Source organism: Candidatus Binatia bacterium (assembly GCA_026415395.1).
Classification (GTDB): domain Bacteria; phylum Desulfobacterota; class Binatia; order HRBIN30; family HRBIN30; genus HRBIN30.
The window spans coordinates 1-55,992 of the sequence record JAOAHD010000015.1; the positions used below are offsets into that span (position 1 = coordinate 1).

43 protein-coding genes and 1 pseudogene are annotated in these 55,992 nt (G+C 61.8%); 4 read left to right on the forward strand and 40 right to left on the reverse strand.

What is annotated here, in order from left to right:
• From N3C12_11505 to N3C12_11575, 15 genes are all read right to left on the reverse strand, one after another.
• Positions 1-4,716: Ig-like domain-containing protein (locus N3C12_11505; protein MCX8073061.1), on the reverse strand; the 4,716-nt coding region annotated here is incomplete at its 3' end.
• A gap of 31 nt (positions 4,717-4,747) precedes the next feature.
• Positions 4,748-5,470 carry a hypothetical protein gene (locus N3C12_11510; protein ID MCX8073062.1) on the reverse strand — a complete coding sequence of 241 codons (723 nt, stop codon included), beginning with the start codon at positions 5,468-5,470 and terminating at the stop codon, positions 4,748-4,750.
• Positions 5,458-6,615 carry a 3-dehydroquinate synthase gene (gene aroB, locus N3C12_11515; protein ID MCX8073063.1) on the reverse strand — a complete coding sequence of 386 codons (1,158 nt, stop codon included), beginning with the start codon at positions 6,613-6,615 and terminating at the stop codon, positions 5,458-5,460. Before aroB ends, N3C12_11510 begins: the two co-directional genes overlap by 13 nt.
• Positions 6,612-7,139 carry a shikimate kinase gene (locus N3C12_11520; protein ID MCX8073064.1) on the reverse strand — a complete coding sequence of 176 codons (528 nt, stop codon included), beginning with the start codon at positions 7,137-7,139 and terminating at the stop codon, positions 6,612-6,614. The genes aroB and N3C12_11520 overlap by 4 nt, the downstream gene beginning before the upstream one ends.
• A gap of 32 nt (positions 7,140-7,171) precedes the next feature.
• A complete protein-coding gene (pilQ, locus tag N3C12_11525) occupies positions 7,172-9,298 on the reverse strand; it encodes a type IV pilus secretin PilQ (GenBank protein ID MCX8073065.1) in 2,127 nt (708 codons plus the stop codon).
• On the reverse strand, positions 9,295-9,795 hold the full coding sequence (locus N3C12_11530) for a pilus assembly protein PilP (GenBank protein MCX8073066.1): 501 nt from the start codon (positions 9,793-9,795) through the stop codon (positions 9,295-9,297). Before N3C12_11530 ends, pilQ begins: the two co-directional genes overlap by 4 nt.
• Positions 9,792-10,418: a type 4a pilus biogenesis protein PilO gene (locus N3C12_11535; protein MCX8073067.1), complete on the reverse strand. Its 627-nt coding sequence runs from the start codon at positions 10,416-10,418 to the stop codon at positions 9,792-9,794. Before N3C12_11535 ends, N3C12_11530 begins: the two co-directional genes overlap by 4 nt.
• Positions 10,419-10,425: 7 nt before the next feature.
• On the reverse strand, positions 10,426-11,037 hold the full coding sequence (locus N3C12_11540; GenBank protein ID MCX8073068.1) for a PilN domain-containing protein: 612 nt from the start codon (positions 11,035-11,037) through the stop codon (positions 10,426-10,428).
• Positions 11,034-12,149 (reverse strand): pilus assembly protein PilM, encoded by a 1,116-nt coding sequence (locus N3C12_11545; GenBank protein MCX8073069.1) that lies wholly within the window; start codon positions 12,147-12,149, stop codon positions 11,034-11,036. Before N3C12_11545 ends, N3C12_11540 begins: the two co-directional genes overlap by 4 nt.
• A gap of 431 nt (positions 12,150-12,580) precedes the next feature.
• Positions 12,581-13,183: an RlmE family RNA methyltransferase gene (locus N3C12_11550; GenBank protein MCX8073070.1), complete on the reverse strand. Its 603-nt coding sequence runs from the start codon at positions 13,181-13,183 to the stop codon at positions 12,581-12,583.
• 49 nt (positions 13,184-13,232) lie between these two features.
• Positions 13,233-13,487, reverse strand: a complete 255-nt coding sequence (locus N3C12_11555; protein ID MCX8073071.1) for a hypothetical protein — start codon at positions 13,485-13,487, stop codon at positions 13,233-13,235.
• Positions 13,488-13,489: 2 nt separating this feature from the next.
• Positions 13,490-14,227, reverse strand: coding sequence for a peptidoglycan editing factor PgeF (gene pgeF, locus N3C12_11560; GenBank protein ID MCX8073072.1), 738 nt, complete (start codon positions 14,225-14,227; stop codon positions 13,490-13,492).
• A gap of 114 nt (positions 14,228-14,341) precedes the next feature.
• Positions 14,342-15,817, reverse strand: coding sequence for an MmgE/PrpD family protein (locus tag N3C12_11565; GenBank protein ID MCX8073073.1), 1,476 nt, complete (start codon positions 15,815-15,817; stop codon positions 14,342-14,344).
• 311 nt (positions 15,818-16,128) lie between these two features.
• Complete coding sequence (locus N3C12_11570; GenBank protein ID MCX8073074.1) at positions 16,129-16,647, reverse strand: hypothetical protein; 519 nt, start codon at positions 16,645-16,647, stop codon at positions 16,129-16,131.
• Positions 16,648-16,722: 75 nt separating this feature from the next.
• Positions 16,723-17,673 carry an SDR family oxidoreductase gene (locus N3C12_11575; GenBank protein MCX8073075.1) on the reverse strand — a complete coding sequence of 317 codons (951 nt, stop codon included), beginning with the start codon at positions 17,671-17,673 and terminating at the stop codon, positions 16,723-16,725.
• 301 nt (positions 17,674-17,974) lie between these two features.
• On the opposite strand from N3C12_11575, the gene N3C12_11580 reads away from it, so the two are divergent.
• Positions 17,975-18,124 carry a hypothetical protein gene (locus N3C12_11580; protein ID MCX8073076.1) on the forward strand — a complete coding sequence of 50 codons (150 nt, stop codon included), beginning with the start codon at positions 17,975-17,977 and terminating at the stop codon, positions 18,122-18,124.
• Between the two features lie 25 nt (positions 18,125-18,149).
• Here N3C12_11580 and N3C12_11585 read toward each other — a convergent pair whose 3' ends face one another.
• The 8 genes from N3C12_11585 to N3C12_11620 all read right to left on the reverse strand — a co-directional run bounded on the left by N3C12_11585 (position 18,150) and on the right by N3C12_11620 (position 27,069).
• Entirely contained in the window at positions 18,150-19,031 is an 882-nt protein-coding gene (locus tag N3C12_11585; protein ID MCX8073077.1) for a thrombospondin type 3 repeat-containing protein, read from the reverse strand.
• 58 nt (positions 19,032-19,089) lie between these two features.
• The gene (locus tag N3C12_11590; GenBank protein ID MCX8073078.1) at positions 19,090-19,503 is read right to left on the reverse strand and encodes a single-stranded DNA-binding protein; all 414 of its coding nucleotides are present in this window, start codon (positions 19,501-19,503) and stop codon (positions 19,090-19,092) included.
• A gap of 152 nt (positions 19,504-19,655) precedes the next feature.
• A complete protein-coding gene (locus tag N3C12_11595) occupies positions 19,656-21,029 on the reverse strand; it encodes an ammonium transporter (protein MCX8073079.1) in 1,374 nt (457 codons plus the stop codon).
• 139 nt (positions 21,030-21,168) lie between these two features.
• On the reverse strand, positions 21,169-21,507 hold the full coding sequence (locus tag N3C12_11600; GenBank protein ID MCX8073080.1) for a P-II family nitrogen regulator: 339 nt from the start codon (positions 21,505-21,507) through the stop codon (positions 21,169-21,171).
• A 47-nt stretch (positions 21,508-21,554) separates the two neighbouring features.
• The gene (locus N3C12_11605; protein MCX8073081.1) at positions 21,555-22,838 is read right to left on the reverse strand and encodes a porin; all 1,284 of its coding nucleotides are present in this window, start codon (positions 22,836-22,838) and stop codon (positions 21,555-21,557) included.
• Positions 22,839-23,309: 471 nt separating this feature from the next.
• Positions 23,310-23,771 (reverse strand): MaoC family dehydratase, encoded by a 462-nt coding sequence (locus N3C12_11610; GenBank protein ID MCX8073082.1) that lies wholly within the window; start codon positions 23,769-23,771, stop codon positions 23,310-23,312.
• 34 nt (positions 23,772-23,805) lie between these two features.
• Entirely contained in the window at positions 23,806-24,813 is a 1,008-nt protein-coding gene (locus N3C12_11615) for an LOG family protein (GenBank protein ID MCX8073083.1), read from the reverse strand.
• A 141-nt stretch (positions 24,814-24,954) separates the two neighbouring features.
• Complete coding sequence (locus tag N3C12_11620; GenBank protein ID MCX8073084.1) at positions 24,955-27,069, reverse strand: DUF2075 domain-containing protein; 2,115 nt, start codon at positions 27,067-27,069, stop codon at positions 24,955-24,957.
• Positions 27,070-27,431: 362 nt separating this feature from the next.
• Here N3C12_11620 and N3C12_11625 point away from each other — a divergent pair, with 362 nt between their 5' ends.
• The gene (locus N3C12_11625; GenBank protein ID MCX8073085.1) at positions 27,432-28,778 is read left to right on the forward strand and encodes an endo-1,4-beta-xylanase; all 1,347 of its coding nucleotides are present in this window, start codon (positions 27,432-27,434) and stop codon (positions 28,776-28,778) included.
• 116 nt (positions 28,779-28,894) lie between these two features.
• Here the strand turns inward: N3C12_11625 and N3C12_11630 are convergent, their stop codons facing one another.
• The 11 genes and pseudogenes from N3C12_11630 to N3C12_11680 form a co-directional block, all read right to left on the reverse strand.
• A complete protein-coding gene (locus tag N3C12_11630) occupies positions 28,895-30,196 on the reverse strand; it encodes a heterodisulfide reductase-related iron-sulfur binding cluster (protein MCX8073086.1) in 1,302 nt (433 codons plus the stop codon).
• Positions 30,193-31,482 (reverse strand): FAD-binding oxidoreductase, encoded by a 1,290-nt coding sequence (locus tag N3C12_11635; protein MCX8073087.1) that lies wholly within the window; start codon positions 31,480-31,482, stop codon positions 30,193-30,195. The genes N3C12_11630 and N3C12_11635 overlap by 4 nt, the downstream gene beginning before the upstream one ends.
• Before the next feature lie 10 nt (positions 31,483-31,492).
• Entirely contained in the window at positions 31,493-32,920 is a 1,428-nt protein-coding gene (locus N3C12_11640) for an FAD-binding protein (GenBank protein ID MCX8073088.1), read from the reverse strand.
• 288 nt (positions 32,921-33,208) lie between these two features.
• Positions 33,209-33,607, reverse strand: a complete 399-nt coding sequence (locus tag N3C12_11645) for a molecular chaperone TorD family protein (GenBank protein ID MCX8073089.1) — start codon at positions 33,605-33,607, stop codon at positions 33,209-33,211.
• Positions 33,608-33,802 (reverse strand): hypothetical protein, encoded by a 195-nt coding sequence (locus tag N3C12_11650; protein MCX8073090.1) that lies wholly within the window; start codon positions 33,800-33,802, stop codon positions 33,608-33,610.
• Positions 33,799-34,419 (reverse strand): ethylbenzene dehydrogenase-related protein, encoded by a 621-nt coding sequence (locus N3C12_11655; protein MCX8073091.1) that lies wholly within the window; start codon positions 34,417-34,419, stop codon positions 33,799-33,801. The genes N3C12_11650 and N3C12_11655 overlap by 4 nt, the downstream gene beginning before the upstream one ends.
• A 519-nt stretch (positions 34,420-34,938) precedes the next feature.
• Positions 34,939-35,832: pseudogene (locus N3C12_11660) on the reverse strand (dehydrogenase).
• 10 nt (positions 35,833-35,842) lie between these two features.
• Positions 35,843-36,763: a hypothetical protein gene (locus N3C12_11665; GenBank protein ID MCX8073092.1), complete on the reverse strand. Its 921-nt coding sequence runs from the start codon at positions 36,761-36,763 to the stop codon at positions 35,843-35,845.
• A 17-nt stretch (positions 36,764-36,780) separates the two neighbouring features.
• A complete protein-coding gene (locus N3C12_11670) occupies positions 36,781-37,137 on the reverse strand; it encodes a hypothetical protein (protein ID MCX8073093.1) in 357 nt (118 codons plus the stop codon).
• Positions 37,109-38,281 carry a molybdopterin-dependent oxidoreductase gene (locus N3C12_11675; protein MCX8073094.1) on the reverse strand — a complete coding sequence of 391 codons (1,173 nt, stop codon included), beginning with the start codon at positions 38,279-38,281 and terminating at the stop codon, positions 37,109-37,111. Before N3C12_11675 ends, N3C12_11670 begins: the two co-directional genes overlap by 29 nt.
• 1,263 nt (positions 38,282-39,544) lie before the next feature.
• Positions 39,545-40,894, reverse strand: coding sequence for an alginate export family protein (locus N3C12_11680; GenBank protein ID MCX8073095.1), 1,350 nt, complete (start codon positions 40,892-40,894; stop codon positions 39,545-39,547).
• A gap of 349 nt (positions 40,895-41,243) precedes the next feature.
• On the opposite strand from N3C12_11680, the gene aceE reads away from it, so the two are divergent.
• Positions 41,244-43,787 carry a pyruvate dehydrogenase (acetyl-transferring), homodimeric type gene (gene aceE / locus N3C12_11685; GenBank protein MCX8073096.1) on the forward strand — a complete coding sequence of 848 codons (2,544 nt, stop codon included), beginning with the start codon at positions 41,244-41,246 and terminating at the stop codon, positions 43,785-43,787.
• Here aceE and N3C12_11690 read toward each other — a convergent pair.
• The 6 genes from N3C12_11690 to N3C12_11715 all read right to left on the reverse strand — a co-directional run bounded on the left by N3C12_11690 (position 43,784) and on the right by N3C12_11715 (position 54,573).
• Positions 43,784-44,998 (reverse strand): TIGR04053 family radical SAM/SPASM domain-containing protein, encoded by a 1,215-nt coding sequence (locus N3C12_11690; protein MCX8073097.1) that lies wholly within the window; start codon positions 44,996-44,998, stop codon positions 43,784-43,786. The two genes, aceE and N3C12_11690, sit on opposite strands and share 4 nt — an antisense overlap.
• A gap of 78 nt (positions 44,999-45,076) precedes the next feature.
• Positions 45,077-45,916, reverse strand: a complete 840-nt coding sequence (locus tag N3C12_11695; protein ID MCX8073098.1) for an isocitrate lyase/PEP mutase family protein — start codon at positions 45,914-45,916, stop codon at positions 45,077-45,079.
• A 33-nt stretch (positions 45,917-45,949) separates the two neighbouring features.
• A complete protein-coding gene (locus N3C12_11700) occupies positions 45,950-46,684 on the reverse strand; it encodes a methyltransferase (GenBank protein MCX8073099.1) in 735 nt (244 codons plus the stop codon).
• Positions 46,681-47,262: a hypothetical protein gene (locus tag N3C12_11705; protein ID MCX8073100.1), complete on the reverse strand. Its 582-nt coding sequence runs from the start codon at positions 47,260-47,262 to the stop codon at positions 46,681-46,683. Before N3C12_11705 ends, N3C12_11700 begins: the two co-directional genes overlap by 4 nt.
• 56 nt (positions 47,263-47,318) lie before the next feature.
• A complete protein-coding gene (locus N3C12_11710; GenBank protein MCX8073101.1) occupies positions 47,319-48,896 on the reverse strand; it encodes an AMP-binding protein in 1,578 nt (525 codons plus the stop codon).
• 130 nt (positions 48,897-49,026) lie between these two features.
• Positions 49,027-54,573, reverse strand: coding sequence for a hypothetical protein (locus N3C12_11715; GenBank protein MCX8073102.1), 5,547 nt, complete (start codon positions 54,571-54,573; stop codon positions 49,027-49,029).
• Positions 54,574-54,953: 380 nt separating this feature from the next.
• On the opposite strand from N3C12_11715, the gene N3C12_11720 reads away from it, so the two are divergent.
• Positions 54,954-55,124, forward strand: a complete 171-nt coding sequence (locus N3C12_11720; protein MCX8073103.1) for a hypothetical protein — start codon at positions 54,954-54,956, stop codon at positions 55,122-55,124.
• Positions 55,125-55,992 lie beyond the last annotated feature (868 nt).

Genomic DNA, 55,992 nt, shown 5'->3' on the forward strand with positions numbered 1-55,992 from the left:
CGGTGTCGCCGTCGGCCGCAAGTCGAGCAAGACGATGTCCTTGAACGCCTCGATGTACCCCGGAGCCGTGGGGATCGACACCCACGCGCGCACCCTCACGGTCTGCCCTTGCAATGCCGAGGCGTACTTCACGCACGACAACGCATCACCCGGTTGCGCGTTCACCTGGAAGCTCAACCGGCAATTCGGTGGATCGCCAATCAATGCCGGACTCGTCACCGACACTCCCGCCACCGGCGTCACCAGCGAGAAGTTCACCGGTATCCCGTTCATCGCTGCCACACCACTGGCGTCGGTGACCAAGGCCGTGATCACCATGCTGAAGGTGCCGTCACCATTGTTCGTCACCCCAAGCACGTTCTGCTCGATCAGAATGTGCGCCGCCACAGGCGTCGGAGTGGGAGTGATCGTCGGTGTGTGGCTAATCGTCGGTGTGTGGGTGGCGGTCGAAGTCGGCGAGAGTGTGGGTGTGGGCGTCGAGGTGTGCGTCGGCGTGGCTGTGGGGCGTAGGTCGAGCAAGATGACATCGCGGACATCTTCCACATAACCCGCGGGCTGGCTCGGAGCACTCACCCGCGCCCGGACCCGTACCGTCTGCCCCTGCAATGCCGCAGCATACTTCACGCACGACAGGGCATCTCCAGGCTGCGCCGTCACCTGGAAGCTCAACTGGCAGTTCGGCGGCTGACCCACCAGCGCCGGACTCGTCAGCGACACACCAGCAACTGGGCTCACCAAGGAGAAGTCCACCGGGATGCCGTTCATTGCCGCCACACCACGAGCGTCCGTCACCACCGCCGTGATCACCATGCTGAACGTGCCGTCGCCGTTGTTGGTCACACCTAACACATTCTGCTCAATGTGAACAAACGCCACCTCAGGCGTCGGCGTCGGCGTGATGGTCGGCGTGGGGGTCACCGTTGGCGTGGCTGTGGGTGTGGATGTCGGGGTTGCCGTCGCCGTGAACGTTGGAGTCCAGGTGAAGGTCGCGGTTGGAGTTGTGGTCGCTGTGGGTGTCGCCGTCGGAGTTGCGGTGGGAACGGGCAAAAATTGCACGAGTCTCGACAGGCTCACAGAGCCGTTACCACCTGGGGCATCCGAGCTTTGCGGTGAGGACACGTCGACCTTGAGGCTTCCTACTTCCGGACTCGTAGCCTGCGGGTCGTTGTCGGACAGAACAAAACGGAACCGGCTCAACCCATCGACGATTCGGTTGTTCGTAAACGCATCTGGAATCACGATGTCGGTGATCCCTAGCAGTTTTCCTCGGGTCCCCTCGTAGCTCACCGTGATCCGTGACCCACCAACGAGCGGGTTCCCAACTCCCGGCCTCCCTAAAGGATCCGGGTTGTCGCTCACGATCAAGGTGAATTCTCGCGCACCACCGGCGGGAATCGGGTCCAGGGTTAGCGGGAGAAGGACTGCAGTAGTTGGTCCAGAAAACGTCGAACAGGTGGAAGCGAAGACCAGCATCTCATCGTCGCAAGTGCGGACATCCCCCACCTGGTCAATGTCCCAACGTCCGTTCCCGTTCACGTCAATGAACGTCTCCCCCTCGTTGTACGTGCCGTCGCAGTTCTCGTCGAAGAACGGCTCCGCCAGGGGCAGCACGTCGTCGCCTTCGTCACAAATCCCATTGTTGTTATTGTCGAGGAAGGGGCGTTCCCCCCGCGTCGTAGCCAAAGTGGCCACCGTACCATTTGCCGGCACGGGAGCTTGCGAGATGAGCGTCGCACTCGCCTGCCCAAGGCTGTTCGTCGGCGTTTGGTTGCCAATCGCACCACCGTTGGTTGTGAACGTGACCACCGTCCCCGGCGGCACTGGATTTCCGAAGCGATCCGCAACGAACGCGGTCATTTGGTTTTCGAGGCCGAAGCTCACCCGCCCAGCGATGTTGTTGAATTCGCGTGCCAAACTGAAATGGCGTTGCGACGGAGGCCCGCCCAAGACCTGAACTGCAGTCGATCGAGTAACCAACGGCGGGTCAACCGAGAACACCTGCGCGGTGACTTGTAAGGGCAGGGCGCGGCGGCCTGTGGTTACGACCGTTCTTACCAGGCCATCGCTGTCGGTGACCTGCTGTCGTGGGCTCACGCTTTCGCCCGAGACTTGTGGCAACGAAAAGACCACCTGCACGCCGGGCAACGGATCACCCTTTCGGCTCTTTACGCGGAACGTGAGGGTAGCCTGCTCTGGCAAACCCGATCCGCGCACACCGAGCGTTTGGGTAGACGCGCCGACAAACTCCAAGGCACCCGCTTGATCGCCTTCACCTGGAGTGGGTGTCGGCGTACCGGCCACATTGAGCACGGGCACGCTGAGATCACTGAGTCTGACTCCACCTCCGTTAATTCTGAGGCTGAGCGTGCCACTGGGCGTACCCGCCGGAACAATCAACGTCGCTACCGCTTCACCGTTAGCGTTCGTGAGAGCGGAACGGTCGATGGATCCAATGCTCGTGCTGAAGCGGATCCGCACGTTTTCCACGGGCTGACCACGGTCATCCACTGCAGTCACCCTCACCAGTGCCGTCCCCTCATTCACGTCATCCACTCGGATGGTAAACGGCTGTACCACAGCGCTGAGGCTGCCAATGGAGCCTGGCAATGTGACTACTTCGCCGCTCACCGCGTTGACCACACCACCGGAACGAGCACGGATCCAGACCTCCGTACCCTGCAAATGCGGTGGGAACTTGAGGCACGTCACCGCATTGCCCGGTTGTGGCACCACCGGAATTCCGGTTTGCGACGGGAACTGCGATACGTCGCAAGGCGGGAGCGAGTTCGTGACGGCTCCATTGGTAATCGCGACTGCGGCCGCTGGGTCGGACTCATCCGGCACACAGGAGCCACCGCCGCACACAGCATCACTGGAACACGGGGTGCCGTCGCTCGGGCCGCCCACGCACTGGCGCCGCAGCACCACTTCGAACACCACCGGCGTGCCATCCTCAACAGCGTTGCCCTGCTGATCGACCAAGCTGGCGCTCAGAGTGCTCAAGAAGGTCCCGTCGTTATTCTCGACGAAGCGCGGGTTCAGCGACAAGCGAATCCGCGCCACCGGACCCGCAGAAATCGCCACCAGCGGCTGCTTCTCGATCAGCGCCACCGCGCTTCCGTCGGAAACCGTGTCCACGCAAGCCTGCACAGTTACTGGGCCGGTTTGTGCACCGGCTTTGAGCTGGACGATGGCAAACCCAGCGCTGTCAGAGATGGCGAACGGCGCATCGATGGCACAGCGCGACTGCGTGTCCGGAGGCACCGGTGTGGCTTGCGTTACCGGTAAAATCACCGCGCCGGGAGCGCTCTCCGCCGGAACCACGCTAAAGTAGACGCGCACACCCGTGAGCGGCTGACCATTGTTATCCAGCACGCGTGCCGAAACGGAACTCAGATCCGTGCCTCCGGTACCAGCGGCCTGAATACGCGCAGGGCTGGCGGATAACAGCAGGGACGCGGGTTTGCCGGGAGGCACATTCGGCAACTTGCCGCCGGGCGGAATCCGGCCTTGAACCACAGTGATCCGGGTTCGGGCCGTCACACCTCCGGCCAAAGCAGTAACGAAGAAATCCTGTTCGAACGTTCCCGCCGGTACGCGCAACAGCGAAGTGGCCACTCCGTTTTCCGAACCGAATGGTCGGGTAACTTCGACCAACGGACTGACCTGCCCGACTTCAGTGACGAACAAAACGTTAATCTCGTTCATCGGCTGATTGTCGGAATCAAACACCGAGGCCTTGAGGTTAACGTTCGTATCTACGGCATTGCCCACAGTAGACGGGTCCGCTTCGAGCACTACGACCGCCACGGGCTTCGTGCTTCGGCCGGAAACCACCGTCACTCCAACTTCGCCCGTTTTCTCGCAAGCCGAGGCAATCACCCGCAAATTGCCGATTGCGGTACCTGGGGGGATGTCCAGTACGGACGACGCCATGCCGGAGCTGTCCGTAGAGCGCACCAGCTCGCGGAAGGTGGCCACACGCGGCTGTACATCGAACAAAATGTTGGCATTGGGCACCGGCCGATTGTCCCGGTTAAATGCCACCGCCGTAATCAGTGCCGCACCACCGGTTTGCGAGCTCACCGACAGGGTGTCTGTTTGCACGATAATGGCTGCCAAGTCCTCACACGGCCGTGGGGTTGGGGTCTGCGTTGGTGTCGCGGTGAATGGGATCGGCGTGGGCGTGGGCCGCGTCGGGGTACCGAAGGGGGCCTGGACAAGGATCGTTAGGCTCACACTCAGGCCCGCTAAGGGAGAATTGGGCGCACCGCTGACGCTGAGCGCGTATCGGCCACCAAGATTGGCAGCGACTCGGCCGCTTAAACTCCCGTCTGCACCGGTTCGTCCCTCGGGGTCGCTCAGAGCAAATACGTCAAGAGCGGTCTCCACCACCAAGGGAATGTTTGCCAGCGGACGTCCCGCCGCGTCGCGAGCAAAGACGGAGAAGGCGGTGGACTGATTCCCGACCAGGGTGATCTCTTCTACGCGCAAGGTCAGCGAGCCGGCATCGTTTGCCGCCGTGCGCTCGTTGCGGCTGGCGCCGCTGCGCACTGGGGTGCTGGTTGCAGGCGCACGGGTAAACCCGGGCAAGGACGTGGGCGTAGAGTTCGCACTGCTATTCCCTCCGCCGCCTCCCCCACCGCAGCCGTTCACAATCCACAGGCTGCTGATGACAACTGCGACTAAAGCACCATGCGCCTTGCCGGGTCTCATAGCCCCTCTCCTCACTCCACCTTTTGCAGTCTCACTGCGTCGGCTGCTGGATCGACAGGCACTCCTCGACGGAGTTGCAGCACAGCTGTCCTGTCGTGCAGTTACAGAAGTTGTCGAAGGTTACCGTGTACCCAGCAGTGGCTCGGTACACATTGCCTGCGGTGTCACGCGCAAAAAACGTCAACAGCACCGGTTGAGCTTCGCCGTACACCCGTGGTTGCACGCCGGCTTTTGCCAAAAAGTCCGCCAACAGCACGCCCGACACGACGGTGTCCGTGAAGTTGCAAGTCCCTCTCACCGTGCCGACCAAACAATCGTCAGAACTCGAGCAAGCGCGCTGTGCCGCATTTGAACAACGACCTCCAATTGCGGTGGCGGCGATGTTTTGGGTGATGTCTCCGAGTCCGGTGCGAGAGTCCTCGAAATGGATGCGCACCTGGAACAGGCGCAGATCGAGTTTTTGATCGTTACGGATCACCACATTCAACGCCGTTTGGGTGAACAGCTCCTGACTGATTTGAATCTGGCCCCCGCCACCACCACCGCCCCCACTGGCAACGCAGAAATTCTGTACCACGTCCACGTCGGCGCTGTTGGGTCGCACCATGTCGGCCTGGTTGATCCCCTCACCAGAAAATCCCACCACGCGAAAGACCAGCGAATCTTCGCCATCCACCGCATCGCCGCTGGAGCCGCAGCTGGCGGCAACGAGCGCCGTAACCAGTGCCAATCCCAATGAGGTTAACCACCGCATGGACCCTTCCCTCCTGGCTTCGCCAACACCGCCCGGTCGGCGAGTTCGATGATCTCTTCGTTGGTCAAAAACACGAAGCGCGTCTTCCCGAGGTCTTCCAAACCCACAAACTTAACCTTGCCCCCTTGCACCTTCTTATCGAGCTCAATGGCCGCGGCGAGTTGGCGCCGATCGACGTCGCCGGGCAATGCCACCGGCAAGCCAGCACGTTCCAGCAAGGAGTGCAGGCGATGCACCACCTCGAAGGAACAAAGCCCCAAAGCCGCACTCACACGCGCTTCTGCGACCATACCAATCGCAACCGCTTCTCCGTGCAGGTAGCGCTGGTACGAAGTCGCACTTTCCAACGCGTGGCCGATGGTGTGCCCAAAATTCAGCACCGCACGCTCGCCGCTTTCGCGTTCGTCGCGCTCGACAACGCCAGCTTTGAGTTCACAGCAGCGGCGCACGACACGCACGAGTAAAGGCAAATCGACAGCTAGAATGCGCTCGAGCTCCCGCTCGAGCAGGGCGAAAAATTCCGCGTCGAAAATGGCACCGTACTTTACCACCTCCGCGAAGCCGGCCAACAATTGGCGCCGCGATAGCGTGGTCAGCGTGCACACGTCGATCAAAACCCCGCGGGGTTGGTAAAACGCGCCGATCAAGTTCTTACCGCGCGGATGATCGATGCCGGTTTTGCCGCCCACGCTCGAATCGACTTGCGCCAGCAAGGTCGTGGGCAGTTGTACATACGGGATCCCGCGCAAGTACGTGGCGGCGGCAAAGCCAGCAAGGTCGCCAATCACCCCGCCGCCCAAGGCAAAGAGCACGGAGGATCGCTCCAACGCTGCGTCCACCAAGCGGTCGTAAATCAAAGCGAGCGACGCCAGGTTCTTGTGTTCTTCGCCGTCCGGCACTTCGATTTGCACCGGCTCGAACCCCACTGTACGCAGGCTCTGCACCACGATGTCGGCGTAAAATGCGCCAACTACGGGGTTGGTGACGACCGCACATTTGCCGGGCGAGCACAGCTCCTTTGCCCAAGAGCCGGTATGTTCGAGTAGGTGCTCCCCAATCGTGATGGGATAAGACCGATCTCCCAAGCCAACCACGATTTGCACACGCGCCGCCGGAGCAGCGTGATTGTTCACCGGCGCGGTCATACCGACAGCTCCTTGGGATCCAGAACGGTGCCAAGGTATGCGAGAATTGCTTCTGCCACCTCCTCGGGCGACCGTGACGTTGTGTCGATACAAATGTCCGCTTGAGCATAAGCGGCCGCTCGCGCGGCAAGCAGCGCTTCGATCTGCTCGCGCTTATCCGCACGTTGCAGCAAGGGACGCGAGGTATCCGCCGCTGTGCGCGACAAAATCGCTTCCACGGAGGCAGTGAGACACACAACCGGTCCGGCTGCCCGCATCCGAGCGAGGTTCTCAGGGTCGACGATGGCCCCTCCTCCCGTGGCAACGATCGCATCCTCGGCAAGGGCAGTAACCAGCTCTTCGCGCTCGAGTTGGCGAAACGCCCTTTCCCCGTAGCGCGCAAAGATCTCCGCAACGGACATGTTCATGCGCTGCTCGATACGTTCATCGAGGTCTATGAAGGTTTTTCCGAGGCGTTCCGCGAGGATACGCCCCACGGTGGATTTGCCAGTTGCCATAAAGCCGGTGAGAGCGATGGTTGTCATGGCGCGTGCACTCGTTTCACGTAGCGAGGCGTCTAACCCTCCGATGGAGCCCCCGATCGGTTACGCCACAGTTCCTCGGCAGTGGGCAAGTTCGCTCCGGGGGTGCCTAGAATCCGGGGTGTCAGGAACACGAGAAGGTCTTCGCGGCGATCGCTCTTGTTGAAGTTGCGGAACAACCAACCAATCCCTGGAACATCTTTCAAAAACGGGATACCTGTCCGAGTCTCGGCAAACGTGTCGCGGTAGATGCCGCCGAGCACGATAGTTTGTCCGCTCTTCACCAGGATGTGCGAGTTAGCCTCCCGGGTGATTTCCGTCGGAATTTGATCCACGGTTCGGGCAAAATCGGCCTGACTCGACTTGGTCGACATGTCGAGCAGAACAAACCCGTCCGACGACACCTGCGGCGTGACCACCAGGATTATGCCGGTCTCGATTTTCTCGGTGGCCGCAGAAGCCGCCCCAACCGCGCCGCCGGCCCCAGTATTGATGATTGTGCCTGTGCTCGGGAGGCGCACACGGATGATGGTGAGGCTCTTGATCGTTGCCGGAACGTTATTGAGGGTGACCACGCGCGGGCGCGATACAACCCGAGCCTTGCCCTGACGCTCGAATGCGCTCAAGCGCATGTCCAACGCGTGGGCACCATCCAACGACCCCAAGGCCAGATTCAACGCACTGCCGCTGTTGGCGACCGATTGCGCAGCAGGGAAGTCGGCAATGAACGGCACGCCACTTGTCCCGGAACCCAACCCTGCCCCGCCGACACCGATGGTACCTGGGAAGTTTACGCCGGTGGGATTGCCGGTCGCCGGCCCAGCCAGGTAGCGATAACCCCACTGCACACCGAGTTCGCGCGCAAAATCGGTCGTGGCCTCAACAATATTCGATTCAATCAAGACTTGCGGGGTTTGGACATCGAGACGGCGAACAACCTCCTTGGCATTCTCGATGCCCCGCTGGATATCGCGCACGATAATGGTGTTGGAAAGCTCATCGACAAAGACGCTACCCCGATTCGTCAGCACTCCCGCCTCCTGCACCGTAGCGCGTGCTCCCGCACCCGTCGCACGGCTGGCGGCCGCTCCGCTGATGATGTCCGCCAAGTTCTTGGCCTTGGTGTAGTTAACCTTGATGTACTCGACCTTGAGCGGCTCGAGGACTTTGGCTGCCTCCAATGCCTTCTGTTTTTCTTCGCGCTCTTCTCGCAGGCGTTTGACGGTGGAGATGCGAATGACGTTGCCTTCTTGCACGCTTTCCAAGCCGAGGGTCTGCAGGATAATGTCGAGCGCCTGGTCCCAGGGGACGTCGTGCAAGCGCAAGGTCACCTTGCCGCGCACATCATCGGTGGCGACGATGTTGAGCCTGCTCACTTCGGCAAGCAACCGCAGGACGTTGTGGACATCGGCATCTTTGAAGTCCAAGGATACGCGCTGTCCCACATATGCTGGCTTCGCCCCGGTGGCCGTGCGCGTCTCGGTGGTTTGCACCGCCGGAGACGGTTCTGGCTGCTGCGGCGAACGGGCAGGCATGGGCTCTTCTTCCATCACGCCTGCAATGACACCGACGCGGTGCGAGTAAACCAACTCTTCCTCAATTGGCTTCGTACCCCCAGTGGGTTCCCCGATAAACACGACCACTGTCGAATCTAGGTCACTCACTGTGTACGGTGGAACCTTAGACTTGAGGTAGGCCGAAACCCGCAGGTTGCCTTGGCTCGACTGCAAGCGCACTTCTTTAATCAGCGGGTTCCGCCGGACAGGCAGTCGCTCGACAACCCCGGGCCGCACCTTGGGAGAAGTGATTTCAATTACCAACCGCGGCGGGCTGTCCAGCGCAAGGTGGGTCACTGCTTGCGGGCGCCCGCTCAGCTTCAAGAACATCCCCTCTTGCCCGTTGTCGCTCACCACCCGGAGTTCCCTGAGTTCGAGCGAAGGCGAACTCTCGAACCCGGTTCCTTGCGGTGAGATGTCTTCGGAGGCCGGCATCGTTTCCGTGAGTTGGCCTCCTTGCTCAGCGCCACCGAGAGGAGACGACACCGACGTCAACGGCGGCTCGACTTTTTCCACCGTTGGCCGACTACATCCGACGACACCGAAGAGCAGTACTCCTCCGACAAGCCCGCAGCGAACCGCAACCGACCCATTCCCTTGCATCATTTTCTCTCCCGTCCTGGTTGGCTCGGCCCCTCTTCACTTGGGGTTTCCATCACAATCCGATTGACCTGTTCGTTGCCGTAAAAGTCGACGGCCTTTTCCTCGACAATGACCCGCCGCGGTTCGATTGCAGCAACGACTCCATTGTTGCGGCCAATGGGTGTGCCAATGGTCACGATAAAACCCATCCCGGCACCGTCCTCCACCATGGCACGAGGGGGGTTCATCTCCCACATTGTGCCCACGACGGTGAGCTGCCCGAGGTCGTACCGCTGCAATGGTGTCAACTCAACATTTTCGGGTTCGCGCCGCCGCAGGTCCAGCAAAAACGGCCGGAACGGATCCCTCCGTCCTGCCGGGTTATAGGGGCGAGCCTCCCCGTCCTCTGCCGCCACCGTTCCGCCCGAGGTCTCCCCACGGGCCGCCTCGCACAGCACGACCGCCAACACAGACACAAGCGTACAGAGGCCCATGCGGGACAAAGCCTGCCGCCAGTTCACGGCTTCCCTCCTCGTTCCTTCTCCCGTTGCTTTTTGATGCGCTCTCGTTCTGCATCGTCGAGGAAACGAAATGTCACGGCCGCGCAGGAGGTATCCAAGACCACCTCCGCCCCTTCGATCCTCTGCGGAGCTTTCATGGACACGCCGGAAACATTCACGATCCGGGGCATGCGCCCGACCTTGTCGAAGAACGTCGCCACTTGGTGAAAGGTGCCGCGCACGACGATGTCGACAGGAACGGCGGCGTAAAATTCTTCGTACTGCTCTTCCCGCTGCTTGAATTGCACAATCTCCAGGCCGGACTCGATCCCCAACGACGACACCGCACTCAAGAGCTCCGGAATCTCTTTCGTGTCCGGCAACTGCGCCAAGGCCTTGCGCAAATCACCGTCGAGTTTCTGCACCTCCTTCTTCGCTTGCTCGAGGTTACCCACCAGTGCTGCCTTGCGGTCGCGATCCCGCTGCAACTGTTCCAGCCGCCTACTTTTTTCCTCTATCTGCGCTTCGCGGGGCCAGTACAAAAAGTACGCATACAGCAGCACCACCCCAGCCACCGCACCAACGATGGCTAGGATCCGCTGGCGCGGGGGCAGTTCGAGAATCCGTTCGATGAGCGCGTTCACGGCAACCTCACGCTGGCTTTTTCTGTTCGGCGGGCGACGGCGCGCCGTTCTTTCCCCGCCGGCCGACGTAGTCGAGTAACGCCTTGATTTGGAATCGCTTGAGGGAGGGTCCTGCCGGTGCTCCCGGCTGAGTTACCGCTTGCGCGGTTTCGACCAAGTCGACCTCGTAGAAATAATTTGATTGCTGCAGGCGTCGCATGAATTCCGCGATTGTTTGGTTGTCGATTGCTAAGCCTTGAATGGAAACCACCCCGCCGGATTCCGTAAACTCCGTGAGCCACAGCTTCTCCGGGGTGGCATCGCTCAGGTCCTCCAGCGCGCGCACTGGGCCCACACGGCGCCGTTTCAGTTGCTCGATCACCTGCAACTTTGCCTGCAGCTCCGCGCGTTTTGCGTCTAGGTCCTTGACTTCTTTGGCTTGCTGATCCAGTCGCGCAATTTCCTGCTGGAGCTTTGCGATATTCTCTTCGAGCTCGGCTAAACGCCGCCCCTGGAGCGTGTACGGTAGCGCCATGGCTAACAACACAACGATGGTGGTCAAAATCGCCAAAGAAATTTGGCGACGGCGCCCGAGGGCTCGTTCTGCCTCTCTGACCGGTAGAAGATTGATGCGGATCATTTGTCGTTGGGCCTCCGCGTTGCCAGTCCCACAGCAACGGAAAATTCCGCCGCGCGCCGCAATGCAGCTTCGCGGTCGACATTTTCTCCCAAAACCAAATGCCCGAAGGGATTCGCTACCTCCACAGCAACCCCCATACGCTCGGCAAGCTGAGCGGCCATTCCTGGCAACTGCGCCCCGCCGCCGCTTAGAAAAATGTGATCAATCGTCTCGTCACCCGAGCTCATCCAAAAAAACGTCAGGGCGTGGTGGATCTCGTCCACTACCGCAGCCGCGGCCGCCTCGATCACAGCCTGAGCGTGCTCGGCGAGCTCGTGATCCATCGTCTTGCCCGTTTTCAACGCTTCGGCTGCCTCGAAGGATACGCCTAAATCCTGCACCAGGCTCTCGGTGATGTCGCGCCCGCCAACCGCAACGTCGTGAGTGAAAGCACACTGCGCATTTTTAATGATGTTGATGGCGGAGTAGCGCGCGCCGATGTTGACCAAGGCCACCGTGCCAGTCGGCGGCACCTCGTAACTGAGTTCGAACATGTTGCCGAGGGCGAAATAGTCTACATCCACGACCACCGGCAGCAGCCCGGCTAAACGCAACGTTTCGGAATAGCTCTGCACGATGTCCTTCTTGGCTGCCACGATGAGTACGTTCGCACGGTCCCCTTCCCCATAGTCCGTGACCTGGTAGTCGAGGTTCACGTTATCCAATTCCTCAGGGATGAAGTTCCCCGCCTCGAGCAAAACGGCAGCCTCCATCTCCTTCTCACTCTGTGCCGCCATGGGAAAACGCTTGATGATAACGGCCGGTCCTGGCACTGCAGTGATCGCTTTTTTGCCACGGAACCCGTACTGGGCGTGCGCCGCTCGGATCAGCTCCGCCACTTGGTCGCTCTCGACGACCATGTTGTTCTGCACGGCGGTCGGCGGGGTGGCCACGGTAGCGAGAGCTTGAACCCGCACCTCCCCGCGGGTTCCGCGCACTTCCAGGAGCTTGATTGTGCTCGATCCGATGTCGACGGCGACGTACGGTTCTTCACCGCGAAACGGATTGATCTCTGACAGAGAAGTGGAGAGCACACGGCTCACACGATCGATCCAGCTTGGCCCAGCCGCCATCGAGCAGTCTCCCTCTTACCGCCACAACCCCGCTTTCCACCCGGTTTCGCTGCCGACTGGCCACGGCCCTTCGCCGCAGCCTCCCCCCTTGGTCCGGCCGAGTATGAAAGCATGTGGCTTTTGTTGTCAACCGCCTCCTACATGAATTTCGCAACCACGAGCCAGGCCTTAAGCGAAATCTGCGCCAACCCATCCAGCGCGAAAGCTTTCGCGCAACAGCCAAGGATTGGAAACCGAGTGGCAAACTTGTACGGGAGAGCGCACGAAAATTCGCCACCCTCCGTAGTTCAAGGGCCCAGGCCGTTGCCTGCACCGACAAGCGCCTCCCCTGACGCTTCGCCGAGCCGAAAAGCTGCCGAAAAAAAGCAACTCGCCCTCGGCCCGACACCTCTTACAGAGGCTTTTTGCGGGACACACGTCCCCACCAAGGGTCAGCGATCCTGCCTGTTGCGCGCTATGACGTACAGCTCCGAAGACCCCTTGCGGGTAGCCTCGGGTCGCGTTGTGGCAACGTTGCCAAATTCTCGCCGTAAACCCGCCAAAAACTCCGGCAACTCGGACCCCATGAACACTTTGATCACCAAAAGTCCTCCCGAGCGAAGCCACCGCCGGGCCAGCTCTACCGCCCGCTCGGCCAACGCTCTCGCCTGGGCTTGGTCGCGCTCCCGGATGCCCGTGAGCTTCGGAGCAAGGTCGCTCAACACAACGTCCGCCAGGCCGCCCAGTTCCTGTTGAACCCGCTCGCCTAATTGGGGATCGAAAACGTCGACGCGGACGATGACCACATGTGGAGCATCGCTCAGCGGCGCGACGGGCTCACGGTCGACGCCAACAACCTTTCCAGACGGCCCGACGATACGCGCGGCCACTTGTAGCCAGCCGCCGGGCCACGCACCCAGGTCGACAACCTTGTCTCCAGGCCGGAGCAGCTTGTACTGCTTTTGCAACTGCTCGAGTTTGTAGGCAGCGCGCGATCTAAGGCCCGCTTCCTTTGCACGGCTGTAGAAGGCGTCTTTACGCCGGTAAGTACTCATTCGGACTGAGGTGCCACCGAAATCCGCGGCACCGCTCTGCAACTACACATCAATACATTCGGTTTTCGCCGTGCGGCCGGTGGCCGAACACTTTGTCCAACCCCGGTCGTGATACCACGTAGTGCAGCGGGCGGAAGATCACCCATTCGAGCGCGAATCCAACAGGGTGGATCAGATACGCGGCTACCCGGATGGGGTGAGTTTGCGTCTCATCAAACTGGTCCTCGGCTTCCGCTCGCACCTGGGGCGCGACCGCAAGGACGAACAGCAGAACCGATACGAGACGGACGATTCGGCGTTTCATTCTCATAACCTCCTGTTCTCAGCCTGACTGTATCCCGATCCAGGGCCGAGTTGAAGCGCTTCCTGGCTACAGACGATAAATGAAAGCTGGCGTCCTGCCATCCCCTTTTGCCGGCGGTGGGAATAGAAGTCATTTGCAAAGCACGAGGTGCAAGCCCCCACATCGACAATGTGTGCCGAAGGCACCCCGGCTTCCTGCAAGATCAGTCGATTGGCGCACCGCAGGTCCACGAATCGACGGCCATCCTCTGCGCATCGAACCGCAGCTCCAAGTCCCGCACGCTCCATCGCTCGCACCACGTCCTCGCCAACCTCGTAACAGCAGGGCCCGATCGACGGCCCGAGCGCCACCCAAATCTCCGCGGGGGACACTTGGCATCGTGTCACCATCACACGCACGGCCTCAGCGAGCACTCGGCCAACGGTGCCGCGCCACCCGGCGTGCACTGCGGCAACCACCTTACCCCCAGAAGCAGCCACCAATGCGGGCACGCAATCGGCGGTAAGCACACAAAGGGCGACTCCCGGAATCGAGGTCACCAAGCCGTCGCATGGTGTCGCTGGCTCGATGGAGTGAGTGTCCACGAGACAAACCGCCACACCATGAACCTGTCGCATATGGATCCACTGGCGGATCCGCGGAAACGACTCCCGCACCAGAGCCCAGTTGCGCTCCACCGCATCCCGTTCGTCGCCCACCGCGAACGAGAGATTTAAGCTCGCGAAGGGCCCGCAACTCACGCCTCCCCGCCGCCCCAAAAACACCGCGCCCGAGAGGGGCGTTGCACACGGCCCTTGCGACACTCGCCAAGAAGGAATGGCGTCGGCACTCATGCAACGAGCGGAGTCAACGAGCTACGAGCGTTCTGAGCAACACATGCGCAGCAATTCTCTCACTTGAGCAGCATTCAGGTCCTCGAGATGGAAGATCATATCGATTGCCCGCTCCATGCGCTCTTTGCGTAGCGTATAGCGGGTCTCGCGACGGAATTTGTCCTCCACTTGTTTGCGACGGTCATCGAACGATCGCCCAAACGCTCCGAAGGGAACCTCCTGCTCCGCCTCGTACACCTTGCCCGAGTCCAGCTCGATCCGCACACGCGCACCAAAACTCATCTTGTGTGTGTTCAGTTGCCGTGGCCCCCACTCGAGCCGCAGGCCGGCCGGAGACCGCCCGCTCGGGTCCAAGCGCACCAGCGCCGTCTCCTGCATCTTTTGTGTCATTCCATCGTCAAGCGATAGCCGCACACGTGCGGCCAACTGCCAAGTAGCGGGATCCTTGATGCGCTCGGGAAGGAATTGTCGCGGGCTCAGCTCCTTGTCCAGAAGCGCAGCAGCCACGCTGTAGGCCACCGAAAAGTTCAGCGTCACCGGCAAGCTCTCCGCTCCCCGCAGATACGGCGCACTCCAGGCCTCCATTCCCAGAGTCAGGGGATTGGTGGCTATTTCGACAGACCGCACCTTGCGGCCGTCGATGTGATGTTGGCGTTGCAGCGACAGCACACAGTCGATGATTGCCGAGAGGTACGCGCACCCGGGGTACACTTTGTAAGAGAGAGTGTCCGACAGCCAGAGTTCGCCCAGGTTTTGAAACGCCTCGCTCAGCGGATGCACAGCGTAGAGCTTGGCAAAGCCGTCCTCGCCGCCCCAAACATCGCTTACCACCCGCATCCCTTGCGCTGCCAGTTGAGCCGCCTGCACCCCGATGGTGAGGGTTTGCGAAGCCAGCACGGCCTTGGCCTCGGAGCCAAAAAACGCAGCGCGAAGAGGCTGCGGAGGCTGGGCAACCGCAATGTTGAGGGCAGCTTGTGTTTTGTCGCTGTCGAGCTCCAGCAGCCGTGCGGCCAGCGCAGCGCCGCCGGCTAGGTGGACGAACGTGCACATTTGGCCATTGAACGGGCCGCCGAGCGCCACGGCCCCCAAGCGCCCACCGATCTCGTTGGACACCAACTGCGCCAGAAGGACTTCCGCACCGGGGCGGTTGTACGTTTCGGCCACGGCCAACGAACCGACCACTGCCGAGTGACCCGTGTGAGCGGCGAAGAGGTAATCGTCATAATCCAAGGCCATACTCAAGGCCGCGTTGGCATAGAGTGCAAAGTGCAGTGAGGTCCGCTCTCCCGAAGGCACGAGCGTAGCCTCCTTGCCACCCGACCATTGCCGAACCGTCCGACTCACCACGCGCCCGGCTTCAGAAAAGTGCCCCGCGTGTATGGCCGCAATACAGCTCAGCACCTGATTCTTGAGCTCTTCCAAAATGCGCCGCGGGACATCTTGTATCCGCAAGCTTGCGACCCACTTGGCGACTTGCTCAGCAACACCCACACGCATACCCGTTTCCCTTCGTTCATTAGTTGGGCAACCGCTTCGGTTTTATGGCAAGGCGGGAGTGTGCGCCACTGGTTTCTGGGCAGCGCCAGCGTAACGAGCACAAATGCCCGCGCTTCGCAGGCACACCACGCAAGGTGCCCTCCCCTGTGCATTTTGCCCCCTTGCCTGGCCCCTGCGCGGCCCCGCTACACACCGGAGGGCGCTCAAATGCCGGGACCTCGTCGTGCCTGCCTGTGGAAGGCGCTGCCCGCACCAACAGCGCCCTTATCAACCACTCGGACCGCTTCAATCGGCATTTGGAGCGCCGCGGTTTAGTCGGGCGAACAGACTGCAGCCGTGCGCTTCAGCATACCGTTGCTGAGCCCTCGGAGCACACCCTCGAGGCAGGCTTTGATCTCGTCGCGGCATTGATGATACGCGTCTGCCCCGCGATCGAAGGGGTCCTCAATGTCCCCTTCCAGGCCCGCGAACGCCTTCCAAGTGAACGCCGGCTTGCCATGAGATTCGGGGAAATGAGTGTGCAGCATCTGCAGTTGAGCCGTGGTCATGGCCAGGATAAGGTCCGCCCGCTCGATGTAATCCCGATGGCGTTTTAAGTCGGTGGAAACGGCATCCTTCGGGAGTTCGATGCCCTCCTCGCGCAACACGAGGCGCGCATCCAAGGAGACCAAGGCACCGTCGCGAGCATACGGGGCAATACCCCCAGAGAGCACTTCCCAAGCACGATCGAGGCCCGTCTCTCTCAGTTTTGCCTTCAGGAGTTCCGCGGCAATCACGCTGCGACACGTATTCGCGTGACAGACCAAAAGCACGATACGCCGTGGCTTCATCAGCAAACGAACGAGCGGGCAGTGGGTAGTACGGGTGGACCCACTGCCCGCCAAATGAAATCAATACCCAGAAGGTTAGGATCCTTGCAGCACCGACGCCAGGATGGGACCCATGTCTTCCTTTGCCGTGAGCCCTTTCGCTAGCTCCGCTTTCAAGGCTTGACCAAGCTCGGCCGCATCCCACACCGCACGCTTGGACACCTTCCCCACAGTATGCCACCCCTTCATCAGCCACACGGTGCCAGCGCCAACGCGGAAGACCTCACCGTGCACGTTTGCAGCATCATCGCTAGCCAACCAAGCCACCAACGGTGCCACATGAGCTGGGGAGAATGGGTCGAACTCGCCCTCCTTCGGCTGCTGTCCCATGATTGCAGCAGTGGACGGAGTGGCATCGACCGTTAGCCGGGTGCGCGCAATCGGCGCGATGGCGTTCGCCGTGACCCCGTACTTCTGCATTTCCTTGTCCACGATGATGGCCATTGCCGCGACGGCTGCCTTGGCGGAGCCATAGTTTGACTGGCCGACGTTTCCTAACAAGCCAGCATCCGATGAGGTGTTGATCAGCCGGCCGTTCAGGATATTGCCCTTCTTATGTTCCTCGCGCCAATACTCGCAGGCATGGCGCGCCATATTAAACGAGCCCTTCAAGTGCACGGCGATCACTGCGTCCCAGTCCTCTTCGGACATGTTGAAGATCATCCGGTCACGCAAAATGCCGGCGTTGTTCACCACGATGTTGAGTTTGCCGAAGTGATCCAAGGCGCATTCGATCATGCGCTTCGCCCCTTTGAAATCGGCTACGTTTTCCCCGTTCGCCACCGCCTCGCCACCCATTGCCTTGATCTCGGAAACCACCTGCTGCGCCGGCGTGTCTGTCGGCTGCCCACTGCCGTCGAAGTGCGCTCCTAAGTCATTGACCACAATCTTCGCGCCCAACTTGGCCATGAGTAGCGCCTCTTCACGGCCAATGCCTCGGCCTGCACCTGTGATGATTGCCACTTTTTCCTCGAGCAAACGTGCCATTTTACCCTCCTTGTATGCTTTTCTGCTGATTTCACGAGTCATGCGCCACACTGGACGAGGACGTTCACCGCTCCTCCATCCCACCGGGGACGCTCTATCCGGTCGTGGCAGTACCTATCGGCAGCGAAACGCTCCTATGTCTGCTGAAAACACACCTTCTGTCAAGTGAGGAGCCGCCAGCGCGCAACCCGAGTCGGCTCCGCGAACGGCTGGTGCGGGCGCGACCGCGCCTTGAGGCGCAGCACTTTCTCTTTGACTGCCCGCGCCGCGCGGGGTACATGAGTTTTGAGGGATACTCCACATGCGGCAGTTCATCTGGGGTGTGATTTGCGGGCTTGCCTTTTGGTATGCGTACGAGCGGATTGACCCTCCGGCGGTGTTCGACTACCTGACGCGAGCTACCGAATCCGCGGCCAAGGCCACCTCAGGCTACGCAGGTGGCCGCCGCTAGTTCGTCGGGAACGGGTCTGCTTTCGTCAGCCTAGGCTCGCGACAACCACACGTCCGCACCCGGAACGTAGGGCGCGCTTCAGTCGTGCGCGAGCCTCTTCCGGGGGCAGTTTGCCTGTCCGTTGCATTCGCCTGAGTGCCCGCGCCACACAGCGGCCATACTCGCTGAAGGAAGCCCAGCGTTCACCGTCCCGCGGCCCCGCACACGGACAGCTCTGCTCCAAAGAACAACCGGTCGGCCCCACTTCGGAGCCTAACGGAGTCCCGGCACACTGGTCACACGCATCCCCTAACCCATCACCGTCTGCATCCAACTGGTCCGAATTTGCGGCGGCCGGGCAGTTGTCCACGGCCGACGGCACGCCGTCGTGATCCTCGTCCGGAGTCGTTTCATCAGCCCGGCGCGCGAACAACACGACAACGTAAGTGGACTCTCCTACGCCACCTGAGGATAGGACAATGGAAAATTCCTGCGGTGCCCCGTCCCCGAATAACCCATTCGAGGCGATCCGCTGACGGTGCCCACTCGTGAGCCGCACGGGCCTTCCGTTCACTGTGACGTCGAGAACCATCGCTTGGCGTTGCAGGCCTAACCTTTGCCAAAACCCGTTGCCCTTGATGGTTACACCCGGGCCACGTAATTCCAGCGATGTAATGCCGACCACCCCGGCGGCGTCGAGCCCGATCAACGAGGTAACATCGAAGCTACCCCGCACCGGTTCCGTGTGGCTTGTTGGCGGAACGCACTTTGTGCACGCCACAGTCACGGAGCTGTTCGGCAGAACATCATAGCGGAGGGCAGCAGCGCCCATTGGCGCTGCCAAAACCCACAGGGTTGCCAGCAGAGACCAGATCCGCCTTCTTTGTGCCGCCAATCCAGCCCGCCCGAAGCCCACGCCTGACACCATCGCTCTCAGAGAACCTCCGGAGGCCTGACCCGAACCGATCCGCGCTACAGAGGGTGCGTCAAAATGGGATGTCGTCTTCTTCCGGGGGCACTGCCGGCCCTTCGCCCGGTGGAACCAACGGTGTGGCCTCAGCTTGCGGCCGTGCGCCACCTCCGCCCAAGAACCGAACGGTTTGGGCAATGACTTCGACCACCTGGCGCTTGATGCCATCCTTGTCATCGTAAGAGCGCGTTTGCAGGCGCCCTTCAACGTAGACCTGCCGGCCTTTCGCCAGGTACTGGCCGCAAGCTTCCGCCTGTTTGCCCCAGACGACGACGTTGTGCCACTCCGTACGTTCCTGGAGCTGCCCCTGCTGGTCCCGCCACTTCTCTGTGGTGGCAACGGAAAACCGCGCCACCGCCTGCCCATTGGGGGTGAAGCGTACTTCAGGATCCCGCCCCAAATTTCCGACCAAGATGACTTTGTTCACCACAATAATTGATTTTTTACCAGAAAATTCGTCAAGGTGTCAATTCACGGAAAGCCTCGCCCCGCGCTGGGGAGAAAAAAGGCCGGGCCCCCGGATGGAGAGGGCCCAGCCTGCGCGATGGTAACCAAAGTAAACCCGTGCCTCCTCGGCCGTCGTCACGCCCCTTCTGCCGTGGCCGGAGCGGCCGCCCAAACAGGCTGACCAGCTCCGCGGCGCGGACCACCCCCACTGGTCACCAGGCCACTCCCAACGTTCGCCAACTGAAAGTCTGGGTATGCGGTCATTCCGTGCTCCACCAGGTCCAAGCCCTCGATTTCCTCATGCTCGGGAACCCGGAGACCCATCACGGCTTTGATCGCAGCCCACGCGAGCAGGGACACAACAAACGTATATGCTCCCACGGCGATCACACCCACGAGCTGCGCCCAAAGCTGGCCAAAGCCACCACCAAAGAACAAGCCGTTCGCTGGCCCAGTCACAGGAGCGGCGCTCGAGTCCGCAAACAAGCCCACCGCCAGAGTACCGAATACTCCGCAGACCAGATGCACCGATAGAGCCCCCACCGGATCGTCAATACCCCAGCGATCAAACGCCAGCACAGAGACAACCACCAACGCGCCGGCAATCAGGCCAATGATCAACGAGCTGCCGACACTCACCCAAGCGCACGGGGCAGTGATGGCGACGAGACCGGCCAGGCAACCATTGAGAATCATCGACAAATCGGGTTTGCCGAGGAGTATGATGGCGGTGAGCAACGCACTCATCGAGGCCGCAGCCGCCGCCGTGTTGGTCGTCACCGCAATGTGCGAGATCGCCTTGGCATCCAACGCCATCGTGCTTCCTGGATTGAAACCAAACCAGCCGAGCCACAACACAAACACACCGATCGTGGCTGAGGTCATGTTATGACCGGGGATGGGGTGGACGCGCCCGTCTCGCCCATATTTGCCAAGACGCGGCCCAAGCAACAACACACCCGCCAGTGCCGCCCAGCCCCCCACGGAGTGCACCACGGTAGAGCCCGCAAAATCCCACATCCCATAACTCGCCAACCAGCCACCGCCCCAGATCCAATGGCCCGTGACTGGATACAGTAAGCCCGCCATGACGAAGGAGAACACCACGAATGAGAGAAACTTGATGCGTTCCGCCACGGCGCCGGAGACGATCGTTGCCGCTGTACCGGCAAACACAAGCTGGAAGAAAAACTTCGCAAGGAGAGGCACTGTGGCCCAGGAAATTGCCTGATACGCGCCCTGATAAGCATCGCCCGTGGCTGGGCTATTGTCCGGCCCGCTCAAGAAGAACAAGCCCTCGGTCCCGAACAACGGGTTGCCGTTGCCAAACATCAAGCCCCAACCAACCACGAGGAAGGCGAGCGAGGAGACCCCAAACACGATGAAGTTCTTTGCCAAGATATTGACCGTGTTTTTGGCACGACATAACCCGCTTTCCACCATCGCGAAGCCGAGGTTCATGAAGAACACGAGCATGGCCGCCACCAGCGTCCACATCGTGTCCATCATGACCTTCGGGTCAGCAAACGGGTTCGCGTCTTCTGCGCCTGCCCGGCCGGCGCAAAACAAGAGCGCCACTGCCATCATGTAGCCCACCGAATGTGCAGCCGAGAAACGGTTCTTGCGCATGACTGGCCTCCTCAGACTGTTAGATCGCATCCACGCCGCGCTCCCCGGTACGGATCCGCACAACTTCTTCCACCGGGAGCACGAAAATTTTGCCGTCGCCGATGCGCCCCGTCTTGGCGGTTTCCTCAATGAGACGAACACAGGCGGCAGCTTTGTCGTCGCTGACCAGAATTTCGATTTTGATTTTCGGCAAGAAGTCCACCACATACTCCGCCCCGCGATAGAGCTCGGTATGACCCTTTTGTCGGCCGAAGCCCTTGACCTCGCTCACGGTCATTCCCTGCACCCCCTCGCGCGCGAGCGCTTCTTTCACCTCGTCCAACTTAAACGGCTTGATGATCGCCTCTATCTTTTTCATCGGTTTTCCCTCGGATGCATTGGTCTCACCCGGAACTGCGGCGCAGGTTAGAAGGAGTAAATGAGCTGCGTGAGGATTTGGTCCTGCCCGCTATTGAGGTTCCCGTCGTGATCGAAAATTTTCGCGCTGGCATTGTCGTGCCGGTATTCGGTACGCCACAGCAGGCCTTCGGTTAGGCGGTACGCGACCGTGGGCGTCACGGCCCAGGCAGTCACGCCGTTGGGCACGCTGGCGATGGCAAAGCGCGATCCGTCAGTGTCGTCGAACACCTCACCGCGCACAACGAACTGTAAGTCATCGGCGAGTTGGGCCACCACGTATCCCGCCCCGCCGTACCACTCCGCAGTCTCTGTCGGGTTGGAAAGCTTGGCGTCCTCCTCACTGCCATAGGTCAACTCGCCCACCAGGGTGATTTGCTCATGCGGCTTCAAGGTAGCCACAAGTGTCGTCAGCGCGCGGCGAGAGTGGCCGTTGTTGCTTTGCTCGGGCCCGTAAATTCCCGAGATGTAGACGTTGAAGAGTTCGCTCGGGGCAACGCTCAAACCGCCGTGGACGCTCTTTCCGTCATTGTTGTCTACCACGTTGTCCCAACCGTTCACGATGCCGAGGTCCAACGACACAACGTCGTTGAATTTGGTCGTCGTCATGATCCCGGTATGGGTGAACGGGATGCCGAAACCAAAATTAAACGAGCGCGTGATGTTGTAGTTGTGATTGTCCCAGTTTTCGATGATCTCGGCGCCGTGCTTGGTGACAAATTTGCCCGCGCTGACCTTAATGTCGAGATCGATGGGAAGTTGGTACGTGAGGTAAGCCTCGCGCAGTTCGATGGAGTTTTGTCGCTCGGTGTTGTTGCTGTTGCTCCAGTTGGTCACCCCGCCGACAACCTCTGCCACTTTACCGAAGTCGAGGTTGACCACGAAACCGACAGACTCCTTCTCTCTTTGCCTGCCGAGATACAGGTTGAACTGATCAAGTTGGAACGAATTGGCGTCGGGATGGAAGACCGCAAGCCCGTTCGCCCGCGAGTCGGGGCTATTGAAGTTGTAGTTGTAACTGCCGGACACAAAACCATGAATGTCGACGCCGAGCGCGGCACTCGCCTTCTCGCGCACGCCCTTCAACTCTTGCTCGAGCTGGGTTACGCGCTGGCTTAGCCCGCGCTCCTGCCCGCCTTGCTCACGCGCTTGCAGACGCTGCTCGAGAGCGCGCACGCGCTTTTCTAGATCGGCCTCACGGCCGTCCGCCCACAGCGGCCTGGCCACCGCTGCACCACAGAAGAATGCCACAGCGAAACCGGAGCGGCCCAACACCAAACTCCATCGGCTCATTTCGCTTAACCTCCCCTCTAAGATTTTGCCCCAATACGCAGGGCGTTTTTAGAGTCAGCAACCGCGATGCCACCTGCGTCCGCTGCACACAAAGCTGGCGTCGACGTGTGACTACCTGTGCGTTGCCCCGCAAACGGAGAGAAGCTGCCAGCTTTAGCGGCAACTGCCCAACTTACGGGCAACGCGAAGCGCATCACCTCTGGCCAAGCTCGCCACCTTACGCCCCTCGGCGCCGAGGATCGCTTTGCCTTTTTGAGAAAGGCTGCCACCGCGGAAACACGCTAAACGGGCAAATACCTCCCGCAAGGCGTGCACTAAGTGGACATGCTCGCCCAGTGGGCGTGCAGTGACCTCAACCGTGCATGGGCTCAGACGTTGCGCGGCCTTTGCTCACGGCTTCTCTTCCACCACGGGTTGGCGAAAGCCGACGCCAGCTTGCGCCAATCGCAAAGATCCACTCGTTCGCCCCACTTACCTCTTTGTTTGTGGTCGCTTGGGCACGAGCACCCGGCGCCGAAGCGTGAGGACAAGTTCGCCGCGCTGATTGCGCGCACGCGTTTCCACGTAAATCACCCCGCGATCAGGCTTGGAGCGGGATTCGGTTTTATCGAGAATTTCGCTTTCCGCGTAAATCGTATCGCCGTGGAATGTAGGCGCGAGGTGTTTGATCGACTCGTACTCCAGGTTGGCAATGGCCGTCTGGCTGATGTCGCGAACACTCATGCCCACAGCGATGGCGAACACGAGTGTTCCGTTCACCAGGCACCGGCCGTGTTGCGACTGGCTGGCAAAGTGTTCATCGAAGTGCAGGGGATTAGTGTTCATCGTGAGCAACGTGAACCAGGTGTCGTCGAAGTCGCGAATTGTCCTTCCTGGCCAGTGGCGAATGACCTCCCCCACGGTAAAGTCCTCGAAGAATCGTCCTTGCGGCACGAATTCTTGCATGGCTCTTTACACCTCCCGACTTTCAAGCTTGCGGCGCAGCGTTGATCGCATTCAAGAGTTCTCGCAAGCGCCCGTAATGCAAGCGGTCGAAGTGAAACACCAGTCGCGGCAGTGCGGCCAGATCGGGTTCGTCCTGCTCCGCGGGCAGCGGCCCTCGCTGTTCAATCCGCCCCCGCACAACGATGTCAGCGAACGAGCGATTCAGTTCCTCTACGTAGGAGGGCGGCAGCGGGCGCTGCAGGCGAATCACGAGCAACTCGCGTACATAGCGGATCGAGTGGAAGACGACGTAAAAGCGCAAAATCTCATCGACCGCCTCGTCGACACTGTCCGTCACCCGGAAGAGTGCAAAGTCCGTGCGGTCGATCATGCCGCGACGGAGCATGTGCTCTTCGACGTAGCGGCGCCAGGTGCTCCAGTACGTGCCCCGCGGGCGATCGAGGAACACAAGGGGTACCGGTCGGGTCTTCCCGGTTTGCAGCAGGGTTAGGGTCTCGAATGCTTCGTCGTGGGTGCCGAATCCCCCCGGGAATAGAACAACGGCATCCGCTTCCTTCAGGAAGAACAACTTGCGGGTGAAAAAGTACCGGAACGACATCAGCTTCGGGTCGCCACTAATGATGGAGTTCGCCTGCTGCTCGTGCGGCAAGCGAATGTTCACGCCAAAGCTGCGCTCGCGCCCCGCGCCGCGCTGGCAAGCCTCCATGATCCCACCACCGGCACCGGTGATGACCATGTATCCACAGTCGGCAATCCGCCGCGCAAACTCTTCCGCCAAGCGAAACACGGGGTCACCGGCTTTGACCCTTGCGGAACCGAAGGTGCTGACCTTCTTGATGTGGCGGTACGGAGCAAAAAGCTTGAACCCCTCGCGCATCTCGCGCAAGGCGCCCGCCGCAATTTTCAGGTCGGGAATGCTGGCTTTATCCTCCGCCAGTTGCTCCACAGTGGTTCGCAACTGACGGATTAAATCTTCCGCAGTGATGCGCGCCATGGCAGAGCTCTGCCATAACGGCAAGGAGCCCGCCATACAACGCAATCTTTCCGCCAAGGGCTGCGAGGCGTGCGACTGAATCCTCTCTGGTTGCCTGGTCGTGGGATCCGGCCCGCGCAGAGCGCACGGGGCTGGTTTACAGCGCGAGAATCCCCGTCGAGGTGCAGCCTCCCGGTTTCATTGCAAGCACGCCTCAAAGTAGCGACGGGTCTCCGCATCCTCGAACCACAAGTACACCCCATAGATCCCACGCGTGAGGAGAATGCGGTAACCCTGTAACAGCGCAGAGCGGAGCTGGTCGAGTGCAGGTTGATTCCGCCGCCGTGCCAAGCTCAGGCTACGGCTCAAACCAGTTTCGTGGACATGGTTTAAATCCACGCTCCAGCCTCCGCTACGAAATTTTACGTCGCCCAGCCACAAGACACCGACCCAGTCGAAGTCGAAGCCACGGACAGCATAGGGGCAACCCACCTCACACAATGGGTCTTCGTGAATCGGAGAGCCCGGTGGCCCCTGAACAAACCACGTGTAATCGCGCGTGGCCTGCGGTACGTAATTCCAAATCTTCGTCCAAACGTGCCGTCTCCCTGCGCGCTCATACGGGATGACAAAATCCTGCTGGTGAGGCGGCAGGCGATGCGGATGCGGGTTGTCGCGTGTTTTCCATTCCCGCGCGTAGCTAGCCAGCAAGCGAACCGAGCGGTGGTGTTGTTGTCGCGTTCGAAGCGCTTCTTCCATTTCCGCCGGGTCATCGAACACGCGGAAATCCAAGGCTAGACGCCAGCGAGAAGCTAGACGCCGCGCCTCAGCCGGATCGCCTCCCCTAAGCACCAATTCGAGCCAATCGACATAGTCCTTCGATCCACCACAGCGGAACTGCGCGTCTTCCAAACTCAGGCGAGTTACCGAGGCTCCGAGTTCTCTCGCCCACCGTTCCAGGTCGGGAATCGAGGTATTCTCCCGGTCACGGAACCCTTGTGAGGGATCCAAAAGAAAGATGGCCACCTTCGAACAGCGAATGATGTGATATCCGAGCGGACCCAGGGTTGGGGCGAATCCGAATTGCCCGCGCCCAGCGACCTGCTCGGGGTTGATGAGCGCGTGCGCTTCGTCAACGATGGACACGGCGTACTGCTCATCGCGTGCGCCGTCTTGAAAAGGCACCCCTAAATTGCGCAGATGCTCCAGGTTTTCTCGCCATTTTTCCGCCGATTTTAAAAACCCTTCGCCGTACCGCCGGCGCTGCCGCCCCACTTCAGTCGTCGAGAGAGGCACAAAGCTGCTCGCAGCTTTCACCACTCCTGAAGCTGCGCTCACTCCGGTCGCCCGCCGCAACAGAGCACGCCAATTCGTCGTTTGGCTCGTCGAGGTAGTCACTAAAACTACTTCACCTTCCCGCCAACGTTCTTGCAAAAACGTGGCCCACAGCTTTGCTGCAATGACTGACTTCCCCGACCCGGGCGGGCCCTCGATGATGATCACCCGCTTTGTCCCCGGCCTGTTGCCAGTGATCAGAGCTTCTTGCACCACGGCGCGCGTGCGGATGAAGGCATACTGTTGTTTGTCCAACAACACGAGCGGAGCGGCGTTGGCGCTCAGGAGCTGTTCCGCCATGGCAGCTACAAAAGACCGCACCTGACGATATGTCCCCTGGACAAAGTCAATCGCAAACTGTTCGGAAGGAGTCGTCAGCATTCCGCGCAAAAAACCAACGAATTCCGAGGCGCGCGGGTACGGAGCCACCGCAAAGCATGGAAACTCACGCACCAACCTATCGTTCGGGGCGCTCTGGTAGATCGGATTGACGTAATCCTCCTCGGTGAAGAGAACGCAGCCGGAGACGGATGCCTCATACTGTTGAACTGCGGAGTGAAAAGAGCGGCAGTACTCCACGTAGCCTCGAACTTGCTCGGACGGGTGTAGGCAAAGGTTCCCTCGATGCAGCACGAGCCCGGGCGCAGGCCCTGGTCGGTCGCCCCAGGTTGACCAATCCTTTAACTCGACAATAACCGCCTGCGGCGTTTCACGCTTCCCCAGTAGAACAGCATCGCACCAAGCCGAAGCTGCAGGCAATCGATACTCGAGCGTGACCGCAGTTGTCCCAGGGAAGAACACATGTATCCCGCCGAGCTCTGGTTCCCCACGTAGGATCCCAGCGAGTTTCGGGAGCGACTGCTCCCAAGCCCGACGTTCCTCGGGGCCCTCCCTCCCAGTGCGCTCTTGCAGCTCGCTCACAAGGCTGGGCAAGTCGCGCTGGACTTTTTCGCAGAATTCCATCACCGAAAACAGCATTTCGCTCCCCCCTCCCCATCTTTCGAACTAACCTGGAGATCCCTCTCCGCTGGGTCCTGCACCACTCCAGTATAGCCAGCAAGCAAAACATGCAATTTCCGGGCGCGCAGCCATTTCTCCCTAAGCGAGCGAAGACACTGTCCTTCCTCGCTACTGCCTGAGAATACCTACCGGCACCAGTGCTTTTGGCCCGGCACACCGGTCGCGGTTATCGGTCAACATGATGCGGCCTAGCGTCGCACGGGTCCCGATATTGCGACCGAAGCCAATAAACACAGCGTCCTCATCTCACCTCCGTTGGGCATCGCGCGAACGAGAGGATTTCCATTGATGGGAAGGGCGTGCTAGCGGCTGAGTGAGTCATGCCCAGGAAGTCCTTCGGAGCGCACCGCTGCTGCACGTTCATCGCCACCGTGTGCATTTGCATATTCGCCTGCGGCGCGGACAGTGATCCTCCGGCGCTCGACGCCGCCACACGACTGGGGGAGACAATCGCCGTCAATACCCACTATGGCACGCGCGGCTCCGTCGACCGCGCGGCGCTGGCGCTGCTCCGCCGCGCCGGTGTGAAAATCCTCCGCAATGATCTCGATTGGGCACTGATTGAGCGCGAGCCCGGCAACTACGATTTTTCCGAGGCGGACGAATTGGTAGAGGCGGCGACGGCCGAGCAACTGCGGGTTTGGTTCATCCTCGCCTATGGCAATCGCTTGTACGGTCCCGACCGGGCGGTGTTGACCGATGAGGGACGTCGCGCCTTCGCAGCCTACGCGGGCGCGGCCGCCGCGCGCTATCGGGGCCGGCATTTTTTCTGGGAGATCTGGAACGAGCCTAACCTGCCAACGTTTTGGCGGGGTGAAGGCCGTGGACCAGATCCGGCAGCCTACGCCAGTTTAATCGCCGCTACTGTTCCTGCGGTCCGCCAGGCGGATCCGACTGCCACGGTGATTGGAGGAGCCGTGTTCGCAGGGTTTCCCGATGCGGTCGCGTTGCTCGGCGGCATCCCGCACTTGGATTTCCTGGATGGGATTTTCGCTCTCAGCGTCCTCCCGCTGCTGGATGGCATCAGTGCGCATTTTTACCGAGCTGGGCCTCCAGAATCGGTTGCTGACGAGATTGCTGGGATCCGCCAGCTTATGTCGCCTCACGATCTCCAACGTCCGGTGTACAGCGGGGAGTGGGGTTACAGTACGTACGATCCCTCCGCACCGGCGACGGGCTTCAACTTCCTGCCCGCAGTCTCACTCGACCAGCAAGCCACGTCCGCTGCCCGGATGCTGTTGTACAACTTCTACCTCGGCGTCCCCGTGAGCGTGTGGTTCAAGGACCGCGACGACGCAAACCCTTCGCCCGGGAATATCGAGCACCATTGGGGCCTGCTTTTCAGCGATCTTACTCCCAAGCCAGCCTACTACGCGGTCTCGACCCTGAGCCGCCTGCTGGGAGAGGGCACGGTGGAGCAACTGCGTTCATTTGGCCAAGGCACGTACATGCTCACGTTCGATACGCCACGAGGGAAGGTGTCCGCGCTCTGGTCGGTGCAACGAGCACGCTGGCGGATCAACCTCGCGAGTTCTGCCACGCGAATCGTGTCCCGCGATGGAGAGGGCATCGACACTCTGTCACTCGCTGAACGCGGAGTCGAAACCGGTCCGTCCAGTGGTCCCTTTTACATCGTCGGAGCGGCAACCGTAGAACTTAGTGAGTAGCCCGCTGGCTAGTGGCACGCGCTACCCGCGCATCCCTGCTCGATTGCTCATGCAGGCAGAACTACCGCTTCGCTGCAATCGGCCAGATTTACGCGTCCGCACTCGGGGCGAGGCGGCTACCCTTTGCTGACGCCCTTTCGGTCGGCCCCGGTACCCTCGATCTCCGTGACGCCGCGATATGCGGCGGCGAGGATCTCCACCGGATGGAGCACTGGAATCTCGCTGCCTACCCGCCGCAAGGCCGCGCGAATTTGCAGCGCGCACCCCGGATTGGCCACCGCCACAACCTCCGCACCGCTGGCCACAAGATGGCGCGCTTTCCGCGCACCAAGCTGCCGCGCCAGCCTCGGCTCGAGCAAGTTGTAAGACCCCGCGCTGCCGCAGCAAACGTCCGCTTCTTCGAGCGGGACAACCTCTACGCCCGCAAGCCGGAGGAGTGCCATCGGTTCCTCGCGAATCCCTTGCGCATGCGCCAGATGGCAAGCATGGTGGTACGCCACCTTCCAACCCAACGGTCGGGGTGCGCGTGGCAGATCCAAGCGAGCGAGAAACTCCGTCGCGTCGCACACGAGCCCGGCAAACTGCTGCGCCGCGCTGACCTGACTCCCATCGACCCAATGCGCCGCGCTGCGCAGGAAAGCCCCACAGCCTGCGGCGGTGACCAGAATGGCCTCTACTGGCTCTTGGAACGCCGCCAGGTTGCGGCTGAAAAATTGCCGAGCCAGTACGGCCTCGCCTTGATGGGCGGCAAGGGCACCGCAACAACCTTGCGCTGGCGGAATCACGACCTCGCATCCCCACTGCACCAACAAATCCACCAGAGCGAACTCCACCTGAGGAAACAGCACCCGAGCGACGCAGCCGCGGAACACGGCCACACGGTGTCTCCTCGCTCCGCGAGCCGACAACAAAGCTGATGGGCTCCGGTCCGGCAAACGCTCGCGCCCCGGAACCAGTTCCGCCAACGGGAGCCTGCGTACCAGCTTGCCCAAACCGCAAGCATCAGCCAGGCGCAGCGGCCACAACAGGATGGCCAAGCGCCGGGGGTAGGGGAACACTTCCAGAATCAGCCGCCGTTGCCACCGCTGCCACCAGCGCCGGGGATAAGCTCTCTCGATGGCGATGCGCGCGCCTTCGATCAGCTCGCGGTAGCGCACCCCCGACGGGCAGGCACTCTCGCAGCCGAGGCACCCGAGGCAGCGATCGAGGTGACGCACCGACTCCGCACTCAAAGCCAGTCGGCCTTCAATTAAATCGCGCAACAGGTGAATCCGGCCGCGCGGCGAGTCTGCTTCGTCCCCGAGCTCCAGGTAGGTCGGGCATGCGGGCAAACACAAGCCGCAGTGCACGCACTCGAGCAGGCGCGACAGCGGAACGTGCTCCTGCAGAGTTTGCGCCAGCACGTGGTCGTCCGTCACCAATGCCCCCAGTAGCGACCCGGGCTCAGGACCCCGCGAGGGTCGAGCGTTTCCTTGACCCGCCGCGACAAAAACAAATGCGGAAGCTCTGGCGCGCTCCACTGCGCACCCGCTGGCCAAATATCGGGGACGAGCCAGCCCCGCGCGCTGGTGCAGATTTCTCCCAAAACGAGCGACAGCCGGGCGACGCCCCGCTCGTAGTTCTGGTCGAAGCGCAGGTACACGGTGCCGCGCTGCGGGAGGGTGCACACGCTCGCTCCGGCTTGCTCGAGTTCGGCGGCTGCGCCTCCCACAACTGCGAGAGCTGCTCCTGGCGGCAGCGCAAGACGCAACCCCGCCGTCCAACGGCCCCGAGGCGGCACCAAGGGAAAGTCCCGCACCGCGCGCAACATCTTCTGAGCTGGGGCTTCCGTAACCACCGGCAAGGCGTACCCGATGCACGTCGATAAGCGAGCGCGCGCACTCTCCACTTCTTCCGGTGCGCCTGCATATCCTACGAGCACTCCAATACCACCGTTGTCGAGCTGCCCGCCAGCAAGTTGCAACACCGCCAGCCGCGTGGGTTCGGGCAGATCCGCAGCGCAAGCTCCGGCACGATCCAACGCCTCGGATAACGAGCTGCACTCGACCCACCACGTCGCTGAGGCAAGCGGCTGTGGGAGGACCTTCCACGTCGCTTGCGTAACCACGCCAAGCGTCCCCCACGAACCAGTGAGCAAGCGCATCAAATCGTAGCCAGCCACATTTTTCACCACACGCCCGCCCGCATGCACAAGCGCGCCCTCACCGCTCGCGAAGGTGATCCCCAACAAGAGATCACGGGCCGAAAGCCGAGCACAGTGCGTCAGTGCCACCACCGCACTCGCGACCACGCCACCTACGGTGCTCTGCGCTGGCAAGGCAATGTCGTTGAGCAACCACTGCCGACGGGGTGCAAGCAACCTTGCCAGCGTCTCCAATGTGCACCCTGCTTGCACGGTGACCGTGAGGTCGTCCGGCTCGTAAGCCAACACCCGGTTCATGCGGCCCATCGCTAAGGCAACGTCGTATCGCCACGGGGCCGGCATTTGTTGCTGCCGCGCACCCTCCCCCCACGGCACGACGGCCGCCCCGAGCTCCGCACACACTTGCAGCGCTCCTACCACCTCCTCTTCGGAGTTCGGTACCACCACAACTTCCGGCACCCGGCCACCGAGAGCAAAACGATGGCGGAAGGCTGAGTCGGCAGATAACGCGTCCGCTGGCAGGCGTGCAACCAATTCACGAAACAGCTCCTGCTTTGCCACCCCGTGCCCCTCACATCGGTGCCTGGCGGCGTGGAGTCTTCACTTCTACGCAGCCGCCAGGGCTGGGAAAAATCTTCCCGGGATTGCACCGCTCTTCTGGGTCGAAGACCCGCCGCAGCTTGTGCATGACAAGCAAATCGTGTGGTGTGAACAACAGAGGCATTTGTTCGATCTTCTCCACGCCAATCCCGTGCTCCCCAGTGATGCTGCCCCCAAGCTCCACGCACGCTTGCAAAATTTCACGCCCTGCCGCCAGCACCCGCTCGACCTCGTCGGGGTTGCGCTCATCGAACAGCAGGATGGGGTGAATGTTGCCGTCGCCGGCGTGGAACACGTTGCCAATGCGCAGGCGGTAGCGCGCCGCGATGTCGCTGATGCGCTGCAAAATTTCAGGCAGGCGGGTGCGGGGCACCACACCATCTTGGGTGCAGTAGTTGGGAGCGAGCCGGCCCACGGCCCCGAACGCACGCTTGCGGCTCTTCCACAGTTCGGCTCGTTCGCGCTCGCTCTGCGCGGTGCGGATCGCATTGGCACCTGCCTCGCCGCAAAGCCGCGCCACGACTTCCGCATCCGCGCGCACGCTGGCAGGGTGGCCATCCAATTCCACGATCAACACCGCACCCGCATCTGCGGGAAAACCAAAGCCATAAGCTTGCTCCACCGCTTGCACGATCAGCCCATCCATCATCTCCAGAGCGGCGGGGACAATCCCTGCCGCGATGATTGCGGACACGGCGTTGGTTGCAGCTGCCACGCTCGGGAAGACCGCCAAAGCCGTGTGCCAACTTTGCGGGTTGCTAACCAGACGCAGAATCGCGCGCGTTACCAACCCGCACGTGCCTTCGCTCCCAACGACGAAGCCCCGCAGATCGTAGCCGGGGACATCATCGGCCCATCCACCAAGCCAGACCGGCTGACCATCCGGCAGTACGAGCTCTAGGCCAAGCACATGGTTCGTGGTCACACCGTACTTGAGCGTGTGCGGTCCGCCCGAGTTCTCGGCAATGTTGCCACCGATGGAACACGCCGCTTGACTGGATGGATCCGGGGCGTAGTGCAAGCCGTGGTCCGCCACGGCACGGCTGACATCCAGATTCGCCACACCCGCTTCTACCATCACCCGCCGATTCAACACGTCGATTTCCAGCACGCGCCGCATGCGGCCAGTTCCCACCATCACCGGAGCGTCCACCGGCAAGCAACCTCCACTGAGGCCGGTGCCTGCCCCGCGCGGTACAAAGCGCACTCCAGCGCGATGGAGTGCGCGCACCACAGCACACGCCTCCGCTGTCGAACCGGGAAGTACGACCAGTTCCGGCACCGCGCGTTCCAGGGTGTAACCGTCGCATTCGTACACCTTGCGGGCGGCGTACGGCTCCACCAAGCCATCAGGCCCAACGATGTTCCACAAGGCCTCGCGCAAGCGCGACCACACCATGCTCGAGCCCTAAACCGACGATCACCGCAACACAAGGCTCGCCGGCGACGCATGCGTCGCCCCTACGCTAGGCGTTCCGCGGCGTGCCAAGAACGGCAAAGCGCGTGGTGCCGGACGCTATTAGCTACTGGCAAAAGGGCACACCACGAAATCCGCTTCCACGGCGCTGGGTGGGCCCACCTCCGCTTTTTGGCTTAATTCAACGCCCAAGCGCTCGCATTCCACTTGGCTCCATTGGCGCAACAGGCGAGCAACCAAGCGGCAAAATTCTTCGGTCGCCGTGCTTTCTTAGGCACGCGCAAACGGTAAGACGAAACGCCCCACGTGGTCGCACCAAAACGAACGCAGGGCAGCATGCACCACTTCCGCACCTTGCTGCTCTCCGGTAGCCGCAGCGTAAGCCAGTTTGAGCGCGAGAAAGGCTGAGAACTCGAGCTCGGCGGCGATGCGGTCCTCGGTGTCGCTGAGGGCGCTTCCAAGCTGCACGCCAAAGGCAGCATAGAAGCCGGCAATATCAGCGATGAGCGCTGGTCGCCCCGAAACGGCTTGCTGCGTCCACGAACCCTCGCGCGGTGAGCACGGCGATGTGCGATCGAATACCCGCAAGTACTCAGCTACCAGCACAGGTGTCTCCGATGCTTCCGCGCTTGCTCCCACGGCTTGCAACAGCTCGCAGAGCTCCGCCATTCATGCAGAAAGGCTCCAGGCCAAACGACGCACGTCCGCTAACGTCTCCTTGCTCGGGTATACCAACGCTGTCGCCAGAAGCCGGTAAACCGCCGCTCGCTGTAGGTGGTGCTGCACTGTTTGCTCGAGCTCATCTTTGCTCGCCGACCCGCACACGGTCGGTCCAAAGATGGCAGTCTGCGTTGCTGCACTCATGGCTTCTGCCCTTGAGTTTTGCTCGTCGCACCTGTGTCCGCGCTGCCAATCCCCAGCGGCACCCAGGTCGACCACGACTTGCGCGAGCCGACTTCTCGATTTCCGCCTTCCCACACGGCAACGGCAACAACGGTGCGGTCGCCGCGTACCAAGCGCGGGCCCGCCAGGTCATCCGAGATCAACGGACGCGCAATCACGACCGACCAGCGTCCGTCCTTCCACACACCGCGACCAACCGCGTATTGATCGGGCTTCACGGTCATCGTACCCCAGCCTTCTGCCATTTGATCCAACACCGGCGAGGCAGCCGCGCGGGAAATCGGATTTTCCACGCCCAGAGCGCCGGTGTACGCGCGGGCATCAGCAGCCGCGAGCACCTGATCAGGATATACGTCTGCCCAAGCGTTCGGGTACAAGTCCCGCACCGTCGGTGGCCCATCATCGATGTCGTGCTGAAAGGCCGCCCGCCACTGAATAATGTTCACGCGCCCACCAGGATTGCCCATCATTGGCGAAGTCGCCGGCCCATGCGGGTCCACCGGAAGCTCCACCGCCACCTGGTCACCGAAGTTGTGGAGCACGATGCGGTCCGACTTGGTCGGATCCGACCACTCCATGGAAAGGCAATCCAGGCGGTATTGTGGGCCGCACGCACCCGCAACTGCCGCACTGCGGCGTAGGGCTCTTGCGGCACGAGGATGGTTTGCGGGAGCATTCTCACCTCCAGCTCCGGGGCGCTGCGCCAAAATGGGGCCTCCGGGTCGGTCATGGGTCCCGTTCCCGACAGGGTCACCGCCACTAATTCGACCGGCTGTTGGCTCCAAGCAGCCTCAGGACTCAGCAACGAAATGATCAAACCCAGATACCTGCACCGGGCAAGCTTCATGGCTGCCTCCTCCCGCTCAGGTGATGTTGGTGCGGTATGCCTCGTGCTGACGATCGTAGACATCGCGCACGAGCACAGGTTCATGGAGGGGCACGCGCACGAGCTCTTTTTACGTCTCGCCGTATAGCCGATGGCCCAGTCGCCATCGACGCGGAAGTAATGGATGATTTGCGGCGTTGCGCCAAACAGCGTCAACGCTCCTAACAGCTTTTTGTCCTCTTCACCTTACGGTAAAGGGCAATGGCGTCCTCGACCCCCAGCCAAACATCTGCCGCAAGAATGCGGGCGGCACGTGTACAGGCGGAATGTAATAAGTGTTGGGCTCGAGGCCGAACTGCGGGTACAGCGGCAGTGCGAGCTTGCGGAGAAAGACGAGGTAATCGATGGGATTATCTTCGTCGGGTGCGTCGTGCTTGCCGAGGAAGCCTTGGAGGCGAATCTTGCCGATGCAGGCGATAGTACATTGCGTTTGCCGGCCTTGTTCTACGGCAGGGTAACAGCCGATGCATTTCTCGCTGACGCGCGTGACCGCGTTGAAATACGTCTTCTTGTATGGACAACCACGCACACATTCGCGGTACCCGCGGCAGCGGCTTTGGTCGAGAAGAACGATGCCGTCTTCGGGCCGCTTGTAAATCGACTGCCGCGGGCAAGCTGCCAAACACGCCGGATACGTACAATGGTTGCAAATGCGGGGGAGGTAAAACATCCACTGCATGTGCGGGAGTTGCAGGTGGGCCCCTTGCGGCATGGTGCCGGCGCAATCGTCCTCGCCGATGTTCGGGTGAGCGTAGTCGATGTCTTCGGGCAAGTAACCGAGAATCACCTCACCGGTGGGTGCCGCATCGAACAAGGTCTTTCCGGTGTATACAGGGCCGGTCATGTCTTGCAGGCCCAGAGACTCGAGAATGCGCACATCCCAGCCGAGCGGGTAGTAGCCGTACGGCTTGGTTTCCACGTTGTTCCAGTACATGTACTCCTGGTCGCGGCCAGGGGTCCATGTCATCTTGCAGGCCACCGTACAGGTTTGGCAAGCGATGCACTTTTTGGTGTCGAACGCCATCGCGAACTGCCGCTGCGGCCGGTGGCCCTCGAAGGGGTAGTCCATTTCCCGGCCAATTTGCCAATTGAATACCTTCGCCATAGCCGCCTCCTCAGGCTTTCCGCACGGTAACGAAACCGCCGCGGAGGTACTGCTGCAGGGCCGGACCTTCGTTGGTGGGGCGCAGGCCTAAGGCAACCGGCCGCCATAGCCCCTTGGCTCCGAGGCCACCATCTTCGGCTTTCGTGATCTTACACATCGCTTCGCGAGGCTCACCGGTGACACAGTGAACGTCCGCTTGGAACCCTTTGGTCACCTTGTGGCCGAAGAGCTTCCGTGTGATCAACGAGTTCGTTTGGTGTGTGGGCTTTAACCACGAACGGGTGAGCGACTGGTGCGAGCCGTAACGGAAGAAGGACTGGTAGTTCGTCTCCGGGTTGTTCGCTAAACCGTCCGGCCGCGTTTCGTGGCCTTTGACCGACCCGGGTGTGGCCATGCAGCCGTTATGCCACATCCGCGTGATTCCCCGGGGTGTGCCCGGATAGTAGCGGGCACGGCACAGCAGCCGCGCCACATGGTACTCCGCTTCGCGTCCAGACTGATTCCACCCGCGGAAAGGGTTGTCGGCTGGGTCTCTGTCGACCCAAACATAGTCGCCATCGTTGATCCCGAGTTCCCGGGCATCTTCAGGGTTGATGTCAATGTATGCCTCGCCCACATGCGGCGAGCGTTGATCGCGCCGGTACATGTCGCCGAACGGACCGAAAAAGTTCGACATCAAGTCCGTGTCGATCGCCGTGGTGTGCGAGCCGTGCCGATACTTCGGCGTGTGGAACACATAGCGAAAGCCGAGCGGCACGTTGGGGTGCTGCGTTTGTAAGAGCTCTTCGGGGGCAACCACGACGTTGCGGCCTTGCCGCGCTGACCAGTCGCGCCGACCCCGATCGAAGCCATAGTCTTCGGGGGTCTTCGGCCGGATCGCAGGATGCGCCCGGGCAACGATGACATTGGGGTCGTAAAATGTGGAATCCACTGGCTCCCGGTAGACGATCAGGTTTTTCCCGCCTCGATGAACTCGGGCTTGCCACGGTAAAACTCGAGCCGCCCCGTGCGCGTGTACCAGGGTTTGGATCCGTGGACCTGCTCCCACGAAAACGTGCGCGGATATGTCCGCGTGTTCATCAGTGCGGGAATGCCTTGAGCAGCGCGGGCCTCGAGATCTTCGAAGCGGTAACCTTTGGTCGGTGCACTCCCGTCCAAAATGCGTTGCAAGTACACTTCGACTTTGTTGGCGCGAACGAATCTCCAATGGTCGGCAAAGCGCCGGTCCCCCGTCAAATCGGCCAGGGCTTCGGACACGCCTGCATAAGTCTCCAGGTCACTGATGGTGGCAAAGGTGCGCTTCAAGGGCGTGCGCGGGAACACTTGAAGAAAAGGATTCGTGTTCGACGCCGTAAACAATGTCCGCGTATTCACACGAGCCCGACCACCACCATTCGTTCACCACGACACACTCTTGCCGCGGCAACGTGTTGAACACGACGTCGTAATGGTACTTGGTGTTGGCAATCTGCCAGTTGGAATTGCTCAGCCAAATTGCCTTAGTCGGCGTGGGCACGTGTGCGCCGGTCGTGAATTGTTTGTTGCCCTCGCGCAAGATGCGCTCGCCGGCGGCGTAGTAATGCAGCGATTTGTAGCGTGTGAACGCCTTCACATGGGGCGGACCCGCCGGATCGAGTTGCGGATCGAACGGATCTTCCGCCGCGTATCGTGGAACACCCGAGAGCATGGTGGTGCGGTAGTTGCCGGCGTACCAACCGACATTGCCTCCATGTTGCCCGATGTTGCCGGCGAGCGCGGCCACCAGAAAGACGGCACGATCTTTCAAGTCGTTATTGACGAACTGATTGGGCCCCATACCCATGGCGAACAGCGTCTTGCCACGATTGGCGGCAATTTGCCGCGCCAGGATCTCGACCGCGGCGGCCGGCGCCCAAGTGATGTTCTCCACAGTTTTCAGAGTCATGGTTTCGAGCAAATACGACCGCATCAGGTCAAACACGGGGCGCACTTCCACCGTGGCTCCGTTGACGAGCTGGACAGTGAGCGTGCCTTCCAAGGCGGGTTCGATGCCGGTTGTGCGGAAGTGCTCGCCCACGTGGTCGCATGACACTGCGGCGGGGCCGCTCCGCTTCATATCCCACACCACGAAGTCGGCAAATTCGCCGCGCAACGCTGCGGGAACTTGGATGCCGTTTTCGCCGGTGTGGGTGGCGGTTTTTCTCCTTCGGGGAGGACCTTGGTCCAGTTGGCGAGCTCCGACTCGCGATAATTCGGAAACACGTCGCGCGCCAACAGGGGCTCGAGGGTATCCAAGCGAACGAGCCGTGGCAGGTTCCGTAAACTCCCGCACAAAATCAGGATCGTACAACTTCTCCTTCACGATCACGTGAGCCAACCCGAGGGCGAGAGCGGGATCCGTTCCGGGACGGATCACCAGCACCTCGTCTCCTTTGTTGGCAGTGGCTGAGTACTCGACGGTAATCACCACGACTTTGGTTCCCCGTTGCCGCGTAGGTCATCCAGTGGCTGTCGGGCATTTTGGTCGTGATCCAGTTCATGTTCCAAACCAGCAGCAGAGCCGCGTTTTCTGCATCGAACAGCTCGAAGTCCGAAGTTTGGTCGCCATGGACCATCGGGTGACCGGGCGGCAAATCGGTGTGCCAGGAATAAGAGTCCCACAGGCTCCCGCCCTTGGCCTGGTCGGGACCAACGTTGCGCACGTGCGCGTCCAAAAGCGCCATCAAGTTGCCCATGCGGTAGGTGCCGACAATTCGCGTCGCCCCGAGCTTGGCCATCCTGCCGCGGAATTTCAGCGTTCGCAGCCCAGCATCCTGCATGGCTTCGACCATCGCGGGCTCGTAGCCTTGAGCAAGGAGGTTCTTCCTGCCCTCCTCGCCACTGTATGTTTGCGCGATGTTCAGCAAGGCGCGAGCGTGCAAGGCAAAGGCCTCCTCGTACGAAACCTTGACGAAACTATCCCATCCGCGGCGCATGAACTCAGCCGGAGGGCGGCCAGTCTTCGGATCGCGGGGGAAGCCGCGCTCGACCCAGGTTTTGAATCCTTTGCGGACAAAGGCCCCGCGCACGCGGCGGTCTCCATACAAACGCCGGCCGAGCACGAGTCCCTTTTGGCAGCAGCGCGGATCCCATCGCGGCGAGGCACGGTTGCCGGCGAGATCGGTCGCCTTCGAGTACCCGTATGTGGGCTCGATGCGCACGACTACATCGTTTTTCACGAACGCGCGCAATAAACAGTTGTGGGTGTCGTTTGGCGCACAGAGGAAGACAAACGAAGCATCATGGCTAAAAATTTCGCGGTAGAGTCGCTCGCAATCGCGATTTGGATACGATTCCAGCGGATTCCCCACTCGGATGGGCGCCAAGATGCGCAAGCCGGCAAGCAATTCCTTCGGGGCGAGCGCACTGCCAAGCCCAGCCATCGCCGCTAGTTGTAAAAATCGCCGGCGATCCATCATCGCCGAGACCTCCCTCCGCACCGAACGGCGCTATGGCCCGGGCGAGCAACAAGCGTACCGAGAGCATTCTTCCACACTCCCGGTCTCGTGCACGCCGCCGGGTTCGCACGGGCAACAATCACGCACGAAGAGCGGCGGTAGAGAGCTCCTCTATAGCGAGCCGTAAGCTCCACGTACGCGAAGTCGAGTGCCTTGCCGGCAAACGTGCGGCCAACCACACTCTGGCCGAACGCGTGGCCGTAGTAGGCGTATGCTGTCACCCGGGAATGAACCTGCTAGCTCACGCTCGCATCGACCAAGTGCGCAAGTTCCCGATGGGATCCGGTCGGCGTGCCGGAAAAACCAAAAATCCGCGCATTGCTCGCACCGCCGCCGGCATACCAAAGGTCGGCCGAATCATTGACCCTCAACCAGTGGTAGTCGACACGAGCGAGCACCTGTGCGTGCGGGCGCAGCAAGGCTTGGGCGACCAAGTCCTCGATATTCATGAGGTTGAAAAATGGTGTCTGCGCGTACACGCGCGCCGTGGGCAAGAGCTGGAAAAACGATCCATGCTCGCCATCGCTTGGGTTGTCGTCACCCGATGTTTGCGTGTACCCCACACGCAACCAAGGCGCAGCAGGCAGTGAGGGGAGTTGGTAGCCACCCTCCAAAGACCACGCCCAAGCCGCATGGTCGAGGTCACCCCAACGGCCCCGTTGCACAGCGAACCACGCCAAGACGTCGGCCTTGCCTGGCCCAACTGGGGCAATTCCCAGTGCATGTGCCCCAACTGTGTGGATTCCGATGCCCTTTTTGTCCGCTACGCGGAGGTCGCGAGGTCGGTTGTCCACTTTGACTGGTCGATCGCGCTGATCTTCGTAGTAAAGCCAGAACACACGGGCATCGGTCGGGAACAGCTCGGGCTGCTCCTTAGCCGTCGCAGCCAAGCCAGCCACAGCAATGTCTCGCAGTTCGGGGTTCGCACTGACCTCGAAACCACCCTGGGTGGGGCGGGCAGCGAAACCGGTGAGGTTCCAGCGCGCTTCATCCCAGCTCACGCGCGCACCGTCGAAGCTGCGGGTCACGTGGGTGTACCCGAACGGCCCGACCAAGCGCTCCGCGATGCGAGCTTTTTTGAGCCATGTGAGCGCGGCGTCCTTGGGAACAGTTTCCAAGCCGTCGCCGTACTCGAAGCGGCCGAGCGCGGCACCCAATTCCGGCAACGCTGACCAGTTGCGCAAAGCGATAAAGCCTCGCTTCAGAAAAACCTCTCCTTGGTTGCGGCGCTGCGTATGGGCAAAGTACGTGACACCTGGGCCTAAATTCCCCTCCGGCGCCGGTAGGCTGGCATCGTCCGGCAAGCCCAAAAGCTGGGTGTACTGGCTCTCTGCAACTAACTGTAGCCCGCCGTGGGTAAGTTCACCGCCAAAGCGCAGTTGGTTGCCGTAAAAAGAATAGCTTTGCGCGCCGGCATTGCTGCGTCCCAAAGCTGGCCGAAACCAGTCGACCACTTCGACGCGGATGCGATCGGAGAGTAACGGCCGGATCTCCGCGCCATCCAACGTAACCGCGCGAGCCGGCCCGAGTGACAGACCGAGCCCGGCAACAACACCTGCAACCGCGGCCGTCAGGTTCCCCCGCATGATTCCTCCTCGCAATATTCGAGTTTGCTAGCCGACGTCGTGCCGCCGGCGATCCGTCATGCAACTCACGGACCGAATGAGCGGAGTTCGCATGTGGAAGAAATTTTGGGAAAGTGCGATTAGGCAGGGGCTTTTCTGCACCCACTGCGTGCGCATTCAGTCCCCGCGCCAACATGGCAGCAGGCCGTGGCAGCATTTGTCCTTGCGCCAGCGGCTGTAGCCGCGGGCTCAGCGAGGCGCGATCGCGCGGCACTCTCGGGCCAGCGCGCAGGCCTAACCTCCGTGCGACTTCGGGCATGGATGTGTTGTCCAATAGATAAGGAGGGAGAGGCGCGATAGAATCGACGGCATGGAACTCACCCACGGAACATTGAAGATCGTTGCGAGCCTCAACACGCCTTACATCAACACCATCCCGGTGGAGGAGCAGCCACCGTATCCTGGCGACCTCGAGATCGAGCGCCGCATCCGGAACATCATTCGCTGGAACGCCATGGCGATGGTGGTCCACGCCAACAAAGAGTACCCCGGCATCGGCGGGCACATTTCGACTTTTGCGTCGGTCGCAACGCTGTTCGAAGTTGGGTTCAACCACTTCTTCCGCGCACCCTCTCCGGACTATCCCGGCGATCAAGTGTTTTTCCAAGGGCATGCCTCCCCTGGCGTGTACGCCCGTGCCTTCCTCGAAGGGCGACTCACCGAGCAGCACTTGCTTGCCTTTCGACGGGAGTTTGCCCCTGGAGGGGGCCTCGCCTCCTATCCCCACCCGTGGTGTATGCCGGAGTTCTGGCAGTTCCCGACCGTGTCGATGGGGCTTTCGCCCATTACCTCGATCTACCAGGCCCGCTTCAATCGCTACCTGCGCGCCCGTGGCCTGATTGCTCACGACGGCGGGCGGGTATGGGCGTTCTTGGGCGATGGCGAGATGGACGAACCGGAAGCAGTGGGAGCACTCACACTGGCAGCCCGCGAGGAACTCGACAACCTGACCTGGGTCATCAATTGCAACTTGCAGCGACTCGACGGGCCGGTGCGTGGCAACGGCAAGATCATCCAGGAGCTGGAAGCCTTATTTCGTGGGGCTGGCTGGAACGTGATCAAGGTGATTTGGGGCAGCGATTGGGACCCACTGCTCGCGCGCGACAAGAAGGGGCTGCTCGTGCAACGGATGAACGAGGTGGTGGACGGGCAGTACCAAAAATACACGGTGGAGTCCGGTGCCTACATCCGCGAACACTTCTTCGGGGTTCACCCTGAGCTGCTCGAGCTGGTCGCTGATCTTACCGATGCCAAGCTCCGCAAGCTCCGTCGTGGCGGACACGACCCAGAAAAAATCTACGCGGCGTACAAGGCGGCCACCGAGCACCGCGGGCGGCCAACCGTGATTTTGGCCAAAACGATCAAAGGCTACGGGCTGGGCGAAGCTGGCGAGGGGCGCAACGTCACGCACCAACAGAAGAAGCTCAACGAAAAAGAGCTGCGCTCGTTTCGCGATCGGTTGGGCATTCCCATCAGCGATGCCGAGCTCGTCGAAACTCCTTTTTATAAGCCGCCCGCGGACAGCGAAGAGATCGAGTACTTGCTGGAGCGCCGCCGCGCGCTTGGCGGCTTCGTTCCTAGCCGACGTCGGCACATCGTGAGCCTTCCGCCGCCACCGAAGTCGATCTTCGAGGAGTATTATCAAGGCTCCGGGAGCCGTGAGGTCGCCACCACGATGGTGCTCGTGCGCATGCTGCGGCAGCTCATGAGCGATTCGGAAATCGGCCGCTTGATCGTTCCCATCGTTGCCGACGAGGCACGCACGTTCGGGATGGACGCACTTTTTCGCAAGTTCGGCATCTACTCGCCCAAGGGCCAGCTTTACGAACCGGTGGACTCCGATGTGGTTGCCTACTACCGCGAAGCCACCGACGGCCAACTGCTCGAGGAAGGCATTACCGAGGCCGGCGCCATGGCCTCGTTCCAAGCTGCGGGCACGGCCTATTCCACGCACGGAGTGAACACCATTCCGTTCTTCTTCTTCTACTCCATGTTCGGCTTCCAGCGCATTGGCGACCTCATCTGGCAAAATGCCGATGCGCGCGGCAAGGGCTTTCTCATCGGCGCCACTTCTGGACGCACCACGCTCGCGGGCGAGGGGTTGCAACATCAGGACGGTCACAGCCACGTGCTCGCCAGCACCGTACCCACCGTGCATGCCTACGATCCAGCGTTTGCCTACGAAATTGCGGTGATTGTCGAAGAAGGCCTACGGCGAATGTACCGCGAGCAGGAAGACTGCTTTTACTACCTCACCGTCACCAACGAGCTCTATCGGCAGCCGCCCATGCCCGAGGGGGTGCGGGAAGGCATCTTGCGCGGCTGCTACAAGCTGCAGGCCGCCGATCCCGTGGGAGAATGGCCCCACGTGCACTTGTTCGCCAGCGGTGCGATTTTGCGCGAAGCCTGCCGCGCGCAAGATTTGCTCGCCGAGCGACAGATCGCCGCTCACGTGTGGAGCGTAACGAGCTGGACCGAACTCCGGCGCGACGCGCTTGCTTGTCGGCGCTGGAACATGCTGCACCCCCTGGCCACACCGCGCCGCTCGTATTTGGAAACTGTGCTGGCGGATGAACCTTACCCGGTGGTGGCGGTCAGCGACTACATGAAGGTGCTGGGCGATGCCCTCGCGCCGTTTGTCCCCGCAGGCCTCTTCGCGCTCGGTACTGACGGATTCGGCCGCAGCGACGAGCGGAAAACCCTGCGCCGCTACTTCGAGGTGGACGCCGAATGCATCACCGTGGCCGCGCTCTCGGTACTCGCCGAACGTGGGATGGTGGCGCCGGAAATTGTGGCGCAAGCAATCGAGGATTTCGGTATCGATCCGGGAAAACCCGACCCGGCACGGAATTAGCCGACACTGCGCCCCGACAGTGCCCTGCACTGGCCTCGCTGCCGCGGCTGGTAGAGGCACAACGGCTCCTCGGCGAGGGGATCGCCGAATTCAGCGAAGGCCCGCGCGCGCGAGCCGCCGCATACGCGGGCAAATTCGCATTCGCGGCATTTTCCGCGCCACTGCCGAACGTCACGCAAGGCTCGCAGCAGGGGTGAAGTGCGATAGATGTCAGCCAGCCCGGCCTCGCGCACGTGCCCGACAACCAGCGGCAAAAATCCACTCGGGTACACCTCGCCGATGTGCGAGATAAACAAGAGACCACGACCGTCGGTAACCCCCTGGAGTGCCCCCGGCATATCGTTCGGGGCATCCTGGGGGATGGTACCCAACAAGGGCAACACGCCGGCTGCTTGGCGGCGGCGTTCCGCCACCTGCCGTTGCAACACGTAGCGGCGATAGTGGGGGGCCGCAGTGGTTCGCACTTGAAACGGCACTCGCTGCGAAAGCTCGTAGAGGAAAGCGAACACGTCTTCGAACTCCTGAGCGGTCAGTTGATCCGTGGCCTGCGCCCGCCCCACCCGCACCAGAAAAAACAAGCTCCAAGTGACGGCGCCGAGCTCGCCGACCAACTGGCTCATGCGTTCGAGCTGGTGCACATTGCGGCGCGTTACCGTGGTGTTGATCTGGGTCGCAAGGCCGCATGCTCGGGCCGCACCCAACGCGGCCACACTCCACGCAAACGAACCCGGCTGTTGGCGGAAAGCATCGTGCGTGGGTGCATCCGGGCCATCGAGGCTCAGCCCCATCCGGCGCACACCATGAGCGCGGAAGCGGCGCACGACGTCTGCGGTTAGCAGCGGCGTTCCGCTCGGAGTGATGGCGACATTCAGACCCAATTCGACGGCGTGGTCGATGAGCGCGAATAAGTCAGGCCGCCGCAACGGATCCCCACCCGTAAAAATGAACACGGGGCTTCCCAACTCGCGCACCTGTGCGAGCAAGCGCTTTCCTTCCCCCGTGGTCAGTTCGCGTGGGTCGCGCTGCCGCTGGGCATCCGCGCGGCAATGCACGCAGCGCAGATCACACGCGCGCGTGACTTCCCAGATGACCGTAAACGGAGCCTGGTCGAGGTCGATTCCGGCAAGCTTGCGCGGCTTACTCCCGGCAGCAGTCGAGTTCATCGCCAGCAACTCTATCAATTGCGGTGCCAGCTTTGCCGCCACGTCCATGCATGGATCGCAGCCGACGGCATTCTCGAATTTGCTCGGCCCGAAGCAAAAACCCTGGCGTCGAGGTTACCGAGCCGCCTAGGGATCGCGGTAACCGACCAGCTCGAACCAACGCTCGAGCGGAAAGAGGCGTTGCAGATGGTTGCGCAGCGTACCCTCGGCGCGCAGCAGGGAGTACGTTTCCGCTAACGCTCGAGCAGCACTGAGAAGCGGCGCCAGCGGAGTCACGATGATTTGGAAGCCAAGCGCGAAGAGTTCCTCAGGGCTCAGCAGCGGTGTACGGCCGAATTCCACCATGTTCGCCACTTTGATCCCGGGCACCTCGCGGCCGATGCGGCCAAGCTCCGCGATCGACTCCGGCGCCTCGACGAACACAGCGTCGGCGCCGGCTTCGAGGGCAGCACGGGCCCGTCGGAGCGCCTCGTCGAGGCCGAGCACGGCAAGAGCGTCGGTGCGGGCAACTAAAAATAACTCGTTGCCCAGGGGATGTTCCCGCACCGCGCGAAGTTTGGCGAGCCACTCGTCGGCGTCCACCACCTGCTTCCCGCGCATGTGCCCGCAGCGCTTGGGCCACACCTGATCCTCCAAAAACAGGCCAGCAGCACCTGCCCGATGGTAGAGCTCCACGGTGCGCTGCACGTTGGCCACGCTGCCGTACCCAGTGTCGGCGTCGACCAGTACCGGCCGATCAGTGAGCCGGCACAGCCGTCGGGCAGCATCGGCCATTTCCGTTTGGGTAAGCAAGCCAATGTCCGGCTCTCCGAGGAGCGATGCGGCAACACTAAAACCCCCAATGAACATCGCCTCGAAACCGGCATTGTGGGCAAGGCGTGCGGAGATGCCATCGTAAATGCCGCCCATGACCAAAGGCCCCTGGGTTCTAAGAAGCAACTGCTGCATACGCTCCCGCCCGTGCATGACACACCCCTTTCCACTGGACCGATTGGCAAATCAGCGCCATCGCATGACCACCAAGCGAACCTCTACAGGCCGGGCGTCTTCCATTTCCATCACGCGCACCTCATGCACGGCAAACCCCCGTGCTTGCGCCTCGGCCAACCACGCGCGGTCGAAGGTACGAACCGATTCCGCCGCAACCAGGCAGCCACCCCGCCCGAGGCTTGCCCAAGCTAAGTCGAGCAGTGCAGTTTGTAACGCCGGATCATAGGTCACGTCGGCAGCACAAATCAGCTCGAACCGCTCTCGCAAAGCGAAGCGCTGCAGGTCGCCCTGCCAAAGGTGCACCCGCAGGTCGTTTGCCACGGCGTTGAGGCGACACAACCCGACCGCGTCGGCATCATGATCGAAGGCGAACGCCTGACCACCCATTTGCGCGGAGACAAGCGAAACCAGCCCAAGGCCACACCCCACCTCGAGGCAACGCCCTGCAGGCAACCACGGATGCTCGACCAAGTAGCGCGCCAGCGCACGGCTGCCGACCCACAGGTGCGCCCAGTATGGCGGCTCCGGGGCGTGCGGGTCGCGGAGCAAAGCTTCCACATCCACGTGGCGCGCGAGGTCCGCCACTCGCGCCACGCGCAGGCTCGCCCGACCGCAACGCCACGGCTCCCATACCAGAGCGTAGCGACGCCAAAACGACGGGAACCGGTCTTGGCCCCCGAACCGCTCAGTTCGCCCATCCTGCCCACTGCAAGCGAGCGAGCCAGCCGTGCCTGCAGCCTTCATGCTGGGGCCAGCGAGAGCTCGCGTTGGGCGAAGCGACCAAAGCGCCACAAGGCAAGTGCACGCGAACAGCCTTCCGCTCGCATCGAGGCCAAAAAGCTCGGCAAGTCGCGCAAACGAAACGTGAGGATGCCAGCACCCCACAGCGGTCCGTCCGCTCCGCCAACACGAATTTCACTGAACAAGGTGACTTGCGCACGCAGCGATGGAAAGGGTGTGCGCAACACCTTGACTCCCCGGAAATGGTACGCTGCCCCGTCGTCACCTTTGAACGTGAACGTGTAGCGCAAAAGCTTGGCCCCCTTGGCAGGGTCGGCAACGTACATTTCCAACGCCCCATCGGAAATCGGCTGCGCTGTCGCCAAGTCGGGGCACGTCACGGTTCCATCCAGCTTCGCCACATGGCGTTCGGCGGCAAGGAACTCATCGAGGTTGTCGATCGTTACCGTCAGGTCCAACAGCAAAATCGTACCGCGGGCTCGACCTTGGCTCGCTCCGACATCGGGGGTCGGAGCTCCGCTGGCAAATGGGCCCTGCATGCGCTCGCGAAAGGTCAATTTTACCGCGGGTGCAACCATCACGACTGGGTTTTACGGCAGCCGTAGGAGAAAAGGCAAGGCGCCTAGGCTTGGCTCAATCAGCTCGATTGGAGGCGAGCAACCCATGCGGCCAGCTCGTGGCGGCGGATTTTGCCGGTGGGCTCACGCGGAAGTTCCGAGACGAAAACCACCCGACGAGGGCACTTATAATGGGCCAGCCGCTTTCGAGCAAAGTCCTTCAACTCTGCTTCCCCCACAGTCCAACCTCTGCGCAGCTCCACTACCGCCACGACCTGCTTCCCGAGATCGGGGTCGGAAACTCCAACCACAGCCACATCGCCGACCGCCGGATGTGCGAGCAAAGTTGCCTCGACCTCCGCCGGGTACACATTCGCCCCACCGCTCAAGATCAGGTCGGCCCGGCGATCCACTAAAAACAAGTACCCATCCTCGTCGAGGTAACCCAGATCTCCGGCGGTGAACCAACCCTCGCGGAAGGCCTGGGCATTTTTGTCCGCTGCATGACGGTACGAAAAATTCATGTTCGGGCTGCGCACGTAGACAAGCCCAATTTCTCCCGGGGCACACTCGCGGCCGTCCTCGGTGAGAATTTTCAGCTCGTGCCCGGGCCACGGCTTACCCACCGTCCCTGGTCGTTCGAGCCACTCCTCTGCTGTCACCCGCGTGAACCCCGACTCCGACGCTCCGTAAAACTCGACCACCGAACCTGCTGGGAACACTTCCATGATCTTTCGCTTGACGTCCACCGGGCACGGTGCAGCGGCGTGCAGCACCAAGCGCACGGAACTTAGATCGTACGTTCGGCGCGTTTCCTCCGGAACTTGCAAAATCCGCACGAAGTGGGTGGGCACCATGAAGGTGGTGGTCACCCGATGCTGGGAAATTGCCGCGAGGACCGCGATCGGGTCGAACTTGTTCTGCAGCACGACCGTGGCACCCACGAGCAAGTGCGCTTGGGCGTAGCTTGCGGGTGCAGTGTGGTACAACGGACCACACACTAAATGCACATCGTTCTCGGTTAGGCCCCACATGTGCGCCACAGCCGCCAATTGCCGCGGGCTCTCCCTGGGATCGACGTGGCGGTCGACAGCCTTCGGCCGGCCCGTGGTGCCCGACGTGTACACGAGCACGTCGAACCCGCCGCCGGGAAGAAAATCGCCGGCCTCCCACTCCGGCTGCGCGGCCAGCGAGGCCTCGTAGCTCTCGCCTCGCCAAGGATGCTCTGCCCCGACCACCCAAACGGAAACAGCACGTGTTAACCCCGCCTCTGCCAATGCCGCATCGACCTCTGCCGCCAAACTGTTCTCAGCGATGAGGATCCGGGCGCCGGCATCGTTGAGTAAATAGGCGATTTCCGGCCCCTTAGCGCGGTAGCCGATGGGCAACACCCGGGCGCCGAGTTTCCCCACAGCCTGCATCGCTTCGAGCCACTCCACGCGATTGTGCATCACCAGCGCCACGGCGTCCCCCTGGCCGACGCCCGCTGCGCGCAACGCATGCGCAAGTTGGTTTGCGCGGCGGTAAAGCGTGGCGTAGCTGAGCTGCCGCTCTGGTGACCACACCGCAAGCGCGTGTGGCCGCTGCTCTGCGTGGTACCGCAAGCCTAACGCTGCCCCGGTTGTGCGCTCTGCAGTTCGTTCCCCTGGGTCCGCCACGGCGACGCCAGGACTCCCCACCCGGCGGCGAAAGTCAAGAGTGCACCGATTGCACCGGGGACGGCCCAAACCGGCTAAGGCAGAGGCTAAGCTCGCACCTCGCTCACCCCCGCTGCACGGAAACAGTGCCTTACGCCAGCAATGTGGCGAGCGCCGTGGGAAGTTGTTTGAAGGTAAACGAACCTTTCAACAGCAACTCGCGGACGGTGGAGGCATAAAAATGATCTTCGCGTGGCGGTGCTGGGTCGAGGCTCACAAGCAATGGCAATTCCGCTGTCGCCTCCTGTTGCCGGAGCGTGGCCATGGCGCGCGCGCCACCGGCGGTGCTCGGCGACAGATGGAGCACTGCGGCATCGGGCGCAAGAATGGTGGTAAATTCGAGCGCCTGTTTTCCGTCGAGAACGATCGAGGTCGAGATGCCAGCCTTGGACAACGGCTCGCGCAGCTTGTTCATGGCATCGACATCAGCGCTTACCGCCAGCAACTTTTTCAGTTTCGGCCTAAGCCAGCCCAAACCCGCAAGCGCCCGCTCAGCATCAAGCGGCCACATGTCGAACTCCACGCGGCCGAAGCAAAAGCCCTTGTCCCCGTTCGATGGCATGACGTAAGCCAAGATGCGCCACGATCGCCATTGCGCTTCCGAGCGCATGCGCAAAAGCGAGCGCCAAGCCTGCGGTCCCGCACCTAAATTGATCAGCGCGCAACCGCTGCCCGCGGTCGGCAGGTGCCGCATCCCTTCCTCGTTGGGGGCCACCACCCGCACCTCGAACCCTGCCGCCCGCAGGGCAGCGCTTGCCTCTTCCGCGCGGCGCCCGGCATCGAGCACTACCAGGTCGCGTACCGCCTCTCCATTCGATGCCGCTGCGTTACCCGCGCTCACTGCGACCGGCTGCTCGCGCACCGCTTGCACCCGCGTCGCAAGCTCCAGTTCACCCGCAGCCACGCTTACCACGCCCGCGCGCTGGCTTTCGCCGTTGGCGCCGTTCGTTCGGCTCATCGCTTCTTGCGCTGCGCGCAGAGCCGCGAGCAGCTCTTCCCGCTCTGCTTCCGCCTGAGCTAGTGCCTCTTCGCGGTCACTCAGGCTCCGCTCGAGCTCTTCGAGCTTTGCTTTTGCTTCTGCCAGCGACGTCGCCAGATCGAGCCGCTCTTCCTCGCTGGTTAATTTTTCCGCTTGCAAGCGCTCGTATTCGGAGCGCAAGTCAGCAACCAAGGCCCGTTCGTGCTCCAACGCGCCCTGTTGTTCCGCGAGCAACTCCTCGACTCGCTTCCGCTCCTCGCCAAGTTGCCGGAGTTGCTCCTCCAAACGCTGTCGCTCCGCCTCCAATTGAGCCAAGATCTCCGCGCGCTCGCGCACAACCGATTCGCGCTCCTCTTGCAGCACCTGTCGTTGCCGCTCGCTGCGCGCAAGCTCCCCCCGCAACACGTCGAGCTCCGCCTGCAATGATGCCAACTGATGCGCCGTCGCTTGCGCCTGCTCCAGCTCCGCTTGCTGCTCGGCAAACTGGCGGCGCCAGTTGTCTGCCTCCAACCGCAAACGGTCCAGCTCCTGCTCGAACGCTTGCCGCCGCTGTTCGCTCGCCCGCAGTTGTTCCTCGGCAGCGCGCAACCGTTCAAGCAACTTTGCCGACTCCACAGCTCGTTGCTGTGCTTCCTGTCGCCACGATTCCAACTCGCGCTCGGCACGATCCAGACGCTCGCTCAGTTGTGCACGCCCCTGATTGAGTTCGGCAATTTGTTTGCGCAAGTGATCGACAATCCCCTGGAGCTCGCCGACCGTTGCGGCGTGCGCTTGGGCCAAGTCGCGGGTCCGCTTTTGATGCTCCGCCAAGGCACCTTCCAACAGCGTCTTTTCTTGTTGCAGAGCGCGGTGTTCGATACGGAGGCGCTGCACCTCGTGCGACAAGGCTTGTACCTGTTCTCCCTGCCCGGCGCGCGCGGCGGCCAGCTCTTCTTGCAGTTTTGCCTGCTCTGCAACCAGAGCTTCGTACCGCTCTTCCTGGCGGGCAAGCTCAAATTGGAGCCGGCTGCGTTCTTCCGTCGCGGCGGCCAACTCCCGTTCGCGTTGCTGCAAACGCTCTTGCAGCTCGCCAACTTCTGCCTGCATCTCCCGCAAGCTTTGCTCCGCGCTCCGTGCCCGCGTCTCCAGGGCCTGCACCCGTTCGGCAAAAGCGCGTTCCGTTTCGCTCACCCGCTTCTGGAGCCCGTCGCGGTGGCGCGCGACCTCTGCAAGCTGCTGTTGCAACGCCGCTACCTCATCGCGCAGCGCCGCCAGTTGCCCTTCTTGCTGCCGGAAGACTCTCGTCGCCTCTTCCAATTGCTCTTGCGTCGTGCGCTGCTCTTGCTCCCAAGTCGCACGATCCGCCGCAATTTCCTTTTGGAGCTCGCGCAAATGCGCCTCCAGCTCGGCCGCGCGGCTGAGGGCCTCCGTGCGCTCGCGCTCACGGAGCTCCAACTGGCTAGTAGAGCGCGCGATTTCTACGCGGAGTCGTTCGACTTCTTGCTCGAGACTTTGCGCACGTTCGACGGTCGTACGCACCTGGCTTGTGCTTTCCGCCAAGCGAGCTTGTAGCTCGGCAATCTGCTTGCCGGCCTCTTCACACTGCCGGGCGCGATGCTCGGCCAAGCTTTGCGTCGATGCCAGCAGCGCGGCGTGGCTTTCGGCCTCAGCAACTCGCTGAGCGAGCAACTCCTCCAAGCGGCTGCGCTCCGCTTCGAGGCGCTCCATCGCCTCCCGCAAAGAGGCCAGCTTGCGGTCCGAGGCCACCTGGGTTTGCGCCACGAGGTTGCGCGCCACCATGAGTTCCTCGGCAAGCGCCGCGCGCGCCCGTTCCGCGCTTTCCGCCTCCTTCCGCACACGCGCCAGTTCGCTCTCCAAGGCCACGATGCGTTGTTCCCACTCCGACGCGGAATGTTGCTCTGCACCAACAGCTTCGGCTCGAGCGGCAGCCAGCTCAGTTTCGAGTTCCGCCACCCTGGTAGCCAACGTTTCCGCTCGCGCAGCCAGCAAGGCACGGTCGGCCAGTTGTTGCCGCAAGGCTGCGAGCTCGCGGCGCAAGCGTTCGGCCTCCGCATCCCGCTCCTGCCAGTTGCGTTCCAGAGCGTCGTACTGTTCGCGCAGCCGCTGGAGTTGATTCGTCATCGCCTCCCGTTCGCTCAGTGCGGCGGCCAACTCTGCACGCAGCGTTCCTTCGGTGGTTTGCGCACGTTCACGTGCCTGCTCGAGCACCTCGCGCAGCCTGCCTACTTCCTGTCGCGCCAGCTCTGCCTCCGCCCGCGCATCGTCGAGGGCCTTGTCTAACTCCGCCAGCCGCTGCCGTTGCTGTTCCGCGGTTTGCTGCCACTGCGCGAGTTCGGCCGCCATCTGCTCTTGCCGGCGCTGCAACGACTGCAGCGCTTGCTCGCGGTCCACGATCTGTTGCACAAGTTGGTCTCGCTCGTTCTCGACGCTGGCCAGGCGCTGCTGCCAGTACCCAACCTGTTCTTCCCAACGCGCCCGCTCCCGTTGCAGTCGGCCCTCGAGTGCGAGCGTTGCCTCTTCAGCTTGCCGCCAAGCCGCCTCACGTTGGCGGAGCTCCTCGCTCAAGCGTTGGCGTTCGCGCTGTGCGGCCTCCAACTGATTGCGCAGCTCCGTGAGCTGGTTGCTCAGGGAGTTCGTCTCGGCCAGCGCACGCTGCAGTTGCAGGCTTGTCTCGCGCAGTTCCTCGGCTCTCGCATCGGCGCGCTCGGCCCACTGCGCGGCGGCCGCCCGCGCTTGTTGGAGCTCGTGCTCGTGCGCTTCCAGTGCCGCATGCGCCTGGGCCGCGAGCGCAGCATGGGCGGCCTCCAACTCTGTTACTCGCCGCCGCCAGCTCGCCAGATCTTCCGACAGCGTTTGCCGTTCCTTCAGCCAGGCATCGCGCTCCCTCTCCAACTCAGCAACGCGCGCTGTGCTCTCGACCCGTGCAACCTCGCTCGCTTCAAGTTCCGCGCGAACCCGCTCAAACTCCGCTTGGGCCGCTAGCAGTTGCGCGCGCACTTGCTCCCAAGCGTCCTGGCTTTCACGGAGCAGTCGCTCCTGTTCATCGAGTTGCACCCTCAACGTGTCTGCCAAACGAGCAAAGGAATCGGCTTCTTGACGCGCGGTGGACACCTCGCGCTCCCACGCCGCAGCCGCTTCCGCCCAGCGCTGCCGTTCTTGCTCCAACGCCTGCCGCAACGCCTGGTTCTCCGCCATCGCCGCCGCGCGGGCGGTCTCGCTGTCGGCAAACTGCGCGTGTGCTTCCTCGGCGAGGGCGGTTAGGCGTTCCCACTCCGCACGGAGGTGAGCGATCTGCTCGGCGAGTCCGTCGCGCTGCACGGTGGTGCGCCGCAGCTCCGCCTCCAGGCGGGCGATTGCCTTGGTCCGCGCGGCAAGTTGATGTCGAGCGGCTTCGGCCTCGCTCTTCCACGCGTCACGATCGGCCTCCAACGCAACCCTTTCCTCGCCGAGTTGCTGCCGCAGCCGCGCAACTTCCTCTTCCAGGCCGCGCCGTTGCGCATGCAGGGTTTCGATTTGGGCGACGAGTCGATCGCGCTCTTCGAATACTGCCATGGCCAAGGTTTGCCACTCGGCCAACTGCGCCTCGGTGCTGCCACTGCGCGACTGCAGGGAATCCCACTCCTTTTGCAAATTGGTCAGCGATTGCTGCAAGGCCTGCACCCGCCCTTCAGCGAGACGCATTGTGCGCGTGCGTTCCGCTTCGGCAGCAACAAGTCGGTCTTGGAGCGACTCGACCTCGGCACGTAGGCGGGCCAGCTCGGCAGCCTCTTCGCCGGTGCGGTCACGCAACTGCTGCAACAACTCGTCGCGTTCACGCTGGAGCGAGTGATTGTGCAAGGTCAACTGGCGAACGCGTCCGTTGGCCAGCTCGAGTTCGTGGCGAAGGGCTGCAAGCTCTTCCTCATAGCGAAGCAGCTCCGTGTCCGGTTGTTGCTGAGCCCCGCGGGCCGCTTCCCCACGCTCCTGCCACCGTGGAGGTTCGGGCAGGGGCGGGGGGGCGGCGGAGGCGGTGGCAGCAGCATCGATAATGGCTCCAGCAGCAACCAGCTTGGCCAGGGTTTTTTGTACCTTCTCTGTTTCCAGGCTGGGCGCATGGGTCTCAGGGGCACTGCTTTCTGCATCGCGCAGCACCGGAGCACAAACCAGCAAGGCCTGACTCAGGGTATACAAGTCAGCATCGTTGAAGGAGCGCTTGCCTGCCGCAAACACGAGGAAGACGCCTGCCGGCTGCTCGTTTTGCAGAATAGGCACAGTGACGATGGTCAAGCCCAAACGTGCCACTTCGGCCAACGCCCGCGGTACAAAGGGGTTTTTGTGCGCATCCCCAATGATACTGATGCGTCGGTTGCGCAATGACCGCAGGGGAATATCCCACAGACACGCCTCACCACCACCAAGGGCGGCCACGGCTTCGGTGTTCAACCCCTCGGCAGCGAGGAGCACCAAGCGCTCGCGGCGCGCTTCATAGCCCAGAACAGCCACTGCAGTGGCTCTCACTGTCTCTTGCACCACCTTCGCCGCTTCGGCAGCGAACTCGAGCCGAGGGAGGCGTTTCGCAAAGAGACCGACAAGGCGATTGCCAAGCCCGGCCAGATTCGGACCACTCGCTGGATTCGGTTGTGAATGGCGCAACGAATCAGATTTCGTGGCGGGCTGCATCGGTCGTTGCCTTTCGGTGAAGGGAAGCGCAACTCGGCGCCGTCAACATGGGCCAATCGCTCGCGAACACAGTCATCATACGAAGGAGCGTCAGCCGAGCGCGCAAGAGGCGTACCAGGAAGCGCCCGTGCGCCAAAGCAAACGCGGACGTCACAAACCCGCCAAAACCGTTGCCGCAAACTTGCCACTCGCCACCGCGGTTGCGTAGCCGGCCTCTGCGGAAGTGCTTGCGATACCCCTGGGAAGGCCGAAAAAAGTTCGCTCGCTTCTTCCCTAGGGATCGCCACAGTTTCACTATCACCAGGCGCCAGCGAGCTTGCCGGTCAGCCGCATGAGCCACGCCGCGGGCGGTCGCACCTGGCTGGCGAAAGGAGGGCAGCATGACAAAGGGAGCGATGGGTCAACTTGGATCTGCCGTCGTCGGTTATGTCGTGATGGCGGCGGGTCTGTTGGTCATTGGAGCAGTTGGTGCACCGCCGGTCTTGGCCAACGGTTGCGGCGCCAACGTCGAATGCGATGACGGCAACCCCTGCAACGGAACGGAGACGTGATCCTCTGGCCAGTGCGTAGCAGGAGAACCCCTACCAGAAGGAGCACCATGCGACGACGGCGACCCTTGTACGCAAAGCGAGCGTTGCCAGGTATTTGATGGAAACTATTATTGTACCGGTGGGAATCTGAAACCTCAGTGCGGGTGCTGCCCGCTACCAGGATTCCTCGCAAGTGCAAGTTTTAGCTCCGAGGCTTGCACGACCCCCGGTTGCGTGGGTCGGAAACTCCTCGGTTTCGTCGAGGCGAGAGCGAGTTCCACCTTCATTGGCTGCACCGCGCCAGTCACACAAGATTACTGCTCAAACGAAGCACAGGGAGAGTTCGTCCAAAATGTCTTGTGTAACTCCGAGTTGGGGCTTTGCGAAACCCGAGCAGCATGTGGGAACGGCGTCGTCGAACCTGGCGAAGAGTGCGAACCGCAACAAGGCCAGGACCCGGTTTGCGGCTGCGATCCACAAACGTGCACCTATCCGCAGGGACCCTGCGACGACGGCAATGCCTGCACCACCGGCGACAGTTGCAACAATGGCGTGTGCCAGCCGGGGACACCAGTAACGTGTCAACCAGCCTCGCCTCCATGCGAGGCCGGCCTGCAGTGCAACCCGAGCACGGGGCAATGCGAAGATCTTGATGACCCACCTTTCGGGACCCCGTGCGACGTAGATCAGAATCCCTGGATGATCGACCAGTGTGACGGTCAAGGCTCTTGTGTGCTTGTTTTCTACCCCCCGCAAGGTACCTCCTGTGACGACGGCCTGTTCTGCAACGGCAGCGACACCTGCGACGGCCTTGGTGTCTGCGAGCACAGCGGCGACCCGTGCACTGGCGGCACGGAGTGCAAACAAACCTGCAGCGAAGCTTTAGACA

Excerpts from the sequence above, each read along its gene's own strand:
- N3C12_11600 (MCX8073080.1), bottom strand. The coding sequence starts at position 21,507 with ATGAAAAAGATAGAGGCGATCATCAAGCCGTTTAAGTTGGACGAGGTG.
- N3C12_11695 (MCX8073098.1), bottom strand. The coding sequence starts at position 45,916 with ATGCACGGGCGGGAGCGTATGCAGCAGTTGCTTCTTAGAACCCAGGGG.
- N3C12_11555 (MCX8073071.1), bottom strand. The coding sequence starts at position 13,487 with ATGAAACGCCGAATCGTCCGTCTCGTATCGGTTCTGCTGTTCGTCCTT.
- N3C12_11570 (MCX8073074.1), bottom strand. The coding sequence starts at position 16,647 with ATGAAGCCACGGCGTATCGTGCTTTTGGTCTGTCACGCGAATACGTGT.
- N3C12_11720 (MCX8073103.1), top strand. The coding sequence starts at position 54,954 with ATGACAAAGGGAGCGATGGGTCAACTTGGATCTGCCGTCGTCGGTTAT.
- N3C12_11620 (MCX8073084.1), bottom strand. The coding sequence starts at position 27,069 with ATGCTGTTTTCGGTGATGGAATTCTGCGAAAAAGTCCAGCGCGACTTG.
- pilQ (MCX8073065.1), bottom strand. The coding sequence starts at position 9,298 with ATGATGCAAGGGAATGGGTCGGTTGCGGTTCGCTGCGGGCTTGTCGGA.
- N3C12_11645 (MCX8073089.1), bottom strand. The coding sequence starts at position 33,607 with ATGGCGGAGCTCTGCGAGCTGTTGCAAGCCGTGGGAGCAAGCGCGGAA.
- N3C12_11510 (MCX8073062.1), bottom strand. The coding sequence starts at position 5,470 with ATGCGGTGGTTAACCTCATTGGGATTGGCACTGGTTACGGCGCTCGTT.
- N3C12_11690 (MCX8073097.1), bottom strand. The coding sequence starts at position 44,998 with ATGGACGTGGCGGCAAAGCTGGCACCGCAATTGATAGAGTTGCTGGCG.
- N3C12_11680 (MCX8073095.1), bottom strand. The coding sequence starts at position 40,894 with ATGCGGGGGAACCTGACGGCCGCGGTTGCAGGTGTTGTTGCCGGGCTC.
- N3C12_11615 (MCX8073083.1), bottom strand. The coding sequence starts at position 24,813 with ATGGCGGGCTCCTTGCCGTTATGGCAGAGCTCTGCCATGGCGCGCATC.
- N3C12_11580 (MCX8073076.1), top strand. The coding sequence starts at position 17,975 with ATGCGGCAGTTCATCTGGGGTGTGATTTGCGGGCTTGCCTTTTGGTAT.
- N3C12_11655 (MCX8073091.1), bottom strand. The coding sequence starts at position 34,419 with ATGGAGTGGTCGGATCCGACCAAGTCGGACCGCATCGTGCTCCACAAC.
- N3C12_11650 (MCX8073090.1), bottom strand. The coding sequence starts at position 33,802 with ATGAGTGCAGCAACGCAGACTGCCATCTTTGGACCGACCGTGTGCGGG.
- N3C12_11585 (MCX8073077.1), bottom strand. The coding sequence starts at position 19,031 with ATGGTGTCAGGCGTGGGCTTCGGGCGGGCTGGATTGGCGGCACAAAGA.
- N3C12_11575 (MCX8073075.1), bottom strand. The coding sequence starts at position 17,673 with ATGGCACGTTTGCTCGAGGAAAAAGTGGCAATCATCACAGGTGCAGGC.
- N3C12_11700 (MCX8073099.1), bottom strand. The coding sequence starts at position 46,684 with ATGAAGGCTGCAGGCACGGCTGGCTCGCTCGCTTGCAGTGGGCAGGAT.
- N3C12_11595 (MCX8073079.1), bottom strand. The coding sequence starts at position 21,029 with ATGATGGACACGATGTGGACGCTGGTGGCGGCCATGCTCGTGTTCTTC.
- N3C12_11640 (MCX8073088.1), bottom strand. The coding sequence starts at position 32,920 with ATGGTGTGGTCGCGCTTGCGCGAGGCCTTGTGGAACATCGTTGGGCCT.
- N3C12_11550 (MCX8073070.1), bottom strand. The coding sequence starts at position 13,183 with ATGAGTACTTACCGGCGTAAAGACGCCTTCTACAGCCGTGCAAAGGAA.
- N3C12_11565 (MCX8073073.1), bottom strand. The coding sequence starts at position 15,817 with ATGCGTGTGGGTGTTGCTGAGCAAGTCGCCAAGTGGGTCGCAAGCTTG.
- N3C12_11540 (MCX8073068.1), bottom strand. The coding sequence starts at position 11,037 with ATGATCCGCATCAATCTTCTACCGGTCAGAGAGGCAGAACGAGCCCTC.
- N3C12_11545 (MCX8073069.1), bottom strand. The coding sequence starts at position 12,149 with ATGGCGGCTGGGCCAAGCTGGATCGATCGTGTGAGCCGTGTGCTCTCC.
- N3C12_11715 (MCX8073102.1), bottom strand. The coding sequence starts at position 54,573 with ATGCAGCCCGCCACGAAATCTGATTCGTTGCGCCATTCACAACCGAAT.
- aroB (MCX8073063.1), bottom strand. The coding sequence starts at position 6,615 with ATGACCGCGCCGGTGAACAATCACGCTGCTCCGGCGGCGCGTGTGCAA.
- N3C12_11520 (MCX8073064.1), bottom strand. The coding sequence starts at position 7,139 with ATGACAACCATCGCTCTCACCGGCTTTATGGCAACTGGCAAATCCACC.
- N3C12_11625 (MCX8073085.1), top strand. The coding sequence starts at position 27,432 with ATGCCCAGGAAGTCCTTCGGAGCGCACCGCTGCTGCACGTTCATCGCC.
- N3C12_11605 (MCX8073081.1), bottom strand. The coding sequence starts at position 22,838 with ATGAGCCGATGGAGTTTGGTGTTGGGCCGCTCCGGTTTCGCTGTGGCA.
- aceE (MCX8073096.1), top strand. The coding sequence starts at position 41,244 with ATGGAACTCACCCACGGAACATTGAAGATCGTTGCGAGCCTCAACACG.